This window comes from Nitrospirota bacterium (assembly GCA_016194305.1).
In the GTDB taxonomy this organism is placed as follows: Bacteria; Nitrospirota; Nitrospiria; order JACQBW01; family JACQBW01; genus JACQBW01.
Map to the genome: position 1 here is coordinate 1 of JACQBW010000006.1, position 57,671 is coordinate 57,671.

Here is a 57,671-nt window from a genome sequence, read left to right on the forward strand (position 1 = left end):
AAAACAGAACTCAATGATTTCATTGAAAAGGGCTTTCCGACTATCATTCATGGGCCACTCGTGAATCCGGTAATACCGCCGTTCAAGCCAGCCTGACAAATCGGAATTTTAAAGCATTCCACATTTCGAATGAATTACTTCTGATCAGGTAACAGATCGATATACTGACTTAAACTCTTTTCGAGGGATTCAAAATTAGGGTTATACATGAGTCTTCGAATCACCCCTTTTTTTAGATTCTCCTCGCTGATTTCTCCCAAATAATCCTCTTTTTTATTCTTGCACTGATTATATTTGTCCATGTCCTTCGGAAAATAGTGATTGCAGTAAGTGTAATCGCCATTTGCGCCGTAGTGGGATGAACTGCCGGGAAGAACAAGCGCCGTATGGGCGGATGACAGGATATGCTGTTCCGGAAAATAACTGTTGACCCGGTCAATTTTACCCGAAGAACTTCCCGGTTTTGTCGTATAAACGATCATTTTGTTATTGGAATGAGTCGCGCTTTCAAAAAAATCAACCGTTCCCGAAAAGATGACCGTCGAGTCGTCTTCGCTGGCAGCAATAAAAGTGGGAATAGTCACCTTCTTCCTTTGCAATTCTGATCTAACCGCTAAAGTCAGAAGGTAAATCTGGTAAGCCGCATTATTCGGAAAAGACTCGTATTTAAACGGATCTTCGTCGTTCATCAAGTCAATCCATTTCCCGTCAGGAATGGCCCAACTATAAACCGTGTGTAAATTCGCGAGAGAAGCGAGCCAGGTAATTTGCATTGCCGGTGAAAACAGGAATAATCCTTTCACGCGGGAGTCCTGGAGGCTTTGATTGACACTGAGCGTCGCTCCGGTTGAAAAACCCATTAAGTAGACTTCGTCCGCCTCCGATGCCAGAGCATCGGTTCCAAAAGCCTCCGCCTTGGCCCATTCCTGCCAAGTCACATTCAGCAGATCTCCCGGGCGGGTTCCATGACCCGGCAAGACAATCGCCATAACCCTGAAACAGTGTTCCTGAAAAAATTGTCCCAGTTGACGTGTCGAATAAGGTGAGTCGGTCAGTCCATGACTGAGTAATATCCCTCTCCGATATCGTTTTATCTTCCCGGGGGAACAAGAGGGAGGGGGTTCCAGTTCATACGGTGAATTCCCGTCGACAATATCTTCCCGATTACTCCCGTTTAAATCCGTTCTCGAATCGGAAATAATTTTCCGGTTCGCCTGGATGTAATTCTCAAACGTGAGGCCTTCGTATTTGATTAGAGACTGAATTCCAGACGGTCGATGCCGGTCGGCTAGTCCGCCATTAACGGATTGTGCCGTCGTCGCACACCCGTAAAGGAATAAAATAAAAATCAGCGTAAATCGCATTAAATTAATCCCTTATCTATATTCCCAAGGCCTTTTCAACTATAAGTCCAGTAGGGCATCACCTTTCTTTCAAAGAAAGTACACATTTACTGGTTCTTAATCAACTTTTAATTTGAAAACTCAATTCCACGTCACACTAAGTCACCCATCCAGTCAAATCTCCGGATAATGATAATAATGATGATATTGACACCACAAAATGAGATTTCAGATTGAGCTTTTATATTAATAAATGCTTTCCATTTCATTTGCAATCAATTCAGGAGGAGCAGATAATCATGCTTAACAAGGATGATTGTGGAGACCTGCTATGGAAGCATTAATTAAAAAAGAGGTCGAGCGAATTATTTTGGTGATTATGAATCTTAACGACGATATTGAAATGGCATGTGATACTTATTCGTCCTTGAACCAGGTGGATGACATCAAAGCGCAGGCGCACGAGGTTCTATCAAAATATAACAATCTTCTGAGCAAAGCAAGTCCGGAAGAAAAGAACGACCTGACGCGGGGGGTGGGAACCAAGATTGCGGAATTAGAAGAACATCTGTCGCGTTTGAAAGAAGCCCCCGAGTAAAAAGAATGGCTGATTGAACTAACTGTTTGTCTCCGAAGAGACCTTGAAACGGCTGACCTCGTTCTTCAGAAGTTCCGCTTCGTTGACCAGGCTTTTTACAGCAGAATTAACTTCTGAAGATAGGGTAGCGTTTTGACTTGTAATGCTGCCGATTTCGGAGACCGATGAGACAATTTTATCGCCCGCGACTTTCTGCTCTTCCGCGGAGTTCAAGACTTCCCTCGTTTTCTCTTGAACCGTGGCGACCGCATCATTGATCAGCTGGGCTCCTTTCGTCTGTTCTGTAATCGCCCGATTGACCTGTTCCGCGGTACTCTGCATCTTTTGAACAGCGGAAACGATTAACGATGTGCCCTTTTTGTGTTCCTGTGTCGAGTTCTTAATCTGCTTGAGCGTGCCGGTAATCCGAACCGTTGCTTCATCGACCTGCCTGATGCCAATAGCCTGCTCCTTCATCGCTCTTTCAATTTCTGAAATCATTTTAAAAGATTGGTCCGAACTTTCTCCTATTGTCTCCAGGGCCACAAACGCCTCCTGGGAAACCTGGACGCCATCTTCGACAGTGGCCATTCCTTTTTTCATTGATTCGATCGCATTGGTAATTCCAGATTGAATGGAACTGATGATCTCGGCGATTTCTTTCGTTGATAGGGCCGTCTGGTCCGCCATATGTTTAATTTCGTCTGAGACCACTGCAAACCCTTTTCCTCCTTCCCCCGCCTGAGCGGCCAAAATAGCCGAATTTAGTGCAAGAAGATTCGTCTGACGGGTCACTTCTTCAATGACGGTTAGAATTTTCCCAATTTCAAGCGATTTGTTCGCCAGGTCATTGATAATCACTGAGGAAGTTTTCACATCTTCCCGAATCTTGTTCATTCCTTCTATCGTCTTTTTGACCGCGCGCATTCCGAGACTGGATGCATCACTCGTCACCGATTTGGAAAGCCGGGTCGCCTCCTTCGTGCTTACTTCCACTGTTTTTATGGTCGCATTGATCTCATTTAACGAAGCGGAGGTTTCTTCTGCAGAAACCAGGAGAATACTGATACTATCGGCAATTCCGTTCACCGTAAAAGACATTTCTTCTATTGAAGAAGACGTGGTATGGATAGCTTCCATGAGAATCCGTATCAGACTCGACATCTCCTTGATGGACGCCGTCATTTCAAGAATCGAAGACGAAGTATCATTTGATAATTTATAGAGAGAGCCGACCAGATTATTAGACCCTGCAAGCGAATGATTCATCTGTGAAAGGGAGGTGGACGTCACTTCAATCGCCTGGGTCTGTATACCCGCCCCATCAAACAATTTTTTGGATGTGGCCGTTAACTGGTCAGACGTTGCGGCAACATTGCTGACAGCGGTGCCGATCCGGGTGATAATACTTTTTAGATCGTTCACCATCTTGTTAAGGGAACTCACCAGAACCACAATTTCATTATTCGAAAGTCCACTTCTTTCTGAACCATCCGCAGGGGAAAAAATGATCGGGCGTACGTTTACCTTGGAATGTTCCGACTTTCTAACATACGGATAATATAAGAGAATCACAGCCACCATTAAAATTTCCAACAGGCCGATGATCACGACGCCAATAATCTGCCGTGTCGTTCCCTGGTTGATCCACTTTTTATTCAATCCGATCTTAACCCATCCAAGGGTTTCATTTGCGGAGCGTACCGGGAGCCGAATTTCGGTTAAGTCCGCGGCAGACTGAAATTGAGCGATGCGTTGGCGGACCTCTTCTTTTTCAGGATTTAAGGCAGAAAAGTTCGAGTTTTCATTGTTGAAATACCAGGAGACAGGACGTTCCTTATTTTCAATCAATATATAGAGAATGTCTCTCTCCTTTGGAACTTGACGGAGATATTGATCCATCGCGGGGCGATCTCCCGCGGAAAGCGATGACGGGACCAGTTCTGCTAACAAACCGGCAAGAGTCTGGCCTTGCGTCGTCAGAAGCTCTGAATACCCTTTTTTCTGGGTATTGACGACATAAATTCCAACCCATAGCATCATAAAGAAAATGGTCAATACGACTACAGAAATCAATCTAACGACTTTTGAACTATCCATAATTCAAACCGGACCCCCTCTCTTTCTCTTTTGCGAATCCGGGAAGTTCCTCCTTCTATCGCATGACCGTTTGAATAACACAACTTTCCATAAATAAGATTACCCGAATCCAGGAGCCTGTCAAGGAAGATGAATTCGACACTGAATTGGACCCCAATTGACGATTTAAAATTAGTTGTTATACTTCACAAAAGAGGTCCATTGAGGAAACGGGATCTTCAGCTCAAGGGGGAAGCGCCTCGTAAACATTAAAATTCTGTTAATGGAGACACAAAGTATGGGAAATACATTTTATACAAAAGTTTTCGTCATGATCGGCTTTCTCATGTTCGCATTATCGGCTCATGCCGGCAATTTTGAGATGACACCGACAGTGCAGGCTCAGCTCGACAAAGAAAAGGCGGTCATTGCCTCCTGGGCGTCCGACCCGCTCATTGTTAAAGCGGTTCAACTTCAAAACAAGAAAGGTCCCATTCCCGGTATCGATAACGCCGCCTGGAAGGTGACGCGGCGGTCAGATCCTGTCATTAAAGCATTTCAGGAAAATCCAGTTGGCCAGTTTCTTAAAGACAAGATTGAGACTAAAGATTCAGCCTTCAGTGAAGCTTTTTTGAGTGCGGGCAAGGGTGAAAAGGTCGCCTTTGTAGAAAAGACAACTTACTATATCCACAAAGGAATGCCAAAATTTGATATACCCTTTAATGAGGGAAAAACCTGGCAGGGGAAACCGGAGTTTGACGAATCAAGTCAAACCTATGCAGTTCAAGTTTCGACGCCGATTCTCTCGGAAGGAAAGCCGATCGGCGTTCTGGTCGTCGGTGTGAACCTATCTTTTCTCGAAAAAGTGAGTAAAAAGTAGAGGCATTTCAAGACAAATAAGTTCATTCCAAAGAAAGTTCTCACGATGAATAGATTCATCTTTGAATTAACAAATCACCCGAAAGATTTCTCTGTACGACTCAAGCTTCTCTTCGCCTGCGGATTGCTGGCCCTCATGACAGGTATTGTCGGGAGCCTTGCAATCTGGGCGCTTTCAAGTTCGAATTATTCGTTTCAAGCCATGGTGGATCAAGACGTTCCTTCCATTATCTATCTGGAGCAGGCTGAACGGGATATGCTCGAAGCGCAAGTCCCCGAACGAAGCCTGATGTTCATGAAAATGGGAACTCCCGAATCAAACGCCATGATACGGGAACACCAGGAGAATATCCGGCAGGTTGAAGAGGGCTGGGAAAAATACAAGAGTCTGTCAACCAGCGAAAATGAAAAAAAGCTTTGGAATCCCTTTGAAGTGGCCTGGAGAGACTGGAAGAAATCCTCAAACGAAGTTCTGAAGGTTTTATCGGAAGATACACCTTCCGCTCGTCGCGACGCAATCGATATCGCCATGGGCGAGAGCGCCGTCAAGTTCGTGGCCGCCCGAGATCTCCTCGACAAAGTAACTGAACATCAGATCCTGGAAGCCAAAATTCAGGCTCAGCGCGGACGAACTCAAGCCTCTATCTTTCTCGCGTGGGTCATAGGAATTGTGATTGCCGCCTTTTTTCTTGCGCTTCTCTTCAGCCTATTGCTCGCCCGTTCCATTTCCATTCCGCTTGGAAAAGTTGCCACGACACTCCACCGCGTTGCAGAAGGTGATCTGACGGTCACATTGGATATCGGGGCGTCCAAACCGGTTGTCAAATAAAACAGTGTCGATCTTATTTGTACGTTCTTCCCCTGCTTCTTGATCCCTGACAAGATGGCCGATTTTTTCGATGTGATTTAATCATCGGGTCCGAGATATTTCCACAACTCAGGCATCGCCACCCCACAAAAAGATTCCGGCTAGCCGTTTCCAGATGATCCTGAAATGACTCAAAGACCATGAGTCCTCTGCATTTTGAACATTCCATTTCCATTCCTTATTTGTCCCCATTTCCTATCTAAAGGTTCCCTTCCGTATGTCAGCTGGCCATAAACAATATCTTGTGGATTGTAGAATCAATATAGCCACAAGTCTTTTCGCAAAGGTAATTCTTTGTAACAAATTGTATCTTCTCGATTTTTCTTACCTTTTGGATTCCGCAACCGGATTGACCATGGTAAAATATGACCGGTGATGGAAAATAAAACGCTCAATATTTTTATGATCGACGACGACGAAAAGTTGTCCGGATTAATGGGAAATTTTTTAAGAGAGTTCAATATACAACTCACTTCAGCAACGCATCCCAAAGACGGCCTAAAAAAGTTTTTTCAAGGGAATTACCGTTTACTCATTTTGGATATCATGCTCCCGGAAATGGATGGATTTCAGCTCTGCAGGGAAGTTCGAAAAGAATCCAATGTGCCGATCATTATGCTGACCGCCAGAGGCGAGGTTGCCGATCGCATTGTGGGACTTGAAATGGGAGCGGACGACTATCTCTCCAAGCCTTTTGAACCTCGAGAACTTGTCGCCAGGATTCAGTCCATTCTCCGGAGAACCTTGACCCCTGAAAAGATCGAGTTCTCGACATGGGTCAGTGGCGATCTCACCGTAGATCTGTTCTCTCGCGAAGTCTTCCTGAATCGGATTCCCTTACAACTCACCACAACTGAATTCGAACTTCTCAAGCTCTTCATGGCCAATTCTGGAAAGGCCATGAACCGGGATTTCATCATGGACGAACTAAAAGGGATTGATTGGGATGTGTTTAATCGTTCCATTGACATTGCCATCAGCCGGCTCAGACACAAACTGAAAGATACCCCCAGGAATCCCAAGTTCCTCAAAACCATCTGGGGCGAGGGTTATATGTTCATTTCTCCCGTTCAAAAGTCTGAGAAAGCGGGATGATCTGGCCCCGATCCCTTCATGCCAAGATATTCACCATTTTTTTTACGACCACTCTCTTAATCATTCTTTCGATCTTTTTTTTCGCCCGCTCCCTGGACACTTCCCGGAAAAGCGGTTTCCTATCGGTTAGAAAAAATCTGTCCGTGCACCTTCGCTCCCAGATTGAAAAAATCGGCGTTCCCCCCGATCTTCAAAAAGCGGCGGCCATCGCAAAAGAGCTGGATCTCAAGATCGGCATTTCGGGACCCGGAACGACTTGGAAGTCTGATCCTCTTCTGGATGATTCAGAGTTTCTCACCGCGAAGCCGGATTCTCATTTCAGAGATTTCCGATTTGGACGAATCAAAGGCCGTCTCTTTGCCGTTTCTGAAAGAAATGGATTTACCTATGAATTTGAATTCCTATCCAGTGAATTTTTCACCTTTCCTTATCGCCTGATCATCGCATTGGCTACGATCGTTATGATTATTCTCCTGATGAGTTTTGTTGTCACCCGCTGGGTCATGAATCCTGTGAGGCCGCTGGTGACAGGAGTGGAAGAACTCTCAAAAGGCAATTTCGAGTATCGGATCCAGTTTCAGCAAAACGATGAATTCGGATTCTTTGCAAAAATTTTTAACAAGATGGCGGAACAGATTCAGCAAATGCTGAAAGCCAAAGATAAGCTTCTATTAGATGTGAGCCACGAGCTGAGAAGTCCTCTTGGAAGAATGAAAGTCGCCTCTGAAATGATACAAGAGGAAGCGATGAAATCTTCTTTGAAAGAAGATATTCACGATATGGAATTTATGATCGATGAAATTCTGGAAGGATACAGGCTCCATGTCCCCCAGGGAGCCTTGAAACTGGAGCGAATCGACTTAGCCGTACTCCTGGAAGAGTTGACGGGTCTTTATCGATTCTCGGGCGTTGGGGTATCGTTTCGGAATACCCTTTCGGGTCAGGCCTGGATTCTGGGAGACGCCATCCGGCTAAAAAAAGCTTTTACCAATCTCATTGAGAATGGAATAAAGTTTTCAGAGTGTGCGCTGTCTCCGGTTGAACTGGTCCTCACAGAAGAAGGTCGCGCTTTCGGCGTCAAAGTGATCGACCATGGATCCGGAATCAGGGAGTCCGAACTGAATCTCGTCTTTGAGCCCTTTTATAAAATGGACAGCGCCAGAGAAAAGAAGGGCGGCGGCTATGGACTGGGATTAAGCATTTGCAAGGAGATTATCTCGGCTCACGAAGGACTAATCTCCGTAACAAGCCGCGAGAATGATTTTACCCAATTCGCCATTCTTCTTCCGAAAGCTTGATCATTTCGAGCCTGTCATTCGGGCGGATCATCTTTCCAGTTTCCAATCAATTTACATGCCCGGGTCACTCGTCGCCCATTTTTTGATTGAATGAGAAGACAACCCCAAATAGAATCGGAACGGTATCGCAACCTCCATAAAAGAGTTTCAATTTCGATGACGATCGAATATATTAATTTTTCAACAAAGGGCATTTATGAAAGTATTTCCGATTTTGGGAGCATCGATTGGCGTGCTGTGGATTACCGGTTGCGCTTCGATGCACTACGACTCAAAAATGTCCCAAACCACCGACTATCTGAAATCGGGAAAGGTCGACCTTGCTCTGGCCGATCTGGAGTCCCACAATCCCTTGCCGGACAAGGGTCTCCTTTACTATCTTGAAAAAGGAGAGCTCCAAAGAATAAAAGGGAGCCTGGTCGAAAGCCGGGCTTCCTGGCTCAAAGCCGATTACCTGGTCCGAAAATGGGAAGATCAGGTCAAACTGGATTTTTCCAAATTGATGGGTGACGTCGGGTCTTTTCTGATCAACGACACGACGCGACGTTACGACGGAAGAGACTATGAGAAAGTCCTCTTAAATGTTGAACTGGCTCTCAATCATCTCGCTTTGAACCATTGGGATGACGCCAGAATTGAAATAAAAAAGATGCACGAGCGGGAAGCCATCATTGCCGAGTTTCGCGCCAAGGAACTTGAAAACGCCAAAGAAAAAGCTTCAAACAAAGGAATTCAGGCAACGTCGTTTAAGGAATTGAAAGGATATCCCATTGAAACGCTAGAGGCTCCGGAAGTTCGAGAGCTGAAAAATTCGTACGAATCGGCCTTTGCGAACTACCTGGCAGGCTTTGTCTACGAATCCCTGGGTGAAGTTTCTCTTGCGGCTCCGGGATACCGCAGGGCGGCAGAGATGCGTCCCAATATTCCGCTGATTGATGAGGGCCTCCTCGGCCTTGACGAGAGGATTCGATCCGCGCACCCAGACGTGACCGACACCCTTTTTGTGATTGAATCCGAATTTGCGCCCGCGATTCAATCCCAGGAATTCGGCCTCTTTTTGCCAATCGCCTGTAAAAACGGCTATTGCCCGGAACTGGTCCAGATTTCATGGCCGGTCATCAGGCTCCAGGCAAGCGCTGCTTTAACGTCGTCCATCACGGTCGATCATCAATCATTTCCTGTTGTGATGATGACCAGCGTCGACGCGATGGCGCGCCGCGCCTTATCGGATGAGATGCCGGTGATTATCGCAAGAACCGCAATCAGAGCCATCGCAAAAACGGTCGTCCAGAAAGGGATCGATGATAAAACATCGGATCTGGGATTGCCCGGTCTTCTGGTCAGCATCGGGGCAAAAATCGGAACGGCCGTTTCAGAAACGGCGGACGAACGGGCCTGGAGGACACTTCCCGGCTATTATTCCATCGCCCGGGCAAGGCTCCCTGCGGGGGCACATCATATCGGAATCCAAACTTCTGTCGGCGAACAGGATCTGGAAGTTCGTCTTTCAGGAGGTTACGCGGTTGTTTCATTGCGCACTCTGGGAGGGAGGATCCATCTATTGAACTCTTCTGACGAAAAAGCTCAAACAGATCATTAAATTGCTTAATCGTCTCAATTTGGATATTCTAAATAAACAGGAATTTTAATGACAGGTCAGAAAAGTGAGGGAAATATGGGAAAAATTCTAATTCGCCTGGTCTTATTGATAGCACTCTGCCAGGGCTCAATTGCCCTTGCCGATTCGGTCGAAGCAAAAGTCGAGCAGCATGGTACTTCCAAATATCTGGAAATTATCGGAATCAGTTCCAAGGTCACTGATCATCTGTTGACCATTCATCTCCAGATTAAAAACAAAGACAACGGCGATAATCGCGGCTATTATCGGGCGAGCTGGCTTGATGAGTCAGGAGAGCCTGTGTGGGATGAGGAGGCCTGGAAACCGCTGCTGCTTCATGGAAATCAGAAAATGAATATCAAGCTGGTGGCTCCGACCACAAAAGCCAAAGATTATAAAATCGAATTCAGCGCAGAAGAAAATTACCGGGAATAAGCAATCTTATTTCATTTTTATAAACAGCTGGGGTGAGGTCACTATGATGATCAGATCAAATAGTATAAAAATTCTTTTATTATTCGCGTTCGTCTTCTCCTGGGGCTGCGCGGCGACGACTCCTTCCGTAGGAGACAATGTCCATTATGGCAATGCCAAGGATGTCGAACAGGTTACCACCGAATTTGGCTCAACAGACCTGCAGTTGATCGCCGAAGCGATGGCCCGATCTCTCGCTCAATCAGCAAGTGGAAATAAGGAAAAAATATTGGTCACCATCGCCGATGTGAAGAATAAGACAGACGAATATATTGACACCAAATCCATAACCGATTCCATCCGGGTCCAGTTGCTCAAGGGAGGTACGATGCGATTTGCCACCGACTTGTCCGATATGAAAAGCCAGACGGATGAGTTGAACCGGCAAGACAGCGGACTTTACAAGAAAGAAACGACGGCCAAGATGGGGAAAATGGAAGGGGCGCAGTATCGTATCGAAGGGAATATCACCTCCATTGTAAAGAGGGCTGACAATATCAAGGATGTTTATTACAAATTCACTCTGATGATGACCAATATTGAATCAGGAACCATTGAATGGACTGACGAGAAAGAGATCCGAAAAACAGCAAAACGTTAAGGGACTTTTCAGTGCGGAAAGGAAAATCATGAATAAAAAGCTAGTCGCTATTCTCATCTGTTTGTTCGCTTCCTCTTTGACCCTGCAGGCAAAAGGCGCCGGTTTCTACGCGGGTGCGGGACTGGGAGAGAGCCGGACCTCCCTCTCCGCCTCTTTAGACAAAGATCGCGATACCGCATTTAATCTGTTTGGAGGAATTCAAATCAATCCCAATCTCGCCACCGAGCTTGAATACCTGAATCTGGGCAAAGTGACCCTCGGGAACGGTTCCGGCAATTCCGATGGATGGGCCGCGTCAATGGTCGGTATTCTCCCGATGAGAGGGAACATCTCTTTATTTGGAAAGTTTGGGCTGGCCCGAATCAATACCACCTGGGACTCCAGCTCCGGCATTTCTCCCGACACCCAAACTGAAACGGGAGTCACTTTGGGACTGGGGGGGGAACTCGATTTTTCACCCAGAAACGGAGCCCGTCTCTCTTACGATGCCTATCAAGTCGGAACCACTGATCCGGTCACGGGGCATAGTCATACCCTGAAGCTCTCTCTTCTCTACCGTTTTTAATGATGTCACCTGCCTCTCCCCTCTTGTCTGACCTGAAAGTAGTTCCTCTCATCTCTTGACTTACGGATAATTTACGGTTATTATTTCCCCATGTCCATCACGCCCAAGCAAAAAAAGATTTTAGAGTTTATCTCCCACTATACGGCTCAGAGCGGCTACTCTCCCTCCCAACAGGAGATCGCCGAAGCATTCGGATACAAGTCACTGGGCACGGTTCAAGACTTTCTGATCCGGCTTCAAAAAAACGGTTATCTGGAAAAGCCCTGGAATGCCAAAAGAGGGATTAAGGTTCGTTCCCAGAGTGCTTCTCTTCCGTTGTTAGGCAAGGTTGCCGCGGGGACTCCTATTGAACATCTGATTCATCAGGAACAGATTGAAGTTCCTCCGAAGATGATCAAAAAAGGGGGAGATTATTACGCGCTTCTGGTCAAGGGGGACTCCATGAAAGACGACGGCATTCTGGATGGAGATTATGTCATTGTCCGAAAACAGTCCACCGCCGAGAATGGTCAAAAGATCATTGCGATTATCGACAACGGAGCGACGATCAAAAACTATTTCAAGCGGAAGGAAAGGCTTGAATTAAAGCCTGCCAACGAGACATTCGACCCGATCCTTCTTGACCCTTCCGCCTCGTTTAGAATCGAGGGGCTCTTTGTCGGCCTGATCCGGTTTACCCAGGAGAAAAGATGACCCGAACTTTTTCTGAACTGAAGCATTTAATCGGAACACTGGAGAGTTCTCCCCTCCGGGAGACGTGGCCTTGTCCGGATACCGATACAGGATTACCCAAGGGAGCCATTACCGAGATCTGCGGCGCCGGGAAAACAGAATTTGTCGTGCAATTCCTGAGGGAGCATTCAGACTTGAGCGTGGCCTGGGTTGAACCGGATCTTTCCATTTATCCCACGGGACTTCTCCAAAGAAAGGTCCAATTGAACCGGATTTTATTTATCGAGGCAGAAAATGAATTTCCATGGGTCGTTCAACAACTCTTTAAGAGCAATCTATTTGAAATCGTCATTCTGTTCTCCACCCTTTCAGATCCTAAAATGTTACGCAGATTTCAGCTTTCTGCCGAGAAAGCGCATGCTTCCCTGATTCTCCTCTCAGAGGTTTTCTCAAAGGGATGGCCTGTGGCATTGCAACTCAAAAGCTCACGAAAAGAGGGAGGACGGATTCACGTTGATTTGATTCGTAAACGATAATGCGTGTTGTTGTTCTTCTTTACTCCAATCCAACCCCTCTCTCCCCGATCGCGGAAGCCTGTCATCAATGGACGCCTCAGATTTCTATCAGCCATGAAGCGGTTTTTCTGGAAATCGGAAAATGTCATCGGCTCTATCGGGAAGAGAGCCTCCTTCTGCGGCTTCAGGTTTTAAATAAACGCTTTGGAATCAAACCTAAAATAGGCGTGGCGAATGATCCCCCCACAGCGCTGGCCATGGCCCGATTTCAGGTCTCTCAACGAAAAGTACTCCCGATTGAAGCCGCCCTGGATTATTTCTCTCCCTGGAAACCCACCGATGTTTTAAATACCATGATCGCGTCTCTCAAAAAACTCGGCATTCTGAAACTGGAAGATTTCTTATCCCTCCCTGCAAAAACGCTCTCTTCAAGGTTTGGAAAAGAGGCCATCGAAACGACCCGAAGGATTCAAGAGGCGGACCAGACCCTCTGGCCTCCCTTTGTTCCAAAAGAAACCATCCTGGAAAAAATGGAAATGGAACCCGAAGAACGGTTGACCCGTCTTGAGCCGCTTCTCTTTTTGACTAAAACAATCATTGACCGGGCCATGATTCGGCTCAAGGGGAGGGACAAAAAGGCCTCCCTCATTCAATTCACCCTCGAGCAGGAAGCCTACTCCAAAATAAAAGAGCCGGTCCGGTCGTATTCCATCCCTCTTTCCGTCCCTCAGGGAAGAGCGGCAGGATTGTTGACGATCCTCAAAGACCGGCTGGAATTCGAATGGATTAAAAATCCGCTTGCGGCGCCTCTGGTCTCGATTACTTTTCAAATATTAGAAGCGGTGCCGGCCCAAGAAACAGAACGGGATTTTTTTCATCAGAAAGAAGAGGAAAAGGAGGCGTGGGGCTGTCTGGTATCGAGACTCTCTGAAAAACTCGGAAAAGAAAAGGTCTTTATCGCATCCGGAATTGAACGGTATCTTCCTGAAAAAAACTGGATCAAACAGGAGAATCCGTCTTTCAAACAGCCTCTCCCTTTTCCCTCAAGACCTTTACGTCTGTTCAAATCTCCCCTGGCCATTACGTTTTCCGGAAAGAATCTTTATGCCGGCCAGAAACGGTGGGAGATTGAAGCGATCGAGGGACCCGAACGTCTCTCGGGAGAATGGTGGCTTGAATCGTTTGAAAGAGATTATTTTAAAGTCACCAGCCGCTCAGGAGAAGCGCTCTGGATTTATAAAACAGCAGGGTCACAATATTATCTTCATGGGATTTTCGATTAGGTGGGCGTCTCCATCCATGTATGCCGAGCTTCAATGCAAGACCCACTATTCCTTTCTTCGAGGCGCTTCGTCCCCTGAAGAGCTGATTCATCGCGCCGCTGAAATCGGGTTAACTGCAATCGCCATCACAGATCGCGATGGCGTCTATGCCATTCCCAAAGCCTACCAGGCCGTTCGAGATCACCCTCTTCTCAAACTGATTGTCGGAGCCGATTTGACGCTTGAAAATCATCCCCGCCTGACGCTGCTGGCCCAGAACCGGAGGTCCTATGGATTATTATGCCGCATCCTGACCGCAAGCCATGCCGGCCGTCCAAAAGGGGAACCGCTCCTTTCGCTGGAAAGACTATGTCAACTTATGTCTTTACCCGGAAACGAAGGGCTCGTCGCGCTTTCCGAGGCGGGGTCTGACTTTAACTTGCTCAAAGAGCTGTTCCAGTCGAGATTATTTATTCCCCTCTCCCGGTTTCAAGACGGATTTGACAAAGAGAAAACCCAAAGAACCATCCAGATTTCTAAAACCTATGACTGCAGAATCGTGGCCACCAATGATGTTCACTATCACATTCGAAAACGGAGACCGCTTCAGGATGTCGTCACTTCCATCCGTGAAGGGAAGCCGCTGACCCATGCCGGGTATCAGCTCTTTTCAAACGGAGAACGCTATCTGAAATCGCCCCGGCAGATGACCGATTTATTTAAAGAGCTCCCCGAAACCCTCTCCCAGTCCCTTTTGATCTCGGAGGCCTGTACCTTTTCTCCGGCTGAATTAAGGTACCGGTATCCTTCTGAGTGGATTCCCGCCGGTTATACAGGAGAACGCTATCTGGAAGAACTCGTCTGGAAAGGAGCCCAGGAACGATACGCCTCCGGTATCCCTCCCGAGGTCAAAAATCAGATTCAACATGAATTATCCGTCATTCAACAGCTGCAATTTGCAGATTATTTTTTAACCCTTTACGAAATTGTCGAATTTGCCCGTCAGAAAAAGATCCTTTGCCAGGGAAGAGGATCCGCGGCCAACAGCGTCGTCTGTTACTGTCTCGGAATTACAGCCATTGATCCGGTACGGATGAATCTCCTGTTCGAACGATTCATTTCGGCAGAACGGAATGAACCGCCCGATATCGACGTGGATTTTGAACATGAACGGAGAGAAGAGGTCATTCAACATATTTATGAAAAATACGGGAGAGAGCGGGCCGCGATGGTCAGCGCCGTCGTCACCTACCGGAGAAGATCGGCATTTCGGGAGATCAGCAAGGCGTTTGGCGTGGAGGTCGGATCACTCTCTTCAAAAACCGTGGAGAAAGAATTTGAAACCTTGTCCACACATTCCGGGATACCCGACTGCAGGAAATGGATAGAAGACTTATCCGAAGAGATGGCCGGATTTCCGAGGCATTTATCCATTCATAGCGGCGGGTTTACTTTATCCGCTGATCCCATTATTGAAATGGTTCCTGTCGAGCCGGCTCGAATGGAGGGAAGGACCATCATCCAGTGGGACAAATATGATCTGGATATTTTAGGTCTTCTCAAAGTCGATATCCTGTCGCTCGGAATGCTTTCCGCCCTGAGAAAGACTCTGGATGCCGTGGGAATGAACCTGCAGCAGATTCCCCCGGAAGACCTCTCCACCTATAAAATGATCCAGAAAGGGGATACGGTCGGAACCTTTCAGGTCGAAAGCCGGGCACAGATGTCGATGCTCGGAAGGCTTCAACCTCGAAATTTTTACGATCTGGTCATTGAAGTAGCGATCGTTCGCCCCGGCCCCATTGTGGGGCAGATGGTTCATCCCTATTTAAGACGGAGGCAGGGTCTTGAAAAAGTTGAATATGACCATCCCAAACTCAAAACGATTCTGAGTAAAACTTTAGGAATCCCTTTATTCCAGGAACAGGTGATGAAAATCGCCATTGATTTGGCCGGTTTCACACCCGGGGAGGCCGATTCTTTAAGAAGAGCAATCGGGGCCTGGAGGTCAAACGGGTCGATTGAAAAGATTGGGAAAAAGCTGAAGGAAGGACTGATCAAGAGCGGATTGTCAGAATCCTTTTGTGAACGGATTTTTCAGCAACTCAAGGGATTCGCCCAGTACGGGTTTCCAGAAAGTCACGCCGCAAGTTTTGCGCTTCTGGCTTACGCTTCCTGTTATCTGAAGTGCCATTATCCCGCTGAGTTTATCACGGCCGTGCTCAACTCCCAGCCGATGGGCTTTTATGCTTCTCATACACTTATTGACGACGCCAAACGGCATGGGGTAACCGTCTATCCGGTCGATCCCAACCAATCAGATTGGAACTGCCAGGTGGAGAATGAGGGAATTCGCCTGGGCTGGAAAACGGTGAAGGGCCTTGCCCGGAAAGAGGCGGATGAAATTCTGGCCCGGAAACCCTTTCAGAATTTAGGCGATTTTTTATCCAAAACCCGCCTTCGCCGGAATAGTTTATTCAGGCTTGCCCTGGGAGATGTTTTTAAAGAGTTTGGACTGGATCAACGACACGCGCTCTGGAAAATCCTGGCGTTTCAGCGCGAACCGGATCAACCGCAGAAAATCCTCTTTCCGGAGCACCTCTTTGAATCCGAAGAGCCGCTCCATTTTAAAAAACTGGATACCTATGAAGCCATTCGAGAAGAATATGCGGCATTCAATCTTTCAACCCGGGGGCATCCGATGGAAGGGATCCGGCAACGGATCTCCCTCCCTAAAATGACCACGTTTCAGGCAAGACGCTCTCCTCCCGATACCCGGATCACCCTCGCGGGACTCTTGTTGATCAGGCAACGGCCTTCTACGGCAAAAGGCGTGACATTTGGGACGTTAGAGGACGAGCATGGATTTCTCGATATGATTCTATGGCCGGACGTTTCTGAAAGATTCAAGGAGACTTTCTTGTACGACTGTTTTCTCATCGTCAGCGGAAAGATTCAGCGGGATGGGCAGAGCGTCAGCCTCCTGGTTCAATCGATCCGGCCGATCTGGAAAGAGTCAAAAAAGTCAGAAAACGGGTTCATGATCGAACCGTATCAATATTTTTAGCTTTGTCTTGAGAAGACGGGGAAAATTTGATAAAAGAAGTCTATGTGTGGAAGAACCTATAAAACCTATACCCAAGAAGAGCTCGCTTACCGGTATCTCAATCTCAAACCCGTCGCCTTCCCTGAAATCAAACCCAATTACAACATGGCCCCTACGCAGGAAACCTGGGTGTTGAGAGAAATCAACGGGGAAAGGGAATTTGCGTCCATGCGCTGGGGACTTGTCCCCTTCTCGGCCAAAGATATACAGAGCGCTGACCGGTACAGCCTGATTAATGCAAAATCTGAAGAGATCAGCGAAAAAAGAAGTTTCAAAACCGCTTATCAGAAAAGGCGGTGCATCATTCCGATGAGCGGATTTTTTGAATGGAAAAAAGAGGGAGCAGAAGGCAAACAACCCTACTGCATTCACCTCAAAAATGACCCCATCATGAGTCTGGCCGGAATCTGGGAGCACTGGAAATCAAAGGAAGGAAACCAGGAGACAACCTCCTACGCCATCATCACCATCGCGGCTAACGAAGTGATGAAAACCATCCATCCCCGCATGCCGGTCATTCTGGATCGTCATGATGAAGAAAAATGGCTTCATTCCGAAATTGAGGTCGACGTCAAGGAACTGCTAAAACCCTGTCCGTCCGAATGGATGGAATATTATCCAGTCACCATCGCAGTCAACTCTCCAAAAAACAATCGGCCGGAAGTACTTCAACCTGCCTCTCATTGAAAACACTCCACGTAAGGGAACACCATGTCTACCGACTCTTATTTTAACACCCTCTTTTTCAAATTTCTAAACGAGTTAAAATTAAACAACAATCGGGAGTGGTTTACGGCAAATAAAATGCGATACCTCGCGGAGGTGCGCGAACCCTGTCTCAACTTTATCCGGGACTTTAGGCCCTATTTGGAAAACATTAGCCGGCACTTTGTCGCGGATGCCCGTCCCGCAGGCGGTTCCCTTTTCCGAATCCATCGGGATACGCGCTTCTCAAAAGATAAGAGTCCCTATAAAACCATGGCCGGAATTCATTTTCGACATGAAATGGCAAAAGATGCGCATGCCCCCGGTTTCTATCTTCATCTTGAACCGGGCAATGTTTTTGCGGGAGCCGGAATCTGGCACCCTGAGAAGGAAACTCTTCAGATAATACGAGAGGCCATTGTGTCGCATCCAGGAAAATGGAAAGAGATTCTGGCCGATAAAAAATTCAAGAAGACGCATCAACTCGCCGGAGATTCTCTGGTTCGCCCGCCCGCCGGATTTGATCCAAATCACCCTTTAATAGAACATCTAAAGCGAAAAGATTTTATTTCAATTGCCGAGCTAACCGAAAAAGATGTCCGTTCGCCCGATTTTATCGAACAGTTCGCCAGACTCTGCAAAACGACGGCGCCATTGATGAAATTTCTGACTGTGACCCTCAATCTGCGTTGGTAAGATCGATGACCCGTTCAAGAAGAAGTTGGATTTTTTTCCTGAAGGCCTTAAATCGCTTTTTTGCGGTCGATGGACTCTTTCTTGCTTCGGGACTAGCTTTTGAACTCCTGCTTTCCTGTATTCCCTTTCTTTTTCTGGTTGCCTCTGCTCTTGGTTTTTTTCTCTTTAAGAAGGATCTGGAAATGGTCTGGCTACAGGAAATTCTTCACAACCTGTTGCCTTCCACCCGCCAAACATTCACGGAAGTTCTTTCAACGATTACCGACAACCGGAATTCGTTTGGCCTCGCCGGTTTTCTCTTTTTCTTTCTATTTAGCAGTTCCATGTTTGGATCTGTACGTACCGTTCTGGATCGGATCTTTGAGTTGAAGCAGGACCGCCATTTTCTGATGGATAAACTCTGGGATTTAATCGTCATGTTCATGGCGTCTATTTTATTTGTCCTCGCGATGGGAATCGAATCTCTATTATTAATCATGGAGAGAATCGGTGAACGAAGTCACATTTTCAAAACCCTTATTGCCCAGGAGTGGACGGCAACTAGTTTTTTGCTCGGGCTCGGCTTCACCATCTCATTATTTCTTATTTTGTATCGATTTTGTCCCTCTATCCGGATCGGAAATAAAGCGCTATGGATAACTTCAATAACCGGAACGATTCTATTTGAAATTTCAAAGCTTGTTTTTAACTGGTATATGACGCTTTCGACTAACTATACACTTCTCTTCGGCACTTTAAGCGGCGTTTTATTTTTTATTTTATGGATATATTACTCTTGTTTGGTATTTGTTCTTTCCGCAGTAGTGGGATGGACAATCGAGAATTCTCTGATGGATAAGGGATCATAGGTCGATTCCAGTAATCTTCGGTCCTCTCCGAAAATATAGCAGTTGCTAAACAATAATTTCATTGACATCTAAGTTTGAGTCTTTAAATGGAGAGTTAAATCTCGATCTGGCGTCCAATTTCAACGACCTGATTCCTGGGCAGGCTAAAGTATTCGCTTATTTGGGCTGAGTTTCGTTGCAAAAAAGAATAAACATTCTCTTTCCAGGCAGGAAGGGCGGACCCTGTCCCATGTAAAACGGTCTCATGTCCGATGTAGTAGGTTACATCGCTTAAATCAAGTCGGCATTCCGTTTCCGACCTCTTTAATAGTTCCGGGATATCAATCGTCTCCATAAAACCGTAATCAGCAACAATCCGCCAGAAATTTTCCCCAAGTTTTTCAATTTTTAAGCGATTTTCAGGTTTTACCCACGGCGTATGCCTCACAACAATCGCGAGGGCAACTACCTGAGAATGGAGTGCCCTGTTATGGGTAACATGCCAGATGATAATGGGCGGAGTCTGCTCTGTCAGTTTATCCATAAAGACAGCGACCCCGGGAACCCGGGGAATATGTTGGTCGGAAATGTCTTTTATAAAAGATTCCACCGGAACAGCATGGCTTCTCATTTTGTTCCCAACAGCCGATGCGCCCAAGTGCCAAGTTCTCATTAAAAAGAATACCCCGCTGGCCAAGAGCAACGGCACCCATCCTCCCTCCAGGATTTTCATCAGGTTCCCGGAAAGAAACGCCAGGTCGACAAGGCAAAATAATCCAGCCAGAAGGAGACTCACCCACAATGACCACTCCCAATTCTCCCTCATGGTGAAAAAAAGAAGAATGGTCGTCAGAAACATCGTCAGGGAAACTGCAATACCATATGCGCCGGCAAGTCGATCGGAACTCCCGAATGACGCGGTGAGTATTAGAGTGACGAGCATGAGAAGCCAGTTGATAGAACCAATGTAGATCTGACCATAGCTTTCGGAGGATGTCTGTCGAATATGGAGGCGCGGAGACCAGCCTAGTTGAATCGCCTGTCGAGTCATTGAAAAAATACCCGTGATGATTGACTGGCTGGCAACGATTGTGGCCAGAGTTGCGACGCAAATCACAGGAACAAGGAAACCCGAAGGCGATAGGCGATAAAAGATGCTATCATCGAGATTACTTCCTGACATTACCAGAGCCGTTTGGCCCGCATAATTCAGAAGAAGGGATGGTAAGACAAGACCATACCAGGCCATACGGATAGGTCGGACACCGAAATGTCCCATATCAGCATATAGCGCCTCTGCTCCAGTTACCGCAAGAAACACCCCGCCCAATACGAGGAATCCAGAATGCCCGCTTGTTAAGAGAAATTTAATGGCATGCCAGGGGTTTAATGCCGCCAAGACTCCCGGATAAATCAGGATCCCCCTGATTCCCAAAATCGCAAGAATAATAAACCACAAAACCATGATCGGCCCAAAGATCCAGCCGATTTTCGCTGTTCCTAGGAACTGGACAGCAAAAAGAACAATGAGAATGGCAAGAGAAAGTGGAAGAACGTAATGGGAGATGCCCGGATCTACGATTTTGATCCCTTCTACGGCTGATAGCACGGATATCGCAGGAGTCAGAACTCCATCTCCATATATCAGGGCCGCGCCAAACAACCCTATTGCGATCGTAAGACCCCTGCGCATCTTGTTTCCTTTAAGCAAGGCCATCAAAGCTAAAATGCCCCCTTCGCCCTGGTTATCAGCACGCATCACGAAAAGGACATATTTGACAGAGACCGTAATCAACAAAGCCCAGATGATCAGTGAAAGGAGGCTAAGCGCAACTTCAGGCGAAGGTTTCCCTCCGGCAAGATCTACCACTACCCTCAAGGTATATAGCGGGCTTGTCCCGATATCTCCAAAGACAATGCCAATTGCGGCAAGAAGAAGCGTTGGAAAATCCTTTTGATGAGTACGTGTTTTCATTTTCAGATTTTAGTAAAGTTTCCGGGTATACTTGATCACTTACAAACTCTTTCGGATTGAGTCGCAATATTTGCGTGGTTATTTTAAATCGGGTCATAGTAACACCCGTTACATCAATTAATCAATTTACTTTAAAAACAGATGCTGAGTTTCAAAGAATGCCATTTTGAGAGGAAAACCATTTTTTCCCCGCTGGTATCGGGCCCACGCCTGTTTTATCGATATCATGATAAGAGGGTTACTCCCCTATTTTACGGACACATCTAAAAAGGTTATATTAGCACAGGAGGTGTGTCATGTTAACAAGACGGAAATTCAGCAAGGAGTTTAAGCGTGAGGCGGTAGAACTGGTGAAATCCAGTTCAAAGCCGGCAAGGGATCTGGGGATAGGTGTCAATATCCTGAGCCGCTGGTGCCGGGAGATGGAAAAAGAGGGGGGAAAAGCCTTTCGGGGTCAGGGAATTCCGAGAGATGAGGAGCTAGCCACCCTGAAGCGTGAGCTGAACCAGGTTAAGAAGGAACGGGATTTTTTAAAAGAAGCGGCGGCGTTCTTCGCGAGAGGATCGAAGTAAGATTCCGGGCGATTGAGTGTTGCCGCGATAGCTATCCGATTCGATTGATGTGCCGGTGTCTGAATGTGTCTCCCAGTAGTTATTACGGCTGGAGAGACCGCCCACTAAGTAAAAGGGCCCAAGAGAATCAACGATTATTGAATCGGATCAAGGTTCTTCATGCCGAAAGTGATGGGGTCAAGGGAAGAGGGAGAATCTGGGAGGATTTGCGCTATGACGGGGAATCCTGCAGCAAGCATCGGATCGCTCGGCTCATGCAAAGATCGGGCATTCAGGGAATCCTGCAGCGGCGACGTTGGAAGAAGAAGGACTCGGGTCGACGACCTGTGGGAGTGGAGAATCACCTCGAACGTGACTTTAAGGCAGATGAACCGAATACCAAGTGGGTAACCGATATTACCTATATTCGGACTGCAGAGAGGTGGTTATACCTGTGTGTTGTACTGGATCTGCACTGTGGGATTGTCGTGGGCTGGTCGATGAGCCATCAGCAAGAGAAGCAACTGGTCCTCCAAGCTGTGTTGATGGCCTTATGGCAACGGAAAGATCGGCAACCGGTTATTCTGCATTCTGATCGCGGGGGCCAGTTTATCAGCGATGAATACCAGGGCTTTCTCTCAGGTCACAACCTGGTCTGCAGCATGAGTACAGTAGGCAGTTGTGCTGACAATGCGGCAATGGAAGGATTCTTCGGGATGTTAAAACGCGAACGGGTAAACCGACGACAGTATCGGACTCGTAACGAAGCCAGAGCGGATATATTTGACTATATCGAGTGCTTTCACAATCCGAGGCGAAGAAGGAAGCTTGAAGAAGTTAAACAGAATAATTTACTCTTAACTCAACTGTTCGTGAAAACAGGGTAGAACCCGTGAGAGATAAATAGCTAAAAAAGAGGTCATATTTCTGCTATAAAAGTTCTCAGTATACATCTGGGTAAAAGAACGTGCACACAATGGACATTAAAATGAGTTTTCCCAAGTTGAGAACATGGGTTATATTGAGCGTAATTCTATGTGCCTGTGTTCACACTTATCATTTGAAAGACGATTACGATCTGCGTGCAAAAATAAGAACAGCAGAAGAATTCAATGATGCCGAAGGTTCTAGGAACGCGTACGGAATGGCCCTCGAAAAAGCCCGTCAGTATAACGCCGATCCTCAAGAACTAGCGACTTTGAATTATGAATATGGACGTGCTTCCGGCATTGTGTGCAATTTTGTGGAGGCAGAGAATCATCTATTGGAGGCGATGAAACTTGATGAACAATCATCTGGACCCGTTCATATGGATCTAGTTGAACTGGCCAGGCTAAACTATGATCAAAAGAAGTATTCTCAAGCCATTCCGTATTTCGAACGCGCCATTCTCGTCCTCCAACAAATGAATGGACCTAAACTAGCACCAATAGGTCTTGCCGATATCCTCGATGAATATTCCCATGCCCTAATTGAAATCGGAAAGTCCGAGGAGTCCAGAAATGTGCATGAGCGGGCAGAAAGGTTAAGAAGAGATAATCCCATGGGTGAATCCATTACTGACAGAACACCATACGGAACCAAATGCGATAAACACTAGAGCCATTTTGAAATTATTTCTAATTCTCCTACTTTTACTATTAGGATCTCCTTTATTTTCTGGATGTGTGCACCTGCCTCCTCCAGCCATGGCACCTCCGATTTCTCCTGTACTCAATTCTTCGGAACGATTCAAATTCAAAGGTTATTCCATATTACCTCCGCCTGGAGGCGATTGGGGATACAGAGCAATGGAACCTTGGGACATTGTCTTTTTCAAAAGATTGGAGTCTAAATTGCACACATTTACCGCTAATGCCGTAGCTACTCCATATATCATTAAATTTGAAAAACCTGAAGATTTCTTGGAATATGTGAAAAGCATAAAAAAACGAGATACAGTTTCCGACCGCTTCAAAGTGTTGGAACAGGAGGCCCACATAGATCCAACATTTGGCCGTTATTGCGTACGCTTATTCCTAAAATCTGAAGATCACGCAGCGCCGAATGTAGATGCGCCCATATTAATATTGGAGATTCATGATCTTACCTGTGTTCATCCAGATACTCCAGACTGGGTTATTTCGGTAGGCTACTCTGAAAGATATGAACCAGGGAGAGGCAATGCGGAATTGAATCAAGTGGGCGAGCAATTTTTGAAAAGTCTTCAATTCATGCCAATTGAATGAAAGTGTATGTAAGATGCAACAAACAACTCTTACTTCCAGTAAGTCACACCTAATTGCCCACCTGTTTGATAGCGGACTTTAAACGGCAATCCTCACCTGTTTGTTATTATTACAACAGAGATTGACCTTAAACCACCTATCGTATAGATTCTAATCTGAGGCAAAAAATAATACCTGTCATGGTAATACCATAATAACTAGCCATTTAAAACATTTGAAACGAATAGTCATTATATTTGCCGTCATCTCAATTGCCGGAATCCTCGTCTGGGCAAATTGGCCTATTTCTCCACTTCCGGATGGCAGTGTATCTAACTATCTTATAATTACAAAATCAACTCGATCTCTTGAGCTCTATAAAGACCATACGCTCCTGCGCTCATACCACGTTTCTATAGGTCGTCACTCAGTGGGTCCGAAACAAAAAGAGGGTGACGGACGTACACCGGAAGGGACATATACAATTGATTACCACAAGCAGGCCAGTTCCTTTCACAAAGCTCTTCATATTTCCTATCCCTCGAATTCTGAAACAGCGCAGGCATTGGCAAGGGGTGATAAACCCGGTGGACTGATTATGATTCACGGCATGAGAAACGGGCTTGGCTTTCTCGGACGATTACACACTTTCTTGGATTGGACCGATGGGTGTATCGCTGTCACAAATCATGAGATAGAAGAGATTTGGCGAGTGGTTCCTGATGGCACTCCGGTTAATATTCGACCATGATATGGTGACAAGAATTCTTCTACGGAAGGATCTCTTGTTTAATCCTTCCAGTTATCCTCAGGTTCTCAGTTCGCCATTCCATCCAACCTTATTAATGGCAATCCTTACCATTGATTCTCTGCAATTGCAATTTTGCCATAACGCAGTATAATGCAATAAAACTTTTTCCGAAACTTCTCTTATCGATAATAAAACCGGTCGAATCTTTGTTTATCTATTAAATTGACATTAAGCACTTATGAATAAAAAACCCAGAAGTTGGTGGATTGCAGGTTTGCTAAGCCTTATTATTCCGGGATTAGGACAGATTTATAATGGACAGGCTCGAAAGGGACTTATTTTCTTTATCATTGCCGATATTGTTTTTGCTTGGTCCTATGTTGCTCCATGACAGCAAGAATGTCGTCATTATTATTCCCGCTCTTTATCTAGTATCCTTGGCTTACCGCATCATAGTGATTTGGGATTCGATCAGGACCGCACGAATAACGAGCCCTGAATTTTTATTAAAAAAATATAATAAAATACCTATATATATTGGTTTAATGTCCTTTGTATTTATCATTTACATTGGGCTTACTGCTTTTATCAAAAATAATTATTTGCAGGCATACCGAATACCTGCAGCCAGCATGGAGCCAACACTGATTATCGGTGACAAAATTCTCGTAGACAGACATTCTTCTGGACGAATCCCTAATCGAGGAGACCTGATTGTTTTCGAATACCCCAGAGCTACCAACGTAGATTTAATTAAACGTGTAGTGGCAATCGGGGGTGATACTGTGGAAGTTCGTAATAAGTTCCTTTTAATGAATGGCCAAGAGGTAACTGAACCTAATGTTGTTCACAGGGACCCGAATGTAATTCCTGAACGTGACAATTTCGGCCCCGTAAAGGTTCCTGACGTAAAATCTTTGTCATGGGCGATAACCGGGATAAGAGTCTTGACAGTAGATTCTGGGGTTTCCTTGATAAGTCAAAAATAAAAGGTACAGTCATGGGCATCTATCTGCCACTGAATCGTTTAGGTCCTGTGTATTAGAATAAAAACCTGGTTATTCATTCCCGCGCGGTTGAAATAATCAAGCGCGGGATTTTCTTATGGTGTAGGAGCATCCCTTTGATGTTCTTCTATTTGATCCTTCCAGTAGTTCAGCATTGATCGAAAATAAAACACTTCGTAGATTCCATCCCGTATTCCGCACACAACGTCGTTTTTTATCAGTTATTTGCATTTTTAACAAGAAGCATCTCAAATGTCTACTGCGGCCTTTCTCATTGATCTCTAAATCGAAATTGACTAGTTGGTTAGAAAATTCCATAATCGCATCAAATCTTATGAGGACATCTTTTTTAAAATCTGTTTTCCTGTTTCTTTTGACTGATATCTTCCTCTTGTGTCTCTATGACACCGTACTATTCGGTGCGGATACAAAAGGATCTGTGACTGGTACTGTTCGATATTTTGGAATAGCCCCTCTCCCTGATTCTGAAACCGTTAAGGCCGATCCTGAAGTGTGCGGAACGAATTATTTAGAGGAAACGTCAGTTAATTTTAGAAATAAGGGAGTCAAAAATGCCATTATTAGCCTAAAAAAGAAAACGGATGGTATGAATCCTATAGGGGATGAAAAGAGAATTTACCTAATCAGTAGAAACTGTCATTTTGAACCATATGTAACTGCAATACAGGTTGAAAACAGTTTAAATATCGAGAATAAAGATCCAATACTTCATGTTTTGAAATTTTCTAAGAAAGATCAAGTTCTATTTACTTTACCTCTGCCGGCACACGGAAATCTTGTCAGAAAAATCGACCAATTAGGTCTTATTCAAATAAAATGTGTTATTCATCCTTTTATGAAATCATATATCGCGGTCCTAGATACTCCTAATTATTTACACAGCGATTACAATGGTTCATTCCGTTTCCCAGAGCTTGATCCCGGTCAATATAGTTTAGCCATCTGGCATAAAGCATTTGGATCGATAGAAAAGGAAATTGAAGTCCCACCGGGAAAGGTCTTAAACCTGGATTTCGAATTGAATCAAAAATAGTTTTTTAAAGTCCTTCCAGAAAGCTTCATTCTAGCCTTATTCTAGAAACCTGTAGATTAGAAACGGTATTCCTCGCTTTTAGATACCCACCTATTTATAATGCTTTAGTGAAAATGGTATTATGTGTTATGGCAAAAACGAAAAAAGAACAGCGCACCATATTATTATGATTCCGGAGTATTTTTCGATTAAAAAAGATTAAAAATATTTTTATATGGATTGGCCAGTTCTCAAAGTCAGAGATGTTCGGGGTGGACATCCTTCTCAGCGGCGTAAACTGCATACCTGTTTCTCTGTTTTTTGGCTCTATACATCGCCATATCAGCACGGCTAATTAGGATGCCAGCAGCTTCACCATGCTCTGGAAAGAATGCAATCCCAAGACTGGCAGTCACATTTAGAGAGCGACCTTCCACTGTGAAGGGTTGTTGCAGAGTATTCAGGATTTTCTGCGAGACCCGAATCGTACCCTCCTGATCAGTATTTGGTAACAATATTCCGAACTCGTCGCCGCCCAGACGCGCCAAAGTATCGGACTCCCGTAATGCGACACGAATTCTCGGCCCTATCTGTTTCAAAATCTCATCTCCACAAAGATGTCCATGTGAATCGTTAATTTCTTTGAAAAAATCTAGATCTAAAATTCCAAACGCACCTGTCCGATTCTCGCGTTGACCAGCCTGGATTGCTTGGTGCAGGCGATCAAAGAGCAGGATTCGGTTAGGAATACCGGTCAGCGGATCACGCATTGCTTGAATTTCCAGTTCGGAAGCATGGCGTTCAACTTGTTCATACAGGCGGGTCTGTTGAATAGCCACTGCCAAAAGGTCAGCCATCTCACGGGCGATTTCCACGTCTTCGAATGTAAAACTGTTTGGATGCTCCGATCCCAAATTAAGTGTTCCAATTAATCGGCTCTGGCATATTAAGGGAACATTCAGGTAGGCGCGCACCCCATCAGCTTTCAGAAGTTCAATTGCCGGTGTCGGCTGTATCAGGGAGTGGATGTCCTCAACACTATGAAAGTTGCCTTGCGTAAGCTGTCGAATATCCAGGAAATCAAAAGCTTCCAGTGGAAGACTTGCTCCCACTTTTACCCGACTGGTGCTTTGGCTATCCATAGCAAGAACGGTGGCTTCGTGGATTTTAAGGTCGAACAAGACTACACTTGCTCGATAATAGGGAATGAGCTGCTTCATTCGATCGATTGCCACCTGTGCAACCCCTTCTGATGACTGCACCGATAGAATGGCCCGATCAATCTCATGAAGTATTTTCAGTCGATCTGAGTAGCGGCGAAGAGACTGTTCAACTCCCTTTCGTTCGGAAATATCTCGAATTACGGCAGTGAAAGTGGTTCGTCCCCCTTGATTGAGTTTGGATATTGCAGCTTCAGCTGGAAACTCGGATCCGTCCTTCCGTCGACCGAATACCTCTTTCCTCTCGCCCATACGTCGGACTTTTACGGGACTGGCTGAAAAATCCTGGAGGTGCTGGCGATGAACTTCGGTGAAGCGTAAAGGGAGGAGCTGGCTAAGCGGGCGGCCCAGAATTTCTTGAGGGGAATAACCGAAGATTTGTTCAGCAATCTGATCAAACTGTATTATTTTCTGGGATTCATCTACAGAAATGAGGGCCGCCTCAGCGATATTCAACGCTCCAACCAAACGCCGTTCCGATGAACGCAACGCCTCATCCGTTCGTTCACGATCCCTAAGGGCCGCCGACAGCACGAGTCCTGTTATACAAATGATACTGATAAACGATTGTAAAAGCATAAGCGATTCATTGAATTTTTCCCTCACAAAAGGACCAGATCCCATGTTGGTGCCCCAGATGGAAAGGCCGGTAAGGAATAGCGTCAGTACAACCACGCCGCCTGAGCCAAACCGTAGTGCGACCCAAACCATGAACGGGATGAAAAGAAAGGCCACCGGCAGATGACTAATGCCGATGTAAGAGTTGCCGCTGAAGATGACAGATCCAGATATAAGCAATAATGTAAGGATTAGTGCTGCTTCAGCAATCCGCCGGGATGCCCAGCGGTTCTGAGGACAGCGGCTCAACACCAGCAAGAAAGGTGTGATGGTCATGATTCCGACAAAATCGCCAAGCCACCATGTCCACCACGAGCTGGAATAGTTCTCCCATTCGCTAAATCCTGAAACCGCCATACTCGTCGTGCCGATCGAGGATGCTACCAGACAGGAAACCATCTCGATACCCACAAACTGGAAGATTGATGAAACAGAATCAATGGGATTGCGGGTACCGGTCAGCCGATGGATCAAAAACGCGCCAATCAGCGCCTGCGCCGCAGAGCCTGCAGCAATAACCCCGGAGATCGCTATGGAAAGGTGGCTAACCGATGCATGACTGGCGAAAAACCAGTTGTTGACCACGAATGAGCCGAGCCAGATCCCTGGCCAAACGCGGCTTCCCAATAGCAGGACTGCAGCCAGAGAGATTCCCGAGGGCGGCCAAACGGCCGTTATATTTCCGGGTGGGATGGCCATTAAGAAGCCGATCTTTCCAGTCACAGTATATAGAGTGGCGATCCCAACAATTTCTACTAACCGTTTCATCGAATTTGAGGATGAGGTGGTCATCGGAAACGCCTTTAGAATGAAATGGAGAATTGGGGATAAGCTTTGATGCACTGATATCGATGCATTATTGGCCTTAACCCCGCTTAGATGCAGGCGGGCTCATCAATCATCCGTACGAATGGATGAAATTGAAATGACAACTGGAACAGCACTTATAAGAGTTCAATTACTGTTCGGCCGTTTAAAACATAATCAAGGTATATTTTAGAAAGAATATTACAAACCTTACGATACAGTCAAGAAAACCAAGATGAGGTTAGATATACCCCCGGGAACCATTTCAAGTAACGGCTGGTTCCAGATCCAGATCTCTGGGGGAAACAAGTTACTCTGCCGAAAAATGGGTCCAGAAACGGGACTCGGAGCTCTTAAACTCTTCCAGAAATCGACGGGGTTCCCCTTCTTCATTTTATATAAGACTATAAACGGCAATCCTCGCCATTTTCTAAAATAAGCACTTGACATATAGTAACCTATGCGTTACCTTAAGTTATGCCAAAGAGAAAGGTCCTCGAATTCTTAGAAGGAAATATATCTCCCTTTGGTAAATGGTTTGCCAAAATTGATAGTCAAGCTGCCGCTAAGGTAAGTACGGCGTTATATAGATTGGAGCAGGGCCACTCGTCGAATATAAAATCGGTAGGCGGAGGAGTCTTTGAATACAAAATAGACTTTGGACCAGGTTATCGGATTTATTTTGGGCGAGAAGGTGATCAGATCGTAATCCTTCTCGCCGGTGGTTCAAAGAAAAGTCAAAATAATGATATCAAAATCGCTCAGGAGAGATGGATTAAATATAAATTGAGAAGAAAGGCATAGGGGAACAATTATGGCATTAACCAGAACTTTTCGAAAAACGATCATGGAACGCGCTTCAAACGATTCCAAGTTTCGTCAACACTTGCTTTCTGAAGCCATTACCGAGTTTTTGATTGGAGACCTTGCAGCTGGAAAAGCGATGCTCCGGGATTACATTAATGCCACCATTACGTTCGAAGGTCTTGCGAAGGAATTAAAAAAATCGAGCAAAAGCATTCATAGGATGCTTGGACCTGGCGGAAATCCCCGGGCAGACAGTATTTTTGGAATTATTAAAGTCCTACAAATCTATGAGAAGGTTAATCTTCTTGTGAAAGCTAACAAAATCGCTGCCTAATTAAATAAAATCAATGTGTTGAAAAACTGACCCCAAAGACCGGTTTTGTTGTTATCTTTCATGCAGCGTGTCCATCCACCGAATCGCTTCTGAATCGCTCACTTTCCCCAGATAGATCCATTTTTAAAATGAAAGTGATAGATAAAATCACAATTTCTTCTGATTGGCCGGTAACACTGTCTTCTCCGGCCGGAAGGACTTCAACCTATTTCCAGCCGCCTCCCAGGGCCTTGAACAGATCGACTGTCGCGGCAAGCTGTGCACGCTGGGCCTCAATCCGGCTCAGCTCCGCATCCAAGAGACCCCGTTCCGCATCCAGAACATCCAGTTGGCTGGCCACCCCGTTATCATAACGGATCTTGGCAAGGTTTAGCGCACTCTCAAGTGCTTTTGCTCTCTTGAATTCCGCCTCCAGCGTCTCTCTGGATTTGCGCTGGGCAACCAATGCATTCAGCGTATCTCGAAAAGCATTTTGGATCGCCGATTGATAGGCCGCCAGCATTTCCCGCTGACGCGCTTTTGCTGCTTCGACATTCGACCCGGTGCGGCCGGCGTCAAAGATTTTCTGACTGACCGAAGAGGAGACCTGCCAGACCGCGGCAGGCGCGGAAAATAAATCTGTCAGATTGGGACTCTCTCCTCCCAGAAAACCGGTCAATGAAATCGAAGGAAAGTAGGCCGCCTTGGCCTGTCCAATCCGCGCATTGGCTGCTACAAGTTGCTGTTCCGCCTGCCGGATATCCGGACGAAACTCCAGCAGATCGGAAGGGAGTCCCGCGGGTACCGGAGGAGGTACGGTTAAGGCTTCTAGCGCGGAACCCCGTTCAACCGGTAAATTGACGATCTCTCGAGGCGTGCGGCCAAGGAGTACCGAGAGGGCGGTTTCCTGCTGGCCCAACTGGTTTTCAAGCGTCGGCAAAAGTGCCTCGGCTGCTGCAGTTTCCGCTTCCACCTGCCTGAGTTCAAGCTCAGAAGCAAGACCTGCCTCATATCTCAAGCGCTGCAAATTCAGGGAAACAAGACGGCTGGACAGCGTCGTTCGTGTCACCGCGACTTTTGCATCAAGCGCACGAAGATTAAAATAGCCGCGCGCGACCTCCGATATGAGCGCCAGCTTGACCGATTCACGGTTAAATTCCGTCGCGAGGAGATTGGCTCGCGCGGCTTCACTCGCACGCCGGTATTTCCCCCAAAGGTCAATCTCAAACGAAGTATTCAAGGTCGCTCGAATATTGTCATAAACCGGGTCGGTTCCCTGCGGTATCCCCAGTACACTCGACTGGCTCCCCCGGTTTCTCGACCGGATTCCGCTGACAGAGAAGTCGGGTAACTGGTCCGCCCGAGTCAATCCCAGGGTGCCGCGCGCTTCGTCCACTCTGGCAATGGCCAGTGCGAGATCCAAATTGTGCAAAAGTGAGTCTTCGACTATTTTCTCAAGACCAGGATCATGGTAAACTTTCCACCATTCCGCGGAGAGAGAATGGTTCGTCGTCTGTCCCGGCCACACCTCCGGAGTATCGATTTTTGGCCGGACATAGTCCGGCCCCAGGCCCATGCATCCGGAAAGAAGAAACGTCATGATCGTGATTTTAATGACTCGATTGAGTTTCATGACCCCCTCTCTTTCCGCTTGTGCTGTTCGATTTCATCTCTCATTTGGGAAGTTGACCGCTTTTCGGTCAGGTGACGGTCGGTCATGAGTTTAAAAAACATCGGGACAAAGAATATCGCAAGGAAGGTTGCGGCCAACATTCCCCCCATCACACCTGTTCCTACGGAAATTCGCGCACCGGCCCCGGCACCTGTTGAAAAGGCTAACGGCGACACCCCTAGAATAAAGGCTAACGAGGTCATCAAAATCGGTCGGAAACGGAGCCGGGAGGCTTCCAGTGCCGCAGCAGAGGGAGAAAGTCCCTCCTGATTTTTAAGAAGCGCGTATTCGACGATCAGAATCGCATTCTTGGCGGCCAGACCGAGAAGGGTCACCAATCCAATCTGGAAATAGACATCGTTTGTTAAGCCCCTGATCCAAACTGCAGAGAGGGCCCCAAAAGTACCAAACGGGAGCGCCATCAAAACCGAAAACGGCAATGACCATCTTTCATATTGGGCGGCCAGAATCAAAAAAACCATCACGACCGCCAGACCCAATGCAAACGCGGAAGTCCCTGTCGCTTTCTTTTCCTGAAACGAGGCTCCCCCCCAGTCATAGCTGAAATCCTTGGGAAGAACCTCTTTCGCAATCTTTTCGACCTCCTGAATCGCCTGTCCGGAAGAAACACCCCGCGCGCCTTGACCCATCAGTTTGACTGAAGGGAGATTATTAAATCGATCGAGAGAATCGGGTCCGGATGTGTAGGAGACTTTTGCCAATGCTCGGACCGGAATCATCTCCCCTTTATCGGACCTTACATAAAGATCTCCTATCGAATCCGGACGGTTTCGGAATGAAGGTTCCGCAGACATCAGCACTTCCCAGGTTCGGCCAAAGCGGTTAAAATCGTTGACATAATATGAACCGAGCGTGGCAGAGAGGGTATCAAAAAATTCGTTGATCGGAACGCCCAATGCCTTGGTCTTCTCACGGTCCACATCGATAAATAACTGCGGGACATTCGATCGCCAGAGAGTCTGGACGCCTCCGAGTCTCGGATCCTTGTTGGCTGCCGCCAGAAACTGATCCTTCACCTGGGCCAGTCGCCCTGCGCCCCCTTCGCCCCGATTTTGAATGTAGAATTCAAATCCGCCGGCATTTCCCAAGCCAAATATCGGCGGCGGGGCAAATGCAATGACCAATCCCTCTTTGATGTAGGCTGTTTTCATAAAATAATCACCAATGAGCTGGTGCGTGTTTGTTTTTCGTTCGTCCCAGTGTTTTTGCGGTACAAAGATAGTCGCCGCGTTGTTTCGATAACCACCACCGATGAAATCAAGCCCGGTAAAGGCGACTGCAAACTCGTTATCAGGATTGGATTGAATCGCTTTGACCACTTCTCCGACCACTTTATCGGTACGCTGTAACGTCGCTCCGTCTGGTAAAAATACCACGCCAATATAATAGCCCTGATCTTCATCCGGCACGAGACTGCCCGGTGTGATCTTCCAGAGCCCCACTGCAACCACCACCATGACGGCAAAGAGAGAAACTCCGATAACGCCATGGCGAATGATCCATGCGACGCCATCGCTGTAATGACCGGTCACACGGTGAAACCAGTTGTTAAACCAGGTAAAAAAACGGCCCGGCGTTTTATGTTCTCTCTTCAGAATCAGCGCAGTCAATGCGGGGGTGAGCGTCAATGCAACAATCCCGGAAAGGACGACCGCTATGGAGATGGTCACCGCAAACTGACGGTAGAGTTCTCCGGTCAATCCCCCCAGAAAAGCAATCGGGATAAATACCGCACAGAGCGTCAGAACAATGGCAACAATCGGGCCCGAGACTTCACCCATCGCCTTCAGCGCAGCTTCTCGAGCCGGCAGATGCTCTTCATGCATAATTCTTTCTACATTCTCGAGCACGACAATGGCATCATCCACGACGATACCGATGGCCAGGACCATGCCAAAAAGGGTTAACGTATTGATCGAGTAACCCAAAAGGAAAAGTCCGGCAAAGGTACCAATCAACGAAACCGGAACCGCGGCAAACGGGATTAACGTCGCCCGCCAGTTTTGAAGAAATAGAAATACAACCCCAAAAACCAGAATCATCGCCTCGGCCAAAGTCTTGACCACTTCACGTATGGAAACCTTGACGAACCGTGTCGTGTCATAAGGAATGGAAAAGGCCAGACCGGGCGGAAACCGGCCGGAGATTTCCGTCATCGTCTTTCCGACTTCAGCGGCCACATTTAACGCATTGGCTCCGGGCTGAAGAAAGATTCCGATCAGCGTCGCTTCTTTACCATTGACTCTGCCGATAAAATTGTAATCTTTTGAGGCGAGTTCGACCCGGGCGACATCTTTCAGTCGAAGCGCTGACCCGTCCGGGTTCGAACGGATCAAAATATTCTCGAATTCCTTTACATCAGAAAGCCTCCCGCGCGTGGTCACGGAGTAAACCAGTTCCTGAGGACCTCCCGTAGGCGATTCCCCTACCTTGCCCGCTGCAAACTGGGCATTTTGTTCATTTAAAACCCTGAGGAGGTCGCCCGTGGTCAGTTTCAATTGGGCCATCCGGTCTGGCCTCAGCCAGATCCGCATCGCATAATCCTTTGCTCCAAAAATTTGAACATTGGTTGTCCCTGGAATCCTTTTGATCGTATCCAGCACATTGAGCGTCACATAATTGCTTGTATAAAGGCCGTCAAACGTTCCGTCGGGTGAATAAAAGGCCAACACCTGCAAAAAAGCCGATGAGTTCTTTTCAACAGTCACCCCTTGCCGCCGGACTTCTTGAGGCAATCGCGACTCGACCTGTTTGACACGATTATTGACATTGATCGTTGCCTGGTCAATTTTGGTGCCAATGTCGAAGGTCACATTGATCGTAACGATGCCGTCCGAGGTCGAATTCGAACTCATATAGAGCATGTTTTCAACGCCGTTAATCTGAGTTTCAATCGGAGCGGCTACGGTCTGTTCGAGGACTTCTGCGGACGCGCCCGGATAAACAGCCCGAACAGTAACGATTGGAGGAGCAATCTCCGGATATTGTGCAACCGGGAGTGTTCGAATCGCGGACAAGCCTGCCAAAACCAAAAAAATCGAGAGAACGACCGCAAAAATCGGGCGATCAATGAAAAATCGGGAGAGCATGCGTCAAGTCCTTTCTTATTTTTTTTCAGAAACAGGGGAACCGGCGCCCGCCGTCGCGGGAACTGGGATTGCGGATGCCTCGGTGGTCTTTACCGGCGATCCCGGAGGGGCTTTAAAAAGTCCATCGACAATGACCTTGTCCCCTGGATTGAGTCCGCCCGTGATAACCCATTCCTCTCCTGTCCAGTCTCCGACCTGGACCGGACGGGGTTCCACAATCCCTTTTTCATTCACAGTCATCACCATTTTGGTATTAGGTCCTTCTATCACAGAGCGCTGTGGAATAGCGATGGCCCCTGGACGAACCCCGCCGGAAAGTTTCACCCGCGCAAACTGACCGGGACGAAGAATGTGCTTCGGATTCGAGACCACAGCACGGGCCTCGATGGTGCCAGTACTGGGATTGACCCGCACATCGGTAAAGTCCACTTTTCCGGAGCCGGAGTATTCGCTTCCATCAGCCAATTTCAAGGTCACGTCGAATTTTCCGCCTTTGGGAAGTTTAAGACGTCCTTCGGACACAGCACGGGTAAATTTCAGGTGCTCGGCCTCCGTAAAACTAAAAATAACGTTGATGGGATTGATCTGCGAGATCGTCGTCAGAAGCGTCTGCTGGGCTTCAACGAGGCTCCCTTCCGATTTGAGCGCTCGACTGGTAATGCCTGAAATAGGGGCTTCGACATGGGTGTAAGAGAGATTGAGCTTCGCCTCGGTCACCGCCGCTTCTGCGGACTTCAAATTCGCTGAGGCGATCTGTTCGGATGAAATGGCATCGTCATAATCTTTCTGACTGACCGCCTTGGCTTCCCAAAGCGGCTTCAGCCGGCCTGCGTTGCGGGACGCCTGGAAAAGAGTGGCCTGAGAACTGGCCAGATCAGCATCCGCTTTGGCCAAAGCCGCTGCGAAGGGTGCAGAATCAATTTCAAACAACTTCTGACCCGCCTGAACCGTCGAACCCTCTCTGTAGTTCCAATGCTCCAGGATGCCGGAAACCCGCGGCCGTACCTCGACCTCCCTCACACCAGCAATTTGCCCTACGTATTCAAATGTGGCTGGAAGATCGCGTGCAGAAAGTGTGACAATCGCAACTTCCGGAAGTTGCGGTGGAGCCGCGGAACGGGCTTGCTGGCTACATCCCAGAGTCCCCAATATCATCATTCCCAAGAAAATCCTGACTCCGTTGAGCTTCATCCGCTTCTCCTCTGTTTTAGATTTTCAAAAAATGTGGTTTCGATCCTATTACCATATCTTTAAATGGATTATTTTAATTTCGTTAACACATTGTTGAGCATTTTGGCATCCATTGTTGAGAGGTGTTTTAACAATCTCTGTTGCACCTCTCTCAGCTTTTCTACCCCCAGAGCGTGTCGTTCGCGTCCGAGTTCAGTAAGTGCCGCTTTCACCCCTCGACGATCGGAGGGATCCTCTTCACGTTTCACAAGGCCATCGGCTTCGAGCCGGTCTACCAGCTGGGTAATGTTTGATCTGACACAAGTTAATCGAGATGCCAGGTCGCTTAAGGTCAGGGCTTCACCTTCATCTACAAGTTTCGAGAGGGCTCCCATTTTTGCAAGCGACAATGCCACCTCTTCCAAAGCTGTTTCGAGATGCGATTCAAGGGCATGTCCAATTTGGACGAGAAGAAAAATGACGTTATTTTCAGTACAGGATGAACTGCTCATCTGTTTACCGGAATCTAATTCATTCATAGATGAACTATACAGGTGTGATGTTTCCTTGTCAATTTTTTTATTGACGACTAGGCAATTGACACAATCTTTAATTGAAAAAGGGAGAGGAAATCAAAAATGATAAGAGATTTCGGTATAACTTGCGGTATTTTTGCTCAAACTCCCAAAAAACGAGTCATCCGGACCTCGATAAATATCTGCGGCAACGACTATTTTCCATTGGTCGGTGATGGCATAGGTCGCCTTTGGGCGTATAAGGGTGTCATGGCGTGTCCAGGTTCCAATTCCGGCGAGTTCCGCTTCAAGCGTTTCATTAAACCATTTGTTGCTTACCCTTATCGAAGCACCTTCCGAAATTCGGTCCAGCTGGTTGTTGAAGAGCGCTTCCTCCGTGGCGACGGAGCGGGCAATGGGATCTGCTATACCTCCGGGATCTTGATAATCTAAGACCTCTCTAAAAATAAACTGGAGGTTAATATTGAGGTAGTCCAGGAATGTCCGCTCTCCTCCGAGGACGAAAAAAAGAAAGGGACTTTTTATAAACGGATTCGAACTGTCGGAATTTTCAGTAAGCGTATAGGCGGCCTCCCCTCTCAATCCGAATCTTTCGACTGCCGCCGCGCCATCGATACCGAAGGTCTGGATTCGGTGGTGGCTCAGGAGAATGTTCAATGGCGGGGGTTGAATGGAAAGGACGGACAAGGAATCAAGAGAAAGATCGGGATCAAGATCGAACCCATCATAGTAGGATATGGAACCATCCCAGTTTCTCCCGGTTGATTCCACTTTCACACCCCATTGCCCAACGGCATTGTCAGGCTCTTGTTCGCGAAAGGTCAACTGTGCAGAAGATTGGGGTAAGGGAAGGTGATTGGGCTTAAAGAAGGGGATCCAGTAACCTTGAACATAGTAAGCTCCAATATTCGTCGAGCCCTTTAATCCAATTGAACCGAATCGTTGGTCATTTTCGTCCGGAAATAAAAGTGTGTAATCCCGGGGACTTAAATGATCCGTCGGATTGACCTGATCCGCTCTTCCCCAGACAATGATCTGTTTTCCAATCCGGAAATCAAACGGGCCGGCGGCCAAATCAATATAGCCTTCCCGAAGCATACTCATCGTTTCGTTTCCCTGGAATAAATCGGAGTTAATGATCCACCCTTCGAAATGGCCCTTTGCAAGGGAACCGATGGCAGGGGCGGTTTTGATCCAGAGTGAAGCGGTCTTCAGATCCTCCCGGTCATCAAGACTTCTTGAGCCGGTCCAATAACCTCCCTGGGCCGAGCCGGTAACGGGAAAGGGGGGTACTTCTTCACCCCTTGCCTGGAAGGAATACAAAATAAATAGAATTAAAGGAACCCAACGGAACCATCTCCTAGTCCTCTTTTTCAAGATACCGGATGGTAAAGAACTCATCTTTAATTCCCTGGTTGCTTTTAAAATTCTCTAAGTGAATGATTGAACGATGGCCGCTGTCGAGATTGAGAGCTTCCATTTTCATGGCCTGCCATTTTCCTTTCGCCTGATCGACCAGCTCGACCTCGCCGAATTGAAAAGATTTGTAGGGTTGACCCGAAGGGTCCCAGGTTTCACCTTTGATCATCACGAAATTATCTTTTCGTATCCAGCTGAGTCGTTTTGAATAGCCATTTGTCGACCGAACCAGATCATTCTTGGGCAAGGATTCAATGAGATAACAGGCCTGGTGATCGATTTCTTCTTCCTTAAGAATCTGATGATGCCAGTCGCTCACTTTATAACCGATCACATCTCCGTAGGAGAAGTCCGTTCCCATAAAGCTCTCTTTCTTGTTGGATGAAACGAGCCTGCGTACCTTCCTGAGAGCCGGAAGATAGACCCAGATTTCATCCTCCTGATCAGCATGTTCGATGATGAGGGTCGAGGTCCCTTTGACATCGGAAGGCGAATTAAACCGGGTCATTCGCATATTGTCAATTCCGTTGGATTGTAATTTTGTCGTTCCAAAAGTCTTTCGAATCCGTTCCTGTCCCCCTTTGTTGACTAAAGTGAAGGTCGCATTCGAAACCGAATCCTGGACTTTGGCGATTTTGAAGTTTTTTTCCATGATTTCCTCACCCGACAATTCAGCCGCAGTTGCCTGGGGAATCAAAAGGAAATAAAATCCGGCCGCAAGGAGAATCGCCACGGTAATTTCTTTGGACCGGATTGCACGGGCGCGTTTCTGATTAAAAATGAAATCCGGCTTCAAAGTATAGACCAGGGCAGGCAATATGGTGAGCGCCGCAAAAGAGCTGAAAAACATGGCCGCCGCGGTCAGCATGCCAAACCAGAGATGAATATAAAATCCAAATGAAAAAAGGAGCACGCCATATCCAATTGAAACGGCCGTCGCGACGTAAAGGACTCCTTTTCCGGCCGTGGTCAGCGCTATTTGAAAGGCCCGATCGATGTCTCCTCCCCGTTCAATCTCTTCTCTTAACCGGTAAATCAGATAAATTGCGTAATCGGTGCCGATCCCAACCGTCATGGCCAGAATCACCGACGTCCCGATATTCAATCGAATGCCACCATAACCCATGATCGCGAAATTACCCACCGCAGCTAACAGGAGGGGAACCAATACAAAAAAGCCGGCAAAGAATGAGCGAAAAACCAGAGACGAGATTAGATAGATGACACCACCAATTTGCAATACATTAAGAATTTTTCCCTGAACGATGACCTCATTCATGGCGGCACCCGAGGGGGCTCCGCCTCCAACACTGACTCGTACCCGTCCGTTTTGTCTAAACGCCGTCGACATAAAAGGATTGAGTTTACTGACAAGTTTTTGGAGATAAACGCTGTTATCGGTCTTCAAGAAACCCTTTATTTCGGCATTCTGGTATCCATTGTCGACATAACTGTCAAAATCAAGGGGATCGCCCGACATGGAATAAAGGAGAAGATACTGGGAAATGAGTTCCTGGCTATCAGGTATGACGGCAAATTTCGGATCATCTCCGTTCATCGCCTGGTTCATCCGCTTGATGAAGTCAGCCAGCGATATCGTCTTCCCGACATACGGCTGTTGATTGAGGAATTGTTCTGTGTCGTCCATGGCTTTGAGAATTTTGGGGTTCTTGATCGCATCTTCCTCTCCTCCTTCTACCAGGATGTGAAAATCAGCCGTTCCTCCCAGTTGTTCATTAAGTCGGGCATCTTCTTTTTGAAAATCGAGATTTTTGGAAAAATATTGCTTGTTGGCATTTTCAATGGTCACCCGAAACATTCCAACAAGGCCAACAACCAGGAACATTCCGGCAAACAGGTATATTTTCCATCTCGACGGTGATGTAATCCATTGGGCAAACGACGCTGTTACGCGATCCCAAATTCTCTCTTCTCTTTCCCGGATTTCTTCCCTTTCTTTTGGAGGCGGAAGCAGAGAACGAAGCGAAGGAATAAAAGTCATTTCAAGAATCAACGCGCATAAAATACCGAGTCCGGTAAAAATCCCAAATGTCTTGATGACTGTCATTTTAAATACGATCAGCGAGAAGAAACCGAGAACAGCGACCATTCCGGCAGTCAGCATCACATATCCGATGCGCAACATCGATTCGGATATTGCCTTTTGACTTGCCTCTTCCGGTGTCAGGAGCGTGGTCTGACGTAGTCGATGGTATTCTTCGTAATATCGCTTGAGGATCTGAACGGCATGTCCTGCAGCCACCGCCAAAATGAGAATGGGCGTACTTGCATTAAAGGCGTCCATCGGGACACCTGAAAGCCCCATAATTCCCACCCCCCAGACGACAGCCAGCAGAGAAGTCACGAGCGGGAGTATGAGTCCTTGAAAGGTCCGAAAGGCCTCATAATGAATCAATCCGATTAACAAAACGGCCAGCGGAAACAAGAAGCCCATTCTTTGCGAGTAACGTTCAAATTCAGCGCCATAAACCGGCCATCCCCCTACAGCGATATCTACCGTTGTATCGCGTTGGGGATCCACAATCGCTCTGATTTTACCCATGATCTCCTGGTAACCATTTTTAGGATCTTTGAGTTCGATAATAATGGATGCGGTTCTCTCGTCCTTTGAAATAATCAAGTTATAGAAAATAGGATTGGACCGGATCCGATTGCGGAGTGTCTCGAGTGCTTCCGGGCTTTCAGGAATTTTTTCATCGAGAAATGGTTTAACTTCCATTCCGTCTGCCGTCCCTTTTATCCATTTGGCTTTCGAGGCGGCGATCGAGAGGACATTCTCCTTGACGATTCCCTGCGTTGACATCAGACTTGTGGTCATTTCTTTTACTTTTTCCAAAACATCGTGTTGGAATGCATCGCCCCGATTCGGGGTCACGCCAATAACAATAATGTTTTTGGAACTAAACCATTTTTCAATTTTGTTCGTCGTGATGACATAAGGATGGTCCTGGGGCAGATTGGTATTCGGATCGATGACGACATGCAGATTGCGAATCTGAAAACCCAAAAAGAGCGTGACCAGAATGGTGATGGCGATAACGAACTTTCGGTATTTTAAAATAAATTCTATATACGTTTTCACGTGATACTCCTTACAACAGGTAACCCGCCAAGTCCAGTTCACTGACCTGTCTCATCAACGATTTGACAGAAGAACTGCTCTAAGTGACTTCGTCCTGATGTTCTGGAATAAAACTATAACAAAAAATGAGGAACAGAGCCAACTACATGTTAGGCTCTGTTCCTCATTAACCGGAATCACCCGCTGAAGTTTCGAATGAAGGTGACTTTCAAATCTGTAAGAATATTATGACAAGCGCGTCACACAAACTGCCATTTTGTTCATGGACATTTCAATAATGTCTTAAGACTTTTTGCCGCTAAAATAAGAAGATTCGCCTGATTGGGTGTCAGCGTCTTTCCAGAAGCCGCCTGGACAGTTGAAATGAATTGATTCAGGATCTGGCAACCTGCTTTGCTTGTATTTCCTGCCTTATCCGTAGCCAATGCATTGAAGACTTGAGAGAGTCCCGAGCCTTCCGCCGCGATAACGATCGGATTGGGGCAAGTCGAAACACCGGACAGAGGATCTGAACAGGTAAAGGTCACCTTTACGGTACCTTTATCCCCCTTCTTAGGATCCGGGACAATGGTATATGCCGTGTTAATGACAGGCGGCGTCTTATCCAAATTAATCGTCACCGAGGTGGAAGCACTGTTTCCGACATTGTCGACCGCAGTACCTGAAATCAGTTGGCCCGCCCCCTCATTGGAAACGGTCACCGGTCCAGGACACGAGGCAATTCCCTGACCGGTATCGGAACAGGTAAATGTGACCACGGTATTCGAACGGATCCAGCCGGACGCATTGGCGAGCTGGGAAACATTCGCCTGGATTGAGGGGGGAGGGGTAGTAATTAGGCGGGTAATCACAAAAGGTGAAAGACTCGAAGTGACGCCGCAGACTTGATGGTTGGCAGTATCCAGCGAAGTGGTAATATTGCTCCAGACGCCATTTCCCGAATTATGCAATAGAACAATCTGGGATCCTGCCGGAAAAAAAGAAGGGTCATAGGTATTGCAAATGGATACATTCCCCGAAAAAACTGCATCCGTTGCAATGTTGAAATAAGCGGATCGAGTACTATCAAATCCGGAAGGAAGAGGAGGGAGTCCCGACTTGGGCGGAAGAGGATTAACCACTGTATTACCAGCCTGGATCACATTGTCATAGAGAAGTGAGAAAAATGGGTACGGATTCACGAGGACACCCAATCCGAATTTAGTCCTCCCGTTTGAAATGACCAGTTCCGATACCATGCCACCTGCGGCGTGGGATTGAATGTGACAATGGAATAACCATCGTCCAGTCGGATCACCAAAATGTGTTGTGGATGGATCAAGGGCGTCAAGTGTTTCTTTCACCAGATCCTTAATGGCGACCTTAAAAAAGAGAGAGACATGGGGCGGGACGCTAACGACATCTACAAACTCTGTTCCTCCGTAATTCCAACGCTTCCCGGCAGCGGTGAAATAAAGGGGCTGCATTGAAAATCCATGCAAGTGAAACGGATGATCATCATCTGTATCGTTATAGACCTCCCATAGAATGACGTCGTTGAGATTAGCATATTTGGCGGATGGCGGATGAGGGAGCGTATGCAGCCAGGAGAAGTCGTTAATACCGGGTTCGCCATTGGCGCTATAAGTGAACGTCGATCTTGCACTACCGATAAATTGTCTATTATCAGTTCCCAGTGGAGCCACTGCGTTCGCCTCGGACAACATGACCTGGCCCTCGGACAAAGCAAGAGGTATTAAACGGGAATTCGATGTGAATTGAAAATTCAAAAGAGGAAAGCTTGGATCAATCGCCTCGGTTGGCATTATTGCCGGATTGAGATCCGGAGTCGGCCTTAAAAGTCTGGTCAGCATCAGAGATTGAATCTGGCCAGTCGAGCCGACTGGAATGATCACCACATGGGCCCGCTGGCCCGGCGCCAAAACGATAGAACCCTGTGGATAACCCAGATCGATCGTCCCACCTGAAGGATCTGTATTGGCTACGCTACCCCCTTCGATTCGAACGCTGTTTAACAATCCACCTTCTCCCCCAATTCGATAAATCGTGCCGGGAAAATCGAACCGATAATAAGCCTGAGTCGTTTCATTGATTAATTGCAACCGAATCCCATCTCCTGAATTCAGCTTAACGATTTCTCCCTTGGCTTCATTCTTAGCAGCCGATACCGTAACATCCGTAAGCGGTACTACTTTCTCAGTAGCGGGAAGAACTCCGCTGTCAATGAGGCTCTGCAAGGGTGTGATCTGACCTGCTCCGGCATAATCGTCAACAACCAAAACACCTGCAAGACCTGCCGCCATCTGGTCGAAGGCTAATGTGGAATGAGGATGGTAAAAAAAGGTGCCTGCCCGGGGAACGAAAAAATCATATAAAAAATCATCTCCAGGCATGACAGGAGATTGAGTCACATGCGTGCCATCACTGGCATTGTTCCCTTCAATACCATGCCAATGGATCGTTGTATCATTGTAAACATCAGGCATCCAGGAATAGGGGACTGCGGGAAGCCGGTTCTGAAAATGAACAATGACATGATCCCCTTTTTTTACCCGGATCGTAGGCCCTGGCACAGAATTATTATATCCATAAACCGTTTGCCCATTTTGCACCTGCTCGGCAGTCAAAGTCGTTTCAAATACATTCGGACTCGTTGTGTTATTGCTTGCGTCCGTGGTTGAGATTACGGGGAAATAGGAGAGTTTTGCGACAAAGGCATCCTGGTAGCCTCCACCGTAAGTTCCCTGGACAGGGTTAGTCAAAGAAAAATTAGTCGCAGAAGTTCCTCCGGTCAAGTATGCATTCCCTGCTGAATCCACGGCAATGCTGGAGCCAAAGTCCTGGTAACTTCCTCCAAGAAAGGTGGCGTAACCCAGGGCAGAAGCATCCGCATTCAGCTTCGCCACAAACACCGCTTCTCCTGTCAGCGTGTGTTGAATCGGAAGTCCCGCTATGGGGAAATTGGAAGAACTGGTTCCTCCCGTCACATAGGCATTACCTGCGTCATCCACTCCGATGCCATAACCATTGTCTTCGCCGCTGCCGCCCAAATAGGTCGAGTAGATCAAGTCCGACCCCGAGGAATCAAACGGATGGATCTTCGCGACAAATACATCTGTCCCCCCGCCAAATGTACCTTGAAAAGAAGTCCCTGCCAGAGGGAAGTTCGTCGATCGGGTGGAACCTGTCATATAAATATTGTGAGCGCCATCGAGGACAATATGCCAGCCTATGTCATAGTCGCTTCCACCCAGAAAAGTGGAATAGATTTCGGCGGACCCGGCCGCATCGAGTTCCGTCAGGAAGGCATCAAAATTTCCACCAATTTGGTCCTGAATGTGGCGGCTCGTTATGGGAAAGTTAACGGATTTTGTTTCGCCAGAGACAAATGCATTGCCCGAAGCATCTATCGCTATGCTGTGCGCATCATCATAATCACTCCCTCCCAGATAAGTCGAGTAATCCAATGCCGTCCCCGCGGCATTGATCTTTGTCACAAAGGCATCCAGAATGCCGCCGCCGTACTGAGCCTGAAACGGGTTAACGGTAGGAAAATTAAGGGAACGCGTTTCCCCGGTCACATAAGCATTTCCGGAAGAGTCGATTGCGATGCCCGTGGCATCATCGTCATCGTTTCCTCCGAGATAGGTGGAATAAATCAGCGAATAACCCGTAGAATTGATCTTCGCGATGAATGCGTCCGAGTATCCGCCCCCGTAAGTGCCCTGCACGGGACTGGCCATGGGGAAATCGGTTGAACTGGTAATTCCCGTGACATAGGCATTTCCGGCGGAATCGACTGATATGCTAGCGCCATAATCATCCGCACTCCCTCCCAAATAAGAGGAGTACACCAGGGCGGTACCCGTTGAATTAAATTTGGCCACAAAAGCGTCCTGGTGAACCCCAATTCCGCCTAATCTAAACTGGAAAGGGTGTCCCGCTAATGGAAATACCGTAGAAGTCGTCGCGCCTGTCACATAGATATTTCCTCCGGCGTCCAGAGCAATTGCCAAACCCATATCATCGATATTCCCCCCAAGATAGCTGGAATAATTCAATACCGGATCAATGGTGAGGGGTTGTTTTTTATCAAAATTGCCCACTTCAAATGAATATGCAAATTTGCCCGATTCTCGTAATATTTTGAATTTTCCTCCCAGTTCGATCCGTTTACCGTCGATTTCCTGATACACAAGGGGCTTTTTCTGAAGGATTTTGCCATCATTTAATTCAATTTCAAGATCCCCATTTTTTGTTAAAACCAGATTCTTGATCCCTTCGTAGGCCAGTTTTATTTTTGAAAGGTCACCTCCCGGTTTCACGATAATGTCATACTCCATCTCACTGTTGTTACCATAGAATTTAATATCGATACCGGGATAGATTTCTCGGTAAACAATTTTCTGGTAGGATGACAAATTTCTTTTCCACTTTTCAGGATCATTGCCGATAAAATAATTGACCTTTCCCTCCTGCTCACCTTCGGCAACGATCTGGAATTTTTTATTTGCTTGCAACGGAACCAGTTTAAGGAAAGTGACCTGGTTGCCGTCGTTTGATCCATCAACCCGATCTTCCGCCATTCGGTTTTGCGTCACGATTTGGCTCCCATTGGCCAGATTAAAATAAATGCCCTCTTGCGTGAAGTAAGTAGAATGACCTTTCCCCTTTTCAAAAAAGGCAACTTCTGGTTGTACAGTTCCATTATTTTGGATGAAAGAAAGTGGAAGCTTGCCATAGGATTCGTCGAGCTGAACTTTCTTGACCTTTTTTGAGTTCTGAAGGGGCCTGTCTTTTGACTCAGGCATGACATGTGATCCTGGCATAGCGAACGCTGGAACGGCGGACCAGATCCATGGTGCCGCAATCCCGATAAGCATTAATAAAAAACGCTGTTTATATAAAACCATTACTCGACTCATGACATCCTCCTAAAAGTTGAATTTCCTAAGAAATCAGTTATTCAATTCATATCTAATAAAAAAAACGATTGCTTCCATCTGGGCCTAAATCATCATCCACACATCGAATAAAAAAGCCGAACTGCCGAGATCATCAATATCATTGATCACCTCGGCAGTTCGGCTTTCTTAAAAACATTAAGACCCGTAACTTTGCGCACTGCCGTCACCAGCAGTTTGCCTTTATAGAAGGTTTATTTCAAGTCTGTTAAATCTTATTCTTAATATCGATATCCCATTATTATTACGTATCAGATTGTCATCAATTCATTCATTAAGAGAAATGAACATGAATTTTTACGATTGTAATGGAAATTTCTAACCGGAGTCAACCGGGGAGTTTGGAACAACTTTTAAAAAATGACAAACGGTGAGTGGTTGTTACCCGTTATCTTATTTCACGATCATGTCTTTCGCCATCGTGTCTCTTGTCATTATGGTTTTCCCCACTATGTTTCCCACGATCGTGTCTTTCCCGAGGCTCTTCAGCCCGGAAATGTCTTCCACGATAACGATCTTCGTGGCCACGATATTCTCTGAAGGCATGTTCACGATGCTCCCTTATTTCCTCAAGCCGATGCTCCCGGAGGCCACGAGGGATTCTTCTCATTTCGGTGCGGACCCATGGACCTCTATAATAGCCAGAACGGTACCAATTTCGGTTCACGTAGTAGTAATAAAAGTTGTTGTTAAAAAAGAGATCATGCGGTATCCCAATTGCGATATAAACCCTGAGCCCTTCATCATAAATCATTTCCGGAGGTGCCTGAAGTTCAATTGGAGGTGGTTCATTGATCATTGGAGGGGAAGGAACAGGCTGATCACCAAGATGAATATCGAGGCTTACCTGAGCTTGAACCACTGTGGGGGAAAAACCCAAGCCAAATAAACTCAATCCAAAGAGTATTTCTTTTATCATGATTTTCCTTAATTTTAAAAGTTTATAATTAGCGATTCTAATACTTTATCTCGAAGTAACGAGCAAAAAGGACTTCCAGTTCTCTACCCGAACTCTTAACCTCCAGAAATCAAGCGATCCAGATAAAAAGAGAAATCCCCCTTTACATATTGTGAATATACTGAATATATCAGCCGGTCAGTTTATTGACCAGGAGTTCTTTGACTTTGTTCGGAAGGATCTTGGTGTAAGTCTGAAATAGATTGGCTTTTTTTGTCTCGTATTCACCTTGAGATAATAGCCCGGCTTCTTTCATTTTCTCCAACAGGCCCAGTTTTTCAAGGAGAGATTCCTGGACGTCTTTGTTGAGGTTACTAACTAGGAGTATGTTCCGGTCCATTTGTTTTGCGCGAAATAGTTTCAATAGTTTTTGAACCAGATATGCTGTGATTCCGGCCACCAAAAGTGGAATTACGATTGAAAGAAACCGGTACATTGAACTGCCAACTACGTGTCTTCCTCCGTTGATAAGACCCCATGAAGCTAGCTGGGCTTTGATCGGAGAGGTCGTAAACGTGGAAGCAATCCACGTTCCTGTAATCAATGCTGCAATGGCGCTGATTCCGGGGATTTGATTGTAAATCTGTTTAAGAAATTGGAAGGAAAATTCTCTTGATTCCTTTATTATTTTTGCTCTATCCAATTTTTTCAGACCCAAAAACACTTCAATGATCCTATTTATTAATTTGTGCAAGAATTAAATCTACTCTAATTTGAAATATTGTCAAAAAGTAAGTTTCATTCCGCTTTCTGAATTCCTGTATTTCAATTCACCCCAATTCAGAGAGGTTCTTTGCAACCTGTTGGTCCTGAGAAAAAACTCCCGTAACCTGGTGATGTTCCCTAAAGAAGGTGTTCCTACGGAGTTGCCGTCAAAGTGAAATCATGGATGACGTCGCCAGAACTGATGTCAACAGTCGCACTTTGTTTCACATAGCCTATGGCAGAAGCTTCTACCAGAAAACTTCCTGCAAGAGATGCATCGGCTGTTAACAGGATCGGAAGGGGCCCGTAATTCCCTAGTGAAGGGGGGCCAGTGGGAAGGGTTAACGAGTAACTTCCTGTTGTGGAGTTTGCTGAAATAAATCCGACCGCCATGGTAGGACCGGAAGGAAACGTCTGTAGAGCTCGAATATTTGCCTCAGCACTTCCAGGAAGAACTGTCCCATTGACGACGTGAGTGGAAGAACTGTTCAGACTGATAGGATTCGTAATATCGCTAATTGTGGACGTAACTTGAGCTGTAACGGGTACCGACTGGATTATAGCCGACGCATGATTATCAGCCGTTATGACCACATCATATTGTCCGGCTGTGCTGCTCTGTTGAAGGGGAGAAAGAATAAAGTTTCCTGTTCCATCCGGAACAGTTGATTTAATAATCGTTCCACCCTGTTCTGCAAAGACTATCGGCTTGGCATTGAGAAGTGCCGAATCGAGTCTCCCCACAATCCTGCCACTAATACCCATGGGAATTACGGTGACGACCGGTTTTAAAGCATATCCTCCGTTTCCTTTTTGGACAATGGAATGACAGGCATCAAAATCTAAAGCAAGATCTACAAGCGAGTCAGCAGCAACATCGAATGCGTGAATTAGTTTGATACCACTTTGGACGGCACTCGGTGTATCGAGGGCCGTTTCTATTCCACCAGTGGGGATTATGGAGTTATTGAAAGGTCCACTTTGAGAGTTGGGAACCAAAACAAGACGGACTTGTGTATAATGTCCTGCCGGTAACGCCGTTTGTCCAAAATCCTCTAATACGCCATTTACGAGAGAAGTTAGATCGATCTTTTTTGACGGAGTGAGCGTGATGTCACTCCAGCCGTTGTCGCTCTGGCTGGCTGTAGCGCTTTGATGGACGCGTATTTTGGAGACCGTAACATTGACATGGTCAAATCCACAAGTAGGCATATCGGTAAGGGAAACGGATAAGCTCCCCATTCCGCCGGAAATTCCAGAACTACATCCAGTTAGAAGCAGAACTAAGGAAGTTATCATTTTAATTTTTCTAAATATCAAGTTCATCATCATTCTCCTCATGTAGCATCAATATGCTATCTATTCTAGACTTTCATTTTAAAGTTTGCACCCTGATTGGGTTTGTAGATAGGGAATTGATAAAAGTATACAGAGACATTTAAAAGCAATGTTTGTGCCCTTATATTTGAAGGGGGAAAGTCTGTAGAATTAAAGAGTTAAAAGCCCCACTCTAGGCTTTAAGGTGCCAGATATTCGGCAAAACAAAATTTTGCCAAATTAATTCTATTAACTTCCAAAGATCGAGATTACGGAATATCAGTCCCGGTTCTTTCAAAACCATAATATATACTTTCCGGAACTCGTTATTATTCCATAACCCATTCCCCACATTCGTGTATAGTTATTGATATCTGGCAGGATCAATTATCATGTCGTGACAAAACATGGCAATCTTGGGAATCGATGTTGACGAGTTGAAACCATCGATCAATTAGAAAAAGTTCGGGAAAAGACCGACTATAATCTGGAATTAGGCAAGGCGATCAAAGGGACGGGTACATCGCACAACAGGGAGCGGTATCCAATAATGAAAGGTTGGCAGATGAAAAAGAAAATGATTATTTTCGTAGTTATACTACTGATTCTGCTCATCGCCGGCACCGTAGTCTACGTTCTCACGAACTTCAACTCCATCGTGAAAGGAGCGATAGAAAAATACGGCACCCGTGCAACGAAAACGGCTGTCCGAGTATCCTCAGTGAAAATAAAACTCAGAAACGGAGAGGGCGCAGTCCTTGGATTGAAGGTGGCAAATTCTTCCGGCTTTTCTTTTCCGTTCATCATTACTCTTGACAACATAGCAGTCCGGATCGAAGTGACCTCAGTCACGAACACGCCCATTGTTATCGATAATATTCTGATTTCTGGTCCTGAAGTGTTCTATGAAATGAAGGAAAACGGGACAACGAATGTGGATGTCCTGAAGAGAAATCTCACACCTTCAGCTTCCCATTCAGAAGAGCTGCCACAAAAAAACCCCCGGGACAAAGAGATCAAACTGATTGTCAGAAAGCTCGTATTCGAGAAGGGAAAGATCCACGTTCGCATTGCAAAGCTGGTGGATAATCCTTATATAGTCGAGCTGCCCCGTTTGGAGTTGACCGATATCGGCAAGAACGGGGAAGCCACTCCTTCGGAGATCGCGCATATCATGGCTACCCTTCTAGCTGAAGAGACTGCAAAGTCCGTTGCCAGGACCCAGGGCGAGCATTTGCTCCGTAAGGGTGCGGAAGAACTTTTCAACAAGTTTCTCAGCAAGTGAGCCGGACTGGTTGACCGTGTTCGGCGGAGCAACAACGCAGTTTTCAGACTTGTTCGTGAAGTGAAATACTTCCTGGAATCGAGCATTGGCCTAAAATAAAAAAAATCCATAGAGTTCGAGCGCCCACCCTCCCACAAAAATTAAAATCGTTAGCCCTTGTGACATTTCCTTCAGATGTTGGGTCCGGAGACTTTGAACGCAAATGCAAAGAACGCAGCCAGGCAGAGAAAGACGAACGCAACGATATAGTTCCATGCGAGTTTCTCTTTTAGAAACGTGATCGCGAAAACAGTGAAAACAGCAAGCGTGATGATCTCTTGAATAATCTTGAGCTGGAATCCAGAAAACTGACCATAACCGAAACGATTCGCTGGCACCGCCAGGCAGTATTCGAAAAATGCGATCGCCCACGAGACAACTATTGCTTTCCAGAGAGACCAGTCGTGTCCATATTTCAAGTGTCCATACCACGCGAAAGTCATGAAGATATTCGATAAAACCAGTAGAAGAATTGTAGTCATCTAGTTGTTACTCCCAAAGTATGAAATTAGAAATAACTGATTTTCCAACGTATTTCAGAGCTTAGCACGCTGCAGGAATAGAGGCAAATATAGGATGGATTCCGAAATAATTTTTAGTCCGGTTATTTCAATAGTCTCGTGTATTTCCAGAACGACCCCCACCCCTCGTTGAGGGCACTGACAACCGGAACCTCTACATTCAAGTTCATTAATTTCATGAGGTGGTTAGAAAGACTTTACGCAACGAAATCCAATAGTAAATGTCTTCGTGGAAGGATCCATACCTGTCCGTGTTGCTGTCCTGAGGGCAAGTGGATCATCGTTCCAGGAGCCTCCGCGGACAACTTTATGTACTCCCTTCAATGGCCCGGAAGGATTATAAATTGGACTATGGAGATAATACCCCGGGTCCCACCAATCGGCGACCCATTCCATGACATTTCCTCCCATTTGATAAACGCCGTAAGGGCTATTCCCTTCAGGGAAAGCATTCACGTCGACCAGGGGAGGATAAAGACTTTCCTTTATCAGCTCAATGGACAAATTTGAATTTATCAGTTGCTTTCCGAAATTGGCCAGAGTGGGATCCGCTGGTTGATTCCCCCAAGGATAGTTGATTTCATTTACTCCCCTCGCGGCTTTTTCCCATTCAGCTTCTTTGGGAAGCCGTTTTCCATTATTATGGCAAAATTCAACTGCGTCAAACCAGCTCACTCCCGCTACGGGGTGATTTGCAATCTCAACCGGGAAGCGGGATTCTTTCCAGTAAACAGGAGATTTACGATGTGTCCTGAGGATAAACCGTAGGTATTGAGTATTGCTGACTTCATATCGATCCATCTGAAAAGTACTCAGAAAGACGGAATGCAGGGGCTGTTCTGTTGCATATCCTCCCTTATTTTCTTTTGTACTACTTCCCATTTGAAACCATCCCGAGGGAATAGTAACCAATCCTTCATAGGTTTCGAGTGGTGGCTGGGATGACGGATAAACTTCCGTTGCACCCGCAACAGATACCGCAGTCACAGTCATAAAATAGACAAGAAAATATTTCATCATAACAAGTTGATGTGATAACCGTCTCCCTTTTCGACGACTATTCAGACTTCAAAGGTTAAATCAGTCGAGAGTATTTTTTCTTAATGATCCAATCTCATTTCGTTAAATTTCCCAATTTTAATAATTCAGTCTTATGCCCAGAATGATTTACCTAAATAAATCGGGCGAATTAAATCGAGCATGGAAACTATTCCGGAAATGGTGGAATTCGAAGAGACAGCCAAATGTCTCACATTATGTTGATTCATCATGTCACTGGCTTCATTATCCGATCTTTCTTCATCAATGATAAAAGGAATAGACATCACTTTTTCCACTCTTGTGACATAGGGATTTAAGTCTTCTGCCAAAACATTTCTGATAATATCGGATTCTTCCAAAATTCCAATGACTTCCCCTCTTTTGCAAACAAGGAGGCTTCCCAATTTCACTTGAGCCATCAGGATACTCGCATCACGAACTGTTTTATCCGCTTCTATCTTTACTGGATTGGTTGTCATAATCTCTTTTAATTTCATCATAGGGAAATGATCCTTTCTTACAATAAACTCATTGAAGTTAGAGGGCTCTAAATAGGAGATTGGGCTCCTGTAATGGCAAACATTAATCCGTAGATCGCCTGCAGCATTTTTTCCATGCCGATTTCTTTTACCGATTTACCATATTTTTAGACCGTGAAACGACCAATAAGGCTTTATGGTGTTTCCGCAGTTGAGATCCTGCGAAAGTGATTAAAATCAGACTCCGTAATTACCCCTTTAAAAACAATTCCCAGAATGGAGAGTTTACCGTAATTCAGGCAAAAAACGACGCTGCCTTCTACTCGGGTCTCATAGACATTTGTCGACAATCCAAACCAGCTCAGTCCCATGGATATGGTAGATCCTTTTCCAAGCCATTTTGGCGAAACGATGCAAATACCGCTTCTGCTGATATTCCAAACGGTTGACTGGAATGTGATTCCAAGGGAGGGAATCTCCGCCTGAACCATTCCCGGAAGAGTAATTCTTTGATAACTTCTACGACGCTCATTCAAATCCGCTTGAAATGAATATTGAGTTGAATTTTGAGACCGATCAGGCCCAAATACTTCAATTGAGATCAAAACCATTCCGCCAAAGAAAATGAGACCGGTTAAAATTGCGAGTAGAGTCAAATCATTTTGCAGCATCGAAATGCCAAATTTCATATAGGTTTCCATTTTTCCTCCTATAAAAACACTTTTCTAGCTTTATTTAATTTAAACAATGGTTGAAACTGACAGTTCATAAAGATATAGAAAAACAAGATCCATAATGTATTCTCCCGTCTCTAATTTATATTTCTCCCGGGAGTTTTTTATCAGTCCCGGGTTGGACTCAATTTTACGGGTATAGAAATATAAGGACAATCAGGTAAAACCCTGAATTCTGACCTCGAAGATCACTGAAAGAAAAGGGAGGAAAATACCATCTTGACTCTTAAGGCTGAATCAAACCTTGGCGAATGGCATAACGAACAAGTCCGACCGTTCCATGAATATCGAGCTTATCCATAATCCTTCCCCGGTGGGATTCGGCGGTTTTTGGACTGACCCCCAAAAACTGGGCAATTTCCTTTGTGCTGTTTCCTTCCGCCACCAATTGAAGGACCTGACGCTCTCGGGAGGTAAGAGGATCTGAAGGGAGTTCTTTTTTATCTAAAAAAGCTTCTACCACTATCTTGGAAATTCCCGGACTCAAATAAACCGATCCGCGGGAAACCTGGTCTATAGCCTGGAGAAGATCTTCCCCGGCCTGTTGTTTCAGGACATAACCGCTAATTCTGGCCCGTTGGGCCTCCAGAACATAAAGGTCTTCGTCATGTATGGTTAGAATAATGGTTTTTGTCTTCGGACAGACCCGATGAATCTCCTTCGCCGCATCAATACCATTTAAAATTGGCATTGAGAGATCCAGAATGGCAATATCCGGTAAATACTTTTGTGCCATCTGGATTGCTTCATCTCCAGACGCGGCCTCTGCGATGATCTGGAATCCTTTCCTCTCCAGATAAGCTTTCACTCCTTCCCGAAAAATACCGTGGTCATCGGCTAGGAGAATATCCAGACCCATTCCGTGCCTCCCGTGGAATAAAAATAAACAATCCTGTACCTTGGCCTGACATGGATTGAATTTTTAAAGTCCCGCCATAACTCTTAAGCAGTTCACGAATCCCTGTTAACCCCAGTCCTTTTTCTTCCTCGCAATCGGAAAGTGTTGTTTCCTTCATTCCAATACCATCATCTTGAATCGAACATTGAATTCCCTGATCTTCCTGGTACACACGAATGACCACCTCCTTTGCGCAGGCATGTCTTACGACATTTGTCAGGGCCTCCCGCACAATCCGATAGATCAAAGTTTCAACTAGGGGCTGGAGACGTCCCTGCAATAATCCTTTAACCGGGATCACCAATCCTGATCGTTTCGAGACACCACGAGCCAGGAATTCTAAAGCCGGTAGAAGCCCCAGATCATCTAGAACGGTCGGTCTTACCTCGTGGACAAGACGTCGCAAATGCTGTTCACTGAGCTGAAGGAGATTTCTTATTTTTTGAAAACCTTCTTGAAAATGCAGCGGTACCTGGCATTCAACTTCCTTCAGCGCCAGGTAGGTTGCAGCAAGAAGCTGTCCGGCCTCGTCGTGAAGGACGTGTGTGATCCGACGGGTCTCTTCTTCCAGCATCTGATTCATCCTGCGAAGGCCCGCGTTCGAATCCCGAAACGCACGATGAGTAATTTCAAATGAAGAAAGGCTTTCTAAAAAGAATTCGGCTCCCTTAAGAATGCGATCGACTTCCTCAGGTCTCAGATTGCCCGGCAATGTTTTTCTAACCGCTTCCTTGTAAATGGCAACAAGATCCAGCACACCGATGTCCGACGAGACCGCTTGGCGTCCCAATTCATAGCCGCGTCCCAGAGCGCCTTCTCCGACGCCTTCCAGATAATCCTGAAATGCTAAAAAATAGCGCTCATGGAAATCATTTAGGGTTTCTTTCATTACCTGGGCTCTGATTTCCATTCTATCGAAGGTTTTCTATAAGAACTGTCGCAGTCCGGAGAATATATTTTATAACCGCCATGAACTTTCTTTGCGGCATACATAGCGGCATCCGCCCGGCGCATGAGGAGATCCGCAGTTGTCCCGTGCCAGGGGAAAAGAGCAATTCCGATACTTGCACCAATCTCAAATCGTGCAGATTCAACAGAAAAAGGCTGCTCAATAATCTCCAGTATCTTGTTTACTGCAAGTTCCGTCCCTTCTATCGAAGTTGAGGGCAACAGTACTGCGAATTCGTCTCCTCCAAGACGCGCCAAAGTATCGGATTCACGTAACACTGAATGCAATCGAGGTCCCAGCTGTTGAAGAACTGCGTCGCCTTTGTCATGTCCATAATCGTCGTTAACTTCTTTAAAACGGTTTAGATCGAGTAAAAGTAGCGCCGTTGTGGAGAGATCTCGTCGACCAGTCTGCAGGGCATGTTGAAGACGATCTTGAAACAGGAGACGATTGGGTAACCCGGTCAGATTATCGTGATAAGCGAGATGGGTTAACACTTCCATCTGTTTACGTTCAGTTAGATCAAGTGTCACTACCAGACAAATCCTTTCCTGACCTTGTTCAATAAGCTGGAAATGCTCTTCCACGGGGTATTCTGACCCGTCTGATTTACAATGTTGGGTCTGCACAACCAGTTTCTTTTTTTGCCCTTCCAGCAAAGGATAAAGCAATGATTTGAACGCAGTCTCGTCATATCCCAAGATCAAATCGAGAGGACTCATTTTCTGGACGTTCTCCAGGGAACAGCCGAAATTTCGAAGGACACGCGCGTTGACATAAAGAAAGTGAAGCGTTTTCACATCAAACATATAAATTTCGTTTGAACTCGCATCGAGAACATTCAATAGCCTAATCAACTCTTGATTCTGACGTTTAAGTGTTTTATGGAGATCGGTAAGGGTATTATAAGCTTCATGCAAGCCGCGCTGAACCATGTCAAAGGGAGAAAGAATCTCTGCAAAAAATTCAGTCACTCGAATCATTTTACGGCTTTTATGGGATTCTCGCGTCTCGGATAGAATTGCTCCCAGCGCTTCTTCATGAACGGTGATCATTTCTAACACACCGATACGGTCGGCAACAGCCTTACGACCCAACTCATATGCCTGTTTTAAAGCTTCTTCCTTTCCATGGGAAAGGTAGTCCTTTAAAGCCAAAAGATAGGGCTCGCCAATGTTTCGCGAAAGATCATTCATATGGATTGCTCCATATAGCGAATGATCAGCACCAACGCGTCATCCATTGGATTTCTGTGTCTTGCAAGAATCTGAGAAGCCAATTGTTGGGGCGGAATATTTTGCGGGAGCTCTTCGGCAAAAGTGTCCTTAATTCCATCTGTTGCAAGAATCAACTGATCTCCCGGCGAAATCGAAACGGAAGTGGTTCTTAAAATAGGAAGTTTATAGCCCACTGTTCCGGCATTGAGCAAAATCCATTCAGTTCGAGGATTTGCATTCTGATTTGTGTGGATTAACAGCCCTTCGACATTTCCCACAGCCAGCCACTCTATTTTGGTCCTTTTCTGTTCTTGTTTTCCCAGTCCCTGAAATGACACCATGGTCATGGCGACACCACGCATTCTCAGTAAATTCCTGTGACACCGGTTGATCAGACTGGCAAGAGGTTCGTCCGGATGATTTCCAAGCGTTTTAACAGCAGCTTCAGCCGATTCGGCCGCTTCACGTCCATGACCCAGCCCATCTACAACCGCGGCCAGCGCTCCTTCATCAAACAATGAAACCAGATGACGATCCCCGGATTCGCACTGGCCGTCCATCGCTTTGAAAGCCACTCCCCAATCGATATGCCTAAATCCGCTCATTGATCCAGTAAATCCCCGTCAAATTGTGTTTTCCTACTCAACCGAACCATTCCGGCGAAGCCATTTTTTCATCTTCACCGTTGTACCCTTCCTGACCTCGGATTGAATTTCAAACTCGTCCATCAACCGTTTTGCGCCCGGCAATCCAAGCCCGAGTCCGTTTCCAGTTGAATAACCATCCTGGAGAGCCCGGTCAATATCTGCGATTCCGGGGCCTTCATCCTGGGCAATAATGAATATTCCCTTTAGACGACTTTCTTGTACCGGTCCCAGAATAATTTCACCTTTTCCGGCATATTCAACGATGTTTCGGGCAACTTCCGAAATGGCCGTCGCTATGATGGTCAGGTCGCTTCCGGTAAACCCGATCTGTGACGCCAAAGTCCGGCCATGGGCCCGTGCTGTCACAATATCGGTGGAGCAAATAATCTGGACACGAGTTTCATGTTTCATTTGCGATGCCCGTATTTGTCTCAGAAC

At 46.3% G+C, this 57,671-nt stretch carries 49 protein-coding genes and 1 riboswitch (1 of these 50 running past the window's edge); of the genes, 25 read left to right on the top strand and 24 right to left on the bottom strand.

Going from position 1 to position 57,671, the window contains the following annotated elements:
- Positions 1-134: 134 nt before the first annotated feature.
- Positions 135-1,364 carry an alpha/beta fold hydrolase gene (locus HY200_01835; GenBank protein MBI3593676.1) on the bottom strand — a complete coding sequence of 410 codons (1,230 nt, stop codon included), beginning with the start codon at positions 1,362-1,364 and terminating at the stop codon, positions 135-137.
- A gap of 310 nt (positions 1,365-1,674) precedes the next feature.
- Here HY200_01835 and HY200_01840 point away from each other — a divergent pair, with 310 nt between their 5' ends.
- On the top strand, positions 1,675-1,941 hold the full coding sequence (locus HY200_01840) for a hypothetical protein (GenBank protein ID MBI3593677.1): 267 nt from the start codon (positions 1,675-1,677) through the stop codon (positions 1,939-1,941).
- Between the two features lie 18 nt (positions 1,942-1,959).
- On the opposite strand, the gene HY200_01845 is transcribed toward HY200_01840, so the two are convergent.
- The gene (locus HY200_01845) at positions 1,960-4,020 is read right to left on the bottom strand and encodes a hypothetical protein (protein MBI3593678.1); all 2,061 of its coding nucleotides are present in this window, start codon (positions 4,018-4,020) and stop codon (positions 1,960-1,962) included.
- A gap of 277 nt (positions 4,021-4,297) precedes the next feature.
- On the opposite strand from HY200_01845, the gene HY200_01850 reads away from it, so the two are divergent.
- From HY200_01850 to HY200_01920, 15 genes are all read left to right on the top strand, one after another.
- On the top strand, positions 4,298-4,879 hold the full coding sequence (locus tag HY200_01850; protein MBI3593679.1) for a hypothetical protein: 582 nt from the start codon (positions 4,298-4,300) through the stop codon (positions 4,877-4,879).
- A 45-nt stretch (positions 4,880-4,924) separates the two neighbouring features.
- The gene (locus HY200_01855) at positions 4,925-5,707 is read left to right on the top strand and encodes an MCP four helix bundle domain-containing protein (GenBank protein MBI3593680.1); all 783 of its coding nucleotides are present in this window, start codon (positions 4,925-4,927) and stop codon (positions 5,705-5,707) included.
- Positions 5,708-6,121: 414 nt separating this feature from the next.
- The gene (locus tag HY200_01860) at positions 6,122-6,841 is read left to right on the top strand and encodes a response regulator transcription factor (protein MBI3593681.1); all 720 of its coding nucleotides are present in this window, start codon (positions 6,122-6,124) and stop codon (positions 6,839-6,841) included.
- Complete coding sequence (locus HY200_01865) at positions 6,838-8,139, top strand: HAMP domain-containing histidine kinase (GenBank protein ID MBI3593682.1); 1,302 nt, start codon at positions 6,838-6,840, stop codon at positions 8,137-8,139. The genes HY200_01860 and HY200_01865 overlap by 4 nt, the downstream gene beginning before the upstream one ends.
- Positions 8,140-8,335: 196 nt before the next feature.
- On the top strand, positions 8,336-9,739 hold the full coding sequence (locus HY200_01870) for a hypothetical protein (GenBank protein MBI3593683.1): 1,404 nt from the start codon (positions 8,336-8,338) through the stop codon (positions 9,737-9,739).
- A 75-nt stretch (positions 9,740-9,814) separates the two neighbouring features.
- Positions 9,815-10,192, top strand: coding sequence for a YcfL family protein (locus HY200_01875; protein ID MBI3593684.1), 378 nt, complete (start codon positions 9,815-9,817; stop codon positions 10,190-10,192).
- A gap of 43 nt (positions 10,193-10,235) precedes the next feature.
- Positions 10,236-10,832, top strand: coding sequence for a penicillin-binding protein activator LpoB (gene lpoB, locus HY200_01880; GenBank protein ID MBI3593685.1), 597 nt, complete (start codon positions 10,236-10,238; stop codon positions 10,830-10,832).
- 28 nt (positions 10,833-10,860) lie between these two features.
- Positions 10,861-11,397 (top strand): porin family protein, encoded by a 537-nt coding sequence (locus HY200_01885; GenBank protein MBI3593686.1) that lies wholly within the window; start codon positions 10,861-10,863, stop codon positions 11,395-11,397.
- 90 nt (positions 11,398-11,487) lie between these two features.
- A complete protein-coding gene (gene lexA, locus HY200_01890; protein ID MBI3593687.1) occupies positions 11,488-12,090 on the top strand; it encodes a transcriptional repressor LexA in 603 nt (200 codons plus the stop codon).
- Complete coding sequence (locus tag HY200_01895; GenBank protein ID MBI3593688.1) at positions 12,087-12,605, top strand: hypothetical protein; 519 nt, start codon at positions 12,087-12,089, stop codon at positions 12,603-12,605. The genes lexA and HY200_01895 overlap by 4 nt, the downstream gene beginning before the upstream one ends.
- Positions 12,605-13,867 (top strand): hypothetical protein, encoded by a 1,263-nt coding sequence (locus tag HY200_01900; protein MBI3593689.1) that lies wholly within the window; start codon positions 12,605-12,607, stop codon positions 13,865-13,867. Before HY200_01895 ends, HY200_01900 begins: the two co-directional genes overlap by 1 nt.
- On the top strand, positions 13,758-16,913 hold the full coding sequence (locus HY200_01905; GenBank protein ID MBI3593690.1) for an error-prone DNA polymerase: 3,156 nt from the start codon (positions 13,758-13,760) through the stop codon (positions 16,911-16,913). Before HY200_01900 ends, HY200_01905 begins: the two co-directional genes overlap by 110 nt.
- Positions 16,914-16,955: 42 nt before the next feature.
- Positions 16,956-17,639, top strand: a complete 684-nt coding sequence (locus tag HY200_01910) for an SOS response-associated peptidase (GenBank protein ID MBI3593691.1) — start codon at positions 16,956-16,958, stop codon at positions 17,637-17,639.
- A 24-nt stretch (positions 17,640-17,663) separates the two neighbouring features.
- A complete protein-coding gene (locus HY200_01915) occupies positions 17,664-18,353 on the top strand; it encodes a DUF2461 domain-containing protein (protein MBI3593692.1) in 690 nt (229 codons plus the stop codon).
- A gap of 5 nt (positions 18,354-18,358) precedes the next feature.
- Positions 18,359-19,201: a YihY/virulence factor BrkB family protein gene (locus tag HY200_01920; protein ID MBI3593693.1), complete on the top strand. Its 843-nt coding sequence runs from the start codon at positions 18,359-18,361 to the stop codon at positions 19,199-19,201.
- 94 nt (positions 19,202-19,295) lie between these two features.
- Here HY200_01920 and HY200_01925 read toward each other — a convergent pair whose 3' ends face one another.
- Complete coding sequence (locus HY200_01925) at positions 19,296-21,155, bottom strand: KUP/HAK/KT family potassium transporter (GenBank protein ID MBI3593694.1); 1,860 nt, start codon at positions 21,153-21,155, stop codon at positions 19,296-19,298.
- A 296-nt stretch (positions 21,156-21,451) separates the two neighbouring features.
- Between HY200_01925 and HY200_01930 the strand changes: the two genes are divergently transcribed.
- The 6 genes from HY200_01930 to HY200_01955 all read left to right on the top strand — a co-directional run bounded on the left by HY200_01930 (position 21,452) and on the right by HY200_01955 (position 26,725).
- Positions 21,452-22,593 (top strand): IS3 family transposase gene (locus tag HY200_01930; protein ID MBI3593695.1). Its coding sequence is split into 2 segments (ribosomal slippage): positions 21,452-21,680 and positions 21,680-22,593, totalling 1,143 coding nucleotides; the frame shifts between segments, so codons are not numbered across the junction.
- Positions 22,594-22,694: 101 nt separating this feature from the next.
- Positions 22,695-23,306, top strand: a complete 612-nt coding sequence (locus HY200_01935; protein ID MBI3593696.1) for a tetratricopeptide repeat protein — start codon at positions 22,695-22,697, stop codon at positions 23,304-23,306.
- A 190-nt stretch (positions 23,307-23,496) separates the two neighbouring features.
- Positions 23,497-23,934, top strand: a complete 438-nt coding sequence (locus tag HY200_01940) for a hypothetical protein (protein MBI3593697.1) — start codon at positions 23,497-23,499, stop codon at positions 23,932-23,934.
- 214 nt (positions 23,935-24,148) lie between these two features.
- A complete protein-coding gene (locus HY200_01945; GenBank protein MBI3593698.1) occupies positions 24,149-24,664 on the top strand; it encodes a L,D-transpeptidase family protein in 516 nt (171 codons plus the stop codon).
- A gap of 314 nt (positions 24,665-24,978) precedes the next feature.
- A complete protein-coding gene (lepB, locus tag HY200_01950; protein MBI3593699.1) occupies positions 24,979-25,653 on the top strand; it encodes a signal peptidase I in 675 nt (224 codons plus the stop codon).
- Between the two features lie 457 nt (positions 25,654-26,110).
- A complete protein-coding gene (locus tag HY200_01955; protein ID MBI3593700.1) occupies positions 26,111-26,725 on the top strand; it encodes a hypothetical protein in 615 nt (204 codons plus the stop codon).
- 236 nt (positions 26,726-26,961) lie between these two features.
- Here the strand turns inward: HY200_01955 and HY200_01960 are convergent, their stop codons facing one another.
- Positions 26,962-29,334 (bottom strand): MASE1 domain-containing protein, encoded by a 2,373-nt coding sequence (locus tag HY200_01960; GenBank protein MBI3593701.1) that lies wholly within the window; start codon positions 29,332-29,334, stop codon positions 26,962-26,964.
- Between the two features lie 492 nt (positions 29,335-29,826).
- On the opposite strand from HY200_01960, the gene HY200_01965 reads away from it, so the two are divergent.
- Positions 29,827-30,153 (top strand): type II toxin-antitoxin system RelE/ParE family toxin, encoded by a 327-nt coding sequence (locus tag HY200_01965; GenBank protein MBI3593702.1) that lies wholly within the window; start codon positions 29,827-29,829, stop codon positions 30,151-30,153.
- 10 nt (positions 30,154-30,163) lie between these two features.
- Positions 30,164-30,490 carry a transcriptional regulator gene (locus tag HY200_01970; GenBank protein MBI3593703.1) on the top strand — a complete coding sequence of 109 codons (327 nt, stop codon included), beginning with the start codon at positions 30,164-30,166 and terminating at the stop codon, positions 30,488-30,490.
- 205 nt (positions 30,491-30,695) lie between these two features.
- Here HY200_01970 and HY200_01975 read toward each other — a convergent pair whose 3' ends face one another.
- From HY200_01975 to HY200_02020, 10 genes are all read right to left on the bottom strand, one after another.
- Complete coding sequence (locus tag HY200_01975; protein MBI3593704.1) at positions 30,696-32,102, bottom strand: efflux transporter outer membrane subunit; 1,407 nt, start codon at positions 32,100-32,102, stop codon at positions 30,696-30,698.
- Positions 32,099-35,251, bottom strand: coding sequence for a multidrug efflux RND transporter permease subunit (locus tag HY200_01980; protein MBI3593705.1), 3,153 nt, complete (start codon positions 35,249-35,251; stop codon positions 32,099-32,101). Before HY200_01980 ends, HY200_01975 begins: the two co-directional genes overlap by 4 nt.
- A 15-nt stretch (positions 35,252-35,266) precedes the next feature.
- The gene (locus HY200_01985) at positions 35,267-36,442 is read right to left on the bottom strand and encodes an efflux RND transporter periplasmic adaptor subunit (protein MBI3593706.1); all 1,176 of its coding nucleotides are present in this window, start codon (positions 36,440-36,442) and stop codon (positions 35,267-35,269) included.
- Positions 36,443-36,510: 68 nt separating this feature from the next.
- Positions 36,511-36,960, bottom strand: coding sequence for a MarR family transcriptional regulator (locus HY200_01990; protein ID MBI3593707.1), 450 nt, complete (start codon positions 36,958-36,960; stop codon positions 36,511-36,513).
- A 93-nt stretch (positions 36,961-37,053) separates the two neighbouring features.
- Positions 37,054-38,358: a hypothetical protein gene (locus tag HY200_01995; protein MBI3593708.1), complete on the bottom strand. Its 1,305-nt coding sequence runs from the start codon at positions 38,356-38,358 to the stop codon at positions 37,054-37,056.
- Positions 38,318-41,479, bottom strand: a complete 3,162-nt coding sequence (locus tag HY200_02000) for an outer membrane lipoprotein-sorting protein (GenBank protein MBI3593709.1) — start codon at positions 41,477-41,479, stop codon at positions 38,318-38,320. Before HY200_02000 ends, HY200_01995 begins: the two co-directional genes overlap by 41 nt.
- Positions 41,480-41,739: 260 nt before the next feature.
- Complete coding sequence (locus tag HY200_02005; protein ID MBI3593710.1) at positions 41,740-46,404, bottom strand: SBBP repeat-containing protein; 4,665 nt, start codon at positions 46,402-46,404, stop codon at positions 41,740-41,742.
- Between the two features lie 150 nt (positions 46,405-46,554).
- A riboswitch (cyclic di-GMP riboswitch) is annotated at positions 46,555-46,635 on the bottom strand.
- Between the two features lie 196 nt (positions 46,636-46,831).
- A complete protein-coding gene (locus HY200_02010) occupies positions 46,832-47,362 on the bottom strand; it encodes a hypothetical protein (GenBank protein MBI3593711.1) in 531 nt (176 codons plus the stop codon).
- Between the two features lie 169 nt (positions 47,363-47,531).
- The gene (locus HY200_02015) at positions 47,532-48,065 is read right to left on the bottom strand and encodes a hypothetical protein (protein MBI3593712.1); all 534 of its coding nucleotides are present in this window, start codon (positions 48,063-48,065) and stop codon (positions 47,532-47,534) included.
- Positions 48,066-48,259: 194 nt separating this feature from the next.
- Complete coding sequence (locus HY200_02020; protein ID MBI3593713.1) at positions 48,260-49,432, bottom strand: DUF4382 domain-containing protein; 1,173 nt, start codon at positions 49,430-49,432, stop codon at positions 48,260-48,262.
- A gap of 568 nt (positions 49,433-50,000) precedes the next feature.
- On the opposite strand from HY200_02020, the gene HY200_02025 reads away from it, so the two are divergent.
- Positions 50,001-50,708, top strand: coding sequence for a hypothetical protein (locus tag HY200_02025; GenBank protein MBI3593714.1), 708 nt, complete (start codon positions 50,001-50,003; stop codon positions 50,706-50,708).
- Between the two features lie 170 nt (positions 50,709-50,878).
- Here HY200_02025 and HY200_02030 read toward each other — a convergent pair whose 3' ends face one another.
- The 10 genes from HY200_02030 to HY200_02075 all read right to left on the bottom strand — a co-directional run.
- Positions 50,879-51,229, bottom strand: a complete 351-nt coding sequence (locus HY200_02030; protein MBI3593715.1) for a DMT family protein — start codon at positions 51,227-51,229, stop codon at positions 50,879-50,881.
- 225 nt (positions 51,230-51,454) lie between these two features.
- Complete coding sequence (locus HY200_02035; GenBank protein ID MBI3593716.1) at positions 51,455-52,288, bottom strand: formylglycine-generating enzyme family protein; 834 nt, start codon at positions 52,286-52,288, stop codon at positions 51,455-51,457.
- A 131-nt stretch (positions 52,289-52,419) separates the two neighbouring features.
- Positions 52,420-52,809 (bottom strand): CBS domain-containing protein, encoded by a 390-nt coding sequence (locus HY200_02040; protein ID MBI3593717.1) that lies wholly within the window; start codon positions 52,807-52,809, stop codon positions 52,420-52,422.
- Between the two features lie 173 nt (positions 52,810-52,982).
- Positions 52,983-53,489, bottom strand: coding sequence for a PilZ domain-containing protein (locus HY200_02045; protein MBI3593718.1), 507 nt, complete (start codon positions 53,487-53,489; stop codon positions 52,983-52,985).
- 259 nt (positions 53,490-53,748) lie between these two features.
- Positions 53,749-54,381, bottom strand: a complete 633-nt coding sequence (locus HY200_02050) for a response regulator transcription factor (GenBank protein MBI3593719.1) — start codon at positions 54,379-54,381, stop codon at positions 53,749-53,751.
- Positions 54,353-55,309: an ATP-binding protein gene (locus tag HY200_02055; protein ID MBI3593720.1), complete on the bottom strand. Its 957-nt coding sequence runs from the start codon at positions 55,307-55,309 to the stop codon at positions 54,353-54,355. The genes HY200_02050 and HY200_02055 overlap by 29 nt, the downstream gene beginning before the upstream one ends.
- Positions 55,309-56,565 carry a diguanylate cyclase gene (locus HY200_02060; protein ID MBI3593721.1) on the bottom strand — a complete coding sequence of 419 codons (1,257 nt, stop codon included), beginning with the start codon at positions 56,563-56,565 and terminating at the stop codon, positions 55,309-55,311. The genes HY200_02055 and HY200_02060 overlap by 1 nt, the downstream gene beginning before the upstream one ends.
- On the bottom strand, positions 56,562-57,191 hold the full coding sequence (locus tag HY200_02065) for a SpoIIE family protein phosphatase (GenBank protein ID MBI3593722.1): 630 nt from the start codon (positions 57,189-57,191) through the stop codon (positions 56,562-56,564). Before HY200_02065 ends, HY200_02060 begins: the two co-directional genes overlap by 4 nt.
- A 33-nt stretch (positions 57,192-57,224) precedes the next feature.
- The gene (locus HY200_02070) at positions 57,225-57,644 is read right to left on the bottom strand and encodes an anti-sigma regulatory factor (protein MBI3593723.1); all 420 of its coding nucleotides are present in this window, start codon (positions 57,642-57,644) and stop codon (positions 57,225-57,227) included.
- Positions 57,634-57,671, bottom strand: the end of a protein-coding gene (locus HY200_02075; GenBank protein ID MBI3593724.1) for an STAS domain-containing protein. 343 nt of this gene lie beyond the right edge of the window; the window shows 38 of its 381 coding nt (coding positions 344-381); the start codon falls outside the window, past its right edge — the gene reads right to left on this strand; it ends in the stop codon at positions 57,634-57,636. The genes HY200_02070 and HY200_02075 overlap by 11 nt, the downstream gene beginning before the upstream one ends.

What these genes read in the sequence shown, in the direction of transcription:
- HY200_01835 (MBI3593676.1), bottom strand. Translation starts at nt 1,364, where the DNA reads ATGCGATTTACGCTGATTTTTATTTTATTCCTTTACGGGTGTGCGACG.
- HY200_01840 (MBI3593677.1), top strand. Translation starts at nt 1,675, where the DNA reads ATGGAAGCATTAATTAAAAAAGAGGTCGAGCGAATTATTTTGGTGATT.
- HY200_01845 (MBI3593678.1), bottom strand. Translation starts at nt 4,020, where the DNA reads ATGGATAGTTCAAAAGTCGTTAGATTGATTTCTGTAGTCGTATTGACC.
- HY200_01850 (MBI3593679.1), top strand. Translation starts at nt 4,298, where the DNA reads ATGGGAAATACATTTTATACAAAAGTTTTCGTCATGATCGGCTTTCTC.
- HY200_01855 (MBI3593680.1), top strand. Translation starts at nt 4,925, where the DNA reads ATGAATAGATTCATCTTTGAATTAACAAATCACCCGAAAGATTTCTCT.
- HY200_01860 (MBI3593681.1), top strand. Translation starts at nt 6,122, where the DNA reads ATGGAAAATAAAACGCTCAATATTTTTATGATCGACGACGACGAAAAG.
- HY200_01865 (MBI3593682.1), top strand. Translation starts at nt 6,838, where the DNA reads ATGATCTGGCCCCGATCCCTTCATGCCAAGATATTCACCATTTTTTTT.
- HY200_01870 (MBI3593683.1), top strand. Translation starts at nt 8,336, where the DNA reads ATGAAAGTATTTCCGATTTTGGGAGCATCGATTGGCGTGCTGTGGATT.
- HY200_01875 (MBI3593684.1), top strand. Translation starts at nt 9,815, where the DNA reads ATGGGAAAAATTCTAATTCGCCTGGTCTTATTGATAGCACTCTGCCAG.
- lpoB (MBI3593685.1), top strand. Translation starts at nt 10,236, where the DNA reads ATGATGATCAGATCAAATAGTATAAAAATTCTTTTATTATTCGCGTTC.
- HY200_01885 (MBI3593686.1), top strand. Translation starts at nt 10,861, where the DNA reads ATGAATAAAAAGCTAGTCGCTATTCTCATCTGTTTGTTCGCTTCCTCT.
- lexA (MBI3593687.1), top strand. Translation starts at nt 11,488, where the DNA reads ATGTCCATCACGCCCAAGCAAAAAAAGATTTTAGAGTTTATCTCCCAC.
- HY200_01895 (MBI3593688.1), top strand. Translation starts at nt 12,087, where the DNA reads ATGACCCGAACTTTTTCTGAACTGAAGCATTTAATCGGAACACTGGAG.
- HY200_01900 (MBI3593689.1), top strand. Translation starts at nt 12,605, where the DNA reads ATGCGTGTTGTTGTTCTTCTTTACTCCAATCCAACCCCTCTCTCCCCG.
- HY200_01910 (MBI3593691.1), top strand. Translation starts at nt 16,956, where the DNA reads ATGTGTGGAAGAACCTATAAAACCTATACCCAAGAAGAGCTCGCTTAC.
- HY200_01915 (MBI3593692.1), top strand. Translation starts at nt 17,664, where the DNA reads ATGTCTACCGACTCTTATTTTAACACCCTCTTTTTCAAATTTCTAAAC.
- HY200_01920 (MBI3593693.1), top strand. Translation starts at nt 18,359, where the DNA reads ATGACCCGTTCAAGAAGAAGTTGGATTTTTTTCCTGAAGGCCTTAAAT.
- HY200_01925 (MBI3593694.1), bottom strand. Translation starts at nt 21,155, where the DNA reads ATGAAAACACGTACTCATCAAAAGGATTTTCCAACGCTTCTTCTTGCC.
- HY200_01935 (MBI3593696.1), top strand. Translation starts at nt 22,695, where the DNA reads ATGAGTTTTCCCAAGTTGAGAACATGGGTTATATTGAGCGTAATTCTA.
- HY200_01940 (MBI3593697.1), top strand. Translation starts at nt 23,497, where the DNA reads ATGGAACCTTGGGACATTGTCTTTTTCAAAAGATTGGAGTCTAAATTG.
- lepB (MBI3593699.1), top strand. Translation starts at nt 24,979, where the DNA reads ATGGACAGGCTCGAAAGGGACTTATTTTCTTTATCATTGCCGATATTG.
- HY200_01960 (MBI3593701.1), bottom strand. Translation starts at nt 29,334, where the DNA reads ATGACCACCTCATCCTCAAATTCGATGAAACGGTTAGTAGAAATTGTT.
- HY200_01965 (MBI3593702.1), top strand. Translation starts at nt 29,827, where the DNA reads ATGCCAAAGAGAAAGGTCCTCGAATTCTTAGAAGGAAATATATCTCCC.
- HY200_01970 (MBI3593703.1), top strand. Translation starts at nt 30,164, where the DNA reads ATGGCATTAACCAGAACTTTTCGAAAAACGATCATGGAACGCGCTTCA.
- HY200_01975 (MBI3593704.1), bottom strand. Translation starts at nt 32,102, where the DNA reads ATGAAACTCAATCGAGTCATTAAAATCACGATCATGACGTTTCTTCTT.
- HY200_01980 (MBI3593705.1), bottom strand. Translation starts at nt 35,251, where the DNA reads ATGCTCTCCCGATTTTTCATTGATCGCCCGATTTTTGCGGTCGTTCTC.
- HY200_01985 (MBI3593706.1), bottom strand. Translation starts at nt 36,442, where the DNA reads ATGAAGCTCAACGGAGTCAGGATTTTCTTGGGAATGATGATATTGGGG.
- HY200_01990 (MBI3593707.1), bottom strand. Translation starts at nt 36,960, where the DNA reads ATGAATGAATTAGATTCCGGTAAACAGATGAGCAGTTCATCCTGTACT.
- HY200_01995 (MBI3593708.1), bottom strand. Translation starts at nt 38,358, where the DNA reads ATGAGTTCTTTACCATCCGGTATCTTGAAAAAGAGGACTAGGAGATGG.
- HY200_02005 (MBI3593710.1), bottom strand. Translation starts at nt 46,404, where the DNA reads ATGAGTCGAGTAATGGTTTTATATAAACAGCGTTTTTTATTAATGCTT.
- HY200_02010 (MBI3593711.1), bottom strand. Translation starts at nt 47,362, where the DNA reads ATGATAAAAGAAATACTCTTTGGATTGAGTTTATTTGGCTTGGGTTTT.
- HY200_02020 (MBI3593713.1), bottom strand. Translation starts at nt 49,432, where the DNA reads ATGAACTTGATATTTAGAAAAATTAAAATGATAACTTCCTTAGTTCTG.
- HY200_02025 (MBI3593714.1), top strand. Translation starts at nt 50,001, where the DNA reads ATGATTATTTTCGTAGTTATACTACTGATTCTGCTCATCGCCGGCACC.
- HY200_02030 (MBI3593715.1), bottom strand. Translation starts at nt 51,229, where the DNA reads ATGACTACAATTCTTCTACTGGTTTTATCGAATATCTTCATGACTTTC.
- HY200_02035 (MBI3593716.1), bottom strand. Translation starts at nt 52,288, where the DNA reads ATGATGAAATATTTTCTTGTCTATTTTATGACTGTGACTGCGGTATCT.
- HY200_02040 (MBI3593717.1), bottom strand. Translation starts at nt 52,809, where the DNA reads ATGATGAAATTAAAAGAGATTATGACAACCAATCCAGTAAAGATAGAA.
- HY200_02045 (MBI3593718.1), bottom strand. Translation starts at nt 53,489, where the DNA reads ATGGAAACCTATATGAAATTTGGCATTTCGATGCTGCAAAATGATTTG.
- HY200_02050 (MBI3593719.1), bottom strand. Translation starts at nt 54,381, where the DNA reads ATGGGTCTGGATATTCTCCTAGCCGATGACCACGGTATTTTTCGGGAA.
- HY200_02055 (MBI3593720.1), bottom strand. Translation starts at nt 55,309, where the DNA reads ATGAAAGAAACCCTAAATGATTTCCATGAGCGCTATTTTTTAGCATTT.
- HY200_02060 (MBI3593721.1), bottom strand. Translation starts at nt 56,565, where the DNA reads ATGAATGATCTTTCGCGAAACATTGGCGAGCCCTATCTTTTGGCTTTA.
- HY200_02065 (MBI3593722.1), bottom strand. Translation starts at nt 57,191, where the DNA reads ATGAGCGGATTTAGGCATATCGATTGGGGAGTGGCTTTCAAAGCGATG.
- HY200_02070 (MBI3593723.1), bottom strand. Translation starts at nt 57,644, where the DNA reads ATGAAACATGAAACTCGTGTCCAGATTATTTGCTCCACCGATATTGTG.